This is a genomic window from Achromobacter sp. ACM04 (assembly GCF_014851465.1).
Taxonomy (GTDB): Bacteria; Pseudomonadota; Gammaproteobacteria; order Burkholderiales; family Burkholderiaceae_B; genus Achromobacter; species Achromobacter aegrifaciens.
In genome coordinates, this window is record NZ_JACUZS010000003.1 from 560,230 (window position 1) to 617,380 (window position 57,151).

Here is a 57,151-nt window from a genome sequence, read left to right on the forward strand (position 1 = left end):
TTCACGCGCGACAGGTACATGTAGTCGGTGCCGCCCAACTCGACCCGCGCCACATCCTTCAGGCGCAAAGTGGCACCGTCCGGCTGCGCGCGCAGCGGAATGTTGCCGAATTGCTCGGGCGTGCGCAGGGACTCGCCCGCGACGATGCTGGCGTTCAGCGGGGCGTCCTTGGGCACGGCCTGGTTGCCCAGCTCGCCGATGGTGACGCGGGCGTTGTGGCTGCGCAGGGCCGAGACGATGTCGCCCGGGGTCAGGGACATGGCCGTCAGCTTGGCCGGATCCGGCCAGATGCGCATGGCGGCTTCCGCGCCGAACGACTGCACCTTGCCCACGCCTTCCACGCGGCGCAACGCCTGCAGCACGTTGGAGGCTGCCAGTTCGCCCAGCTGGATGTCATCCAGCCCGCCATCCGACTTCAGCGACACCACCAGCTGGATGTTGTCGGCCGCCTTCTCCACGCGCACGCCGTCGCGGCGCACCGATTCCGGCAGGCGCGGCTCCACCGCCTTCAGGCGGTTCTGCACTTCCACGGCCGCCAGGTCCGGGTTGGTGCCTTGCTTGAAAGTCAGGTTGATGCTGGCCCAGCCCGTCGAGTCGCTGCTGGACGAGGTGTACATCAGTCCCGGCGCGCCGTTCATCTCGCGTTCGATGATGGCGGTGACGGCCTCTTCGACCACCTTGGCCGAGGCGCCGGGGTAGCTGGCGCCGACGTTGACCACGGGCGGAGCGATGTCCGGATATTGCGCCACCGGCAGCGCACGGATCGACAGGATGCCGACCAGCACGATCAGCAGCGAGATCACCCAGGCGAAGACGGGGCGATCGATAAAAAAACGCGCCATTGCGGTTTATCCTTTTTGGCCCGACGCGGACGTCCTAGCCTGGACGCCGGCCTCCGGGTTGCCGGCGGCGGGGGCCTGCGCACTGGGCGCGGCCCGCTCCACCGGTTTGATTTTCTGTCCCGCCGCCATATGCGCGGCGTTCTCGACGACGATGCGTTCGCCGCCTGCCAATCCCTGCGTGACGATCCAGTTCGGACCCTGCAGCCGCTCTGCGGTGACGGCGATCTTCTTCAGCTCTCCGTCTGCACCCGCGGCCAGCACGTGCGCGCCTTCGGCATTGCGCAGCAGGGCGTTGCGCGGCACCAGATAGGTGTCGCGGTTGATCGCCTGCTCCAGCCGCACCCGCACATACATGCCCGGCAGCAGATCGCGGCCCGGGTTCTCGAACAGCGCCCGCATGGTGACGTTGTCCGTGCCGGGATCCACCGCCAGATCGGCGAACGACAGCGTGCCGCCGCGCCCGTACTCCGAGCCGTCGGGGAGCAGCAGCCGCACCCGCACCTGGTCCGGCGCCACGCCTTCCAGGGCGCCCGCGCGGATCTGCTTCTGCAACTGCATCACCTCGGCCGCCGGCTGGGCGAAGTTCACGTAGATGGGATCGATCTGCTGCACCACCGTCAGCGGCGTGGCCTGGCCTTCGCCCACCAGTGCGCCTTCGGTCACCAGCGCGCGCCGCGCCCGGCCGTCGATGGGCGAAGTGACGCGCGCGTAATCCAGCTTCAGCTTGGCGCTCTGCAGGTTGGCGCGGGCCAGGGCGACCTCGGCCCGCGCTTGGCGTTCCTGCGCCACGCTTTCGGCGTGGTCGCGTTCGCTGATGGCGCGGTCCGACACCAGGTCAGCGTAGCGGCGCAGCTTGTCGGCGGCGGCGGAAAGATTGGCCTGCGCGCGCGCCAGGTTCGCGGCTTCCGAATCGTAGGCGGCCTGCAACGGCGCGGGATCGATCTGGAACAGGGCGGCGCCGCGCGTCACATCCTGGCCTTCTTCGTACAGGCGCGCGGTGACGATGCCGGCCACGCGCGCGCGCACTTCGGCTTCGCGGTAGGGCTCCAGCCGGCCCGGCAATTCGGTCGCGACGCTGGTGGGCGTGGCTTGGGCAACGATGACGCCGACTTCGGCGGGAGCCTCGGTGGCTTGTTGGGCTTCCGGTTTCGAGCAACCGGTAATAAGAATTAGTACGGAAGAAAGGGCGAGCGTGCGTAGAGAGACTCTTTGCTTCATTTTTAAAATTTCTGATGGGCCCGCAGAGGGCTGAGGTGGGGAAAGGCGCCGACTTTCCCGCGTGGGGAAGCGAGTCTATCATTTAATCCGTCACGCTTGATTAATTATTTTGTTCGGAAGTATGCTCCCCGCTTCACACTTATTCACAGTGACGAAAGAGGCGGCTTCTTGTTTTGAAGCCGCCGTTTTTTTGCAGCCGGTTTTTTAAGAAGGAGGTCCCCCGCATGGCCCGCAAGACGAAAGAAGAGTCCCAACGCACCCGCGACCGCATCCTGGATGCCGCGGAGCACGTGTTCCTGTCCAAGGGGGTGGCCGCCACCACCATGAGCGACATCGCCGACCACGCAGGGGTGTCCCGGGGCGCCGTCTACGGCCATTACAAAAACAAGATCGACGTCTGCATCGCCATGTGCGACCGCGCGCTGGGCGAGGCTGCTCCCCTGACTCATGTCTCGACCGACGGCGAGGCGCTGGAATCGCTCTACACCTCCATGCGGCAATACATCCAGATCTACGCGCAGGAAGGCTCGGTGCAGCGCGTGCTGGAAATCCTGTACCTCAAATGCGAACGCAGCGACGAGAACGCGCCGCTGCTGCGCCGCCGTGACTTGTGGGAGCGCCACGCCCTGCGCACCTCGGAGAAACTGTTGCGCGCCGCGGTCAAGCGCGAGGACCTGCCCCGCGCGCTGGACGTGCGCCTGTCCAATCTTTATCTGCACGCCCTGGTCGACGGGGTGTTTGACAGCATCTGCTGGTCCGATCGCCTCAAGGGCGACATGTGGCCGCGCGTCGAGCGCATGCTCCGCGCCGCCATCGATACCCTCCGGTTTTCCGCGCACCTGCTGACGCCGAAAGCCGCCTGATTCCGCGGCGGGCGCTTTTCAACGGGATGCTCCTGAAGTGAGCATCCCCATGCCGGACGCCCCTACAATCCGCGCATGACCCTTAAGCAACTCGAAGCCTTCTACTGGGCCGCCACCTGCGCAAGTTTCGCCGTGGCGGCCGAGCGCCTGCATCTGTCGGTATCGTCGTTGTCCAAGCGCATCACCGAGCTCGAGGAAGGCCTGGGCCAGTCCTTGTTCGATCGCAGCGGCCACAAGGCGGTGCTGACCGACGCCGGCCAGCGCCTGCTGCCGCAGGCGCGCGACCTGCTGGCCTCGGCGGAGCAGATACGGGCGTCGCTGGCGCAAAGCGCGGGGCTCAGCGGTCGCTGCCGCTTCGGCGTGGGCGAGCTGACCGCGCTCACCTGGCTGCCGCGGCTGATCCGGGGCGTGCGCGCCGCCTATCCGGACCTGGTGCTGGAACCCTATGTGGACATCGGCCAGGTGCTGGAGCAGCGCGTGGCCGACGGCGAACTGGACTTTGCCGTGATCGCCGGCCGTTCCTCTCGGCCCAATATCGCTTCCACGGCCATAGGCCAGGCCGACTTTTCCTGGGTCGCCGCGCCGGCGCTGCTGGACGGCGCCACGCGCATGACGCCGGAGCTGCTTGCCCGCCTGCCGCTGGTCACGCTGCCGGCGGGGGCCGGCACCACGCGCATCATCGACGACTGGCTGGCGGGCCGCGATGCCGGCGGCGAACGCCTCTGCTGCAACAACTGGGGGGCGGTGGTCGGCCTTCTGATAGAAGGCACCGGGGTCGGCCTGCTGCCCAGCCACTGGGCCCGCGCCTTGCAGGCCGAGGGCAGCCTGCGCGTGCTGGAAGGCGATACGCCGCTGGCGGCCATGCCTTATGCATTCCAGTACCGCCGCGATGATGCCCGGCCGCTGGTCGCCAAGCTGCGCGCCGAGGTCCAGGCCGCCGTGGACTTCGCTGCCCCTTGCCGCATCCCCTGAGGGTGCGTCCGCAAGGCGGCCGTCCGGCGCGCATTTAGGCTTACGACAGCCGTCGCTCTATACAATCGCCGCGCGCCTGGCGCAGAATCCAACAAGAACGTGCGCAGCGGGGGATGGACCCGGATGCAGCACGGCTCGGGTCTGTTCCCTCATGCCGGGCGGCGCGTCCGCGTGGGGAACCAGGCCGACCTGAACCGACGGAGATCTTTCATGCGTAAACTTTGCCTCGCCATGGCCATGGCGGGAATGCTGGCCAGCGGATTGGCGCAAGCGCAATCCACCCTGCGTATCGGCTTGCAGGACGACCCCGACGTGCTGGACCCGGTGCGCGCGCGCACCTTCGTGGGCCGCATCGTCTTCGCTTCCCTCTGCGACAAGCTGGTGGAGATCACGCCGGACCTGAAGATCGTGCCGCAGCTGGCGCAATCCTGGACCTTCAGCCCCGACAACAAGGTCCTGACCTTCAAGCTGCGCACCGACGCTGTTTTCCATGACGGCACGCCGGTGAACGCCGCCGCCGTCAAGGCCAACCTGGACCGCGCCCGCACCTTGCCGGACAGCAACCGCAAGAGCGAGTTGGCCACCGTCGCCAGCGTCGAGGCCCCGGACGCCAGCACCGTGGTGCTGACGCTGTCCGAACCCGATGCCTCGCTGCTGTCGCAGCTGTCCGACCGCGCCGGGATGATGATGTCTCCCGCCAGCTTCGACAAGGACCCTGGCGGCAAGCCGGTGTGCTCCGGCCCCTACCAGTTCAAGGAGCGCGTGCAGAACGACCGCATCGTGCTCGAGAAATTTCCCAAGTACTGGGACGCCGCCAACTATCACTTCGACCGTCTGGTCTACACCCCGATTCCCGACAACACCGTGCGCCTGAACAACCTGCGCGCCGGCGACCTGGACATCATCGAGCGCGTGGCGCCCAGCGATGCCAAGGCGGTGAAGGACGACAAGAACCTGACCCTGGCGCCGGTGACCGGCCTGGGCTTCCAGGCCATTTCGGTGAACCTGGCCAATGGCGCGCGCGCCAACAACCCCCTGGCCAAGGACAAGCGCGTGCGTCAGGCGCTGGACCTCGCGATCGACCGCGATGTGCTCAATCAGGTGATCGGCGAAGGCATGTTCCAGCCCGCCTATCAGCCGTTCCCGCCGGCCAGCTTCGCCTACAACACCGCCTTCGAGCACAAGGGCCGCGACCCCAAGAAGGCGCAGGCGCTGTTGAAGGAAGCGGGCTATGACCGCGTCAAGTTCGAGATCACCTTTGGCAACAACACCACCATGCAACAGGTGTTCGAGCTGGTACAGGCCATGGGCGCCGAAGCGGGCTTCGACATCACGCTGCGTCCGGTGGAGTTCGCGTCCCTGCAATCCTCGCTCGCGCGCGGCGACTTCGAAGTGGGGCAGAGCGGCTGGTCGGGCCGCGTCGATCCCAGCGGCAACATCCACCAGTACCTGAGCTGCAAGGGCAACCTGAACGACGGCAAGTTCTGCGACGCCGCCGTGGACAAGCTGCTCAACGATGCCCGCGCCGAATCGGACACCGCCAAGCGCCGCGCCATGTATGACCAGGTGCTGACGGCGATGCAGGACCAGCGCCCGATCGTCTATCTGTTCTACCTGCCGTGGACCTTTGGCGTGCAGAAGAAGGTGGAGGGCTTTGTGCCTTACCCCGACGGCCTGATCCGCCTGAAGGGCGTCACTGTGGCAAAAAAGTAGGCTCCCCCCTACCCGTTGGCGCGGCCCCCCCAGGGGGCGGCGCTGGCGGACCGGCGGAGCCGGATCCGCGGTGCCCCGGCTGGCAGCGTCCGCCGGCCTCTCCAGCGTGCCTGTTCTTTTGATCGCCAGGCGCCCGCCGTGCAGGAAGTGTTCCGCGTTTCAGCGGCAGCCCTATAGGAATCATCATGTTTACTACTCGCCCGGAAATCCTCGGCACCTTTGGTGTCGTGACCTCCACTCATTGGCTGGCCAGCGCCGCCGGCATGTCGCTGCTGGAGCGCGGCGGCAACGCCTTCGACGCCTGCGTGGCCTCGGCCTTCGTGCTGCAGGTGGTCGAACCCCATCTGGTGGGCCCGGCCGGCGAAGTGCCCGCGGTGTTCTATTCCGCGCGCACCGGCCGCGTCGAAGTGCTGTGCGGCCAGGGCACCACGCCCGCTGCCGCCACGCTCGAACGCTACCGCGCCGAAGGCCTCAAGCTCATCCCTGGCAACGGCCTGCTGGCCACGGTCATCCCTGGCGCCTTCGACGCCTGGATGCTGCTCCTGCGCGACCACGGCAGCATGCGCGTGCGCGACGTGCTGGAGCCCGCCATCTATTACGCGGAGCACGGCCACGCGCTCATGCCGCGCATCTCCAACACCATCGCCGGCCTGAAGGACTTCTTCCAGACCCATTGGCCCACGACGGCCGCGGTCTACGTACCGGGCGGCCAGGTGCCCGAGGCCCGCAAACTGTTCCGCAATCCGGCGCTGGCTCGCACCTGGACCCGCGTGCTGAAGCAGGCCGAAAGCGCCGGCGCAGACCGCGAGCGCCAGATCGAAGCGGCGCGCGACGCCTTCTACCGTGGCTTCATTGCGGAGGAAATCGACAAGTTTGCGCGCAACACCGATGTCATGGACGAGAGCGGGTCCACCCACCGCGGCGTCATTACCGCCGAGGACCTGGCGGGCTGGTCGGCCAGCTACGACACGCCGGTCACCTACGACTATCACGGCTACACCGTGGCGAAAGCCGGCTCCTGGAGTCAAGGTCCGGTCTTCCTGCAGACCCTGGCGCTGCTCAAGGAGATGGATCTGGCAGGCGTGAGCCCGACCAGCGCCGAATTCGTGCACCGCGTGACCGAGGCCATGAAGCTGGCCTTCGCCGACCGCGAGGCCTATTACGGCGATCCGGCCTTCGTCGACGTGCCGCTGGACCATCTGCTGTCCGACGCCTATAACGCCGAACGCCGCGCGTTGATCGGCGAGTCGGCTTCGCAAGATCTGCTGCCCGGCCAAGTGCCGGGTTTCGAGGCGCAAGTGAAGCGCGTCATGGACACGCTGGAGCGCCTGTCCAAGGTATCCGCGCCCGGCAGCGCCACCAATGAACCCACGCTTGCCGACATGCGCGCCTCCGCCAAACGCGGCGACACGACGCACGTGGACGTCATCGACCGCTGGGGCAACATGATCTCGGCCACGCCTTCGGGCGGATGGTTCCAGTCTTCGCCGGTGATCCCGGAACTCGGCTTCGGCCTGAACACCCGCGCGCAGATGTTCTGGCTGGAAGAAGGGCTGCCTGGCACGTTGGCGCCCGGCAAGCGTCCGCGCACCACGCTGACGCCCTCGCTGGCGCTGCGCGATGGCAAGCCCTACCTGGCCTTCGGCACGCCGGGCGGCGACCAGCAGGAGCAATGGCAACTGTTGTTCTTCCTGCGTCACGTGCACCACGGCCTGAACCTGCAGGAAGCGATCGACCTGCCCATGTCCCACACCATGCATTTCCCCACGTCCTTCTATCCGCGCGACCGCAAGCCGGGGCATCTGGCGGTGGAGGCGAGCTTCGGCGCCGAGGTCATCGCGGCGCTGCGCCAGCGCGGGCACCAGATCGAGGAGGTGCCCGAGTGGTCGGTGGGCAGGTTGACCGCGGCTTCGCGCGATGCCGACGGCCTCCTGCACGCGGCAGCCACGCCGCGCCTGATGCAGGCTTACGCCATCGGCCGCTGAACGGCGGCGGCGGGCGCGCCTGGCGCGTCCGCCGCCAGCCTTGTTGCGGCGCTTTGCCGGCATGGGGTATGTTTGTCGCATGACGCCAACCCAGCATAAACCGGCAACAGCGGCCCATTCCCTGACGGGACAAGAACCCCTCTTCATCGTCCTCAATACCGGATCGGGACGCGGCGACGCGCAGATCCTCCAAGACACGATCCGTCGCATACTCGACGAGGCCGGGCGCCGTTACGAATTGATGCCCGTGCAGGATCCGTCGCGCCTGACCGCCACGGCCGAGGCCGCGGTCACGCGCGCGCAGGAACAGCAGGGCGTGGTCATCGCGGCAGGCGGCGATGGCACGCTCAATGCGGTCGCGGGTGTGGTGCTTGGCAAAGGAGTGCCGTTCGGCATCCTGCCCCAGGGCACGTTCAATTACTTCGGGCGCAGCTACGGCATTTCGCAAGATACCGAGGTGGCTTTGCGCGGCTTTCTGCAAGGCCAGCCCAGGCCGGTGCAGGTCGGCATGCTCAACGGCCGGCTGTTCCTGGTCAATGCCAGCCTGGGTCTGTATCCGCAATTGCTCGAGGACCGCGAAGCCTATAAACAGAAGTATGGCCGCAGCCGGATGGTGGCGCTGTGGTCCGGCCTGGTCACCCTGCTGCGCGCGCCACGCCAGTTGAGCCTGCTGCTGGATCATGGCGGGCAGGCCCGCAATCTGCGCTCGCCCACCCTGGTGGTGGGCAACAACAAGCTCCAGCTGGAGCACATCGGCATCGAATCGGCGGAGCTGGATCAGAACCGCCTGATCGCCATGGCGGCGCGGCCGGTCGGCACCTTGGCGCTCTATGGCCTGCTGTTGCGCGGCTTGTTCAGCCGCCTGGGCGAAGCCGAGCATGTGGTGAGTTTCGCCTTCGACCGTCTGACGGTGGCCGTGCGCGGGCGCCGCCGCGTCAAGGTGGCGATGGACGGCGAAATCTCCTGGATGGATACGCCGCTGGAATTCAAAGTGGCCGACGAACGGCTGCCGCTGGTGGTGCCGGCGGACTCGCAATATCTGGACCGTTCATGACCCGTATCCTGCATTTTTCCGATACCCACTTCGGCACGGAACGCAAACCCGTGGTCGAAGCCGCGCTGGACCTGGCCTGCACGCTTGCGCCTGACCTGGTGGTGCTTAGCGGTGACATCACGCAACGCGCGCGGCGCGGCCAGTTCGCCGCCGCCCGCAGGTTCATCGAGCGCCTGTCGCTGCCGGTGCTGACCGTGCCGGGCAATCACGACATTCCGCTGTTCAACGTGTTTGCGCGCGCGCTCAATCCTTACGGCAACTACAAGCGGGCTTTGGGGCCAGTGATCGAACCCGTGTTCGAGAACGCCGGCCTGCTCGCCATCGGCGTCAACACGACACGCCCGCGCCGCCGCAAGGATGGCGAGATATCCGGCGCGCAGATCGCCCGGGTCGCCGAGAGGCTGCGCCAGGCCAGGCCGGGGCAGTTGCGCGTCGTGGTGGCGCACCATCCCGTGCGCGCCAAGGTCGAGTCGGATCTGTCCAATCTGCTGAACGGGCGCGAACGGGCTCTCGAAGCCTGGACGCAGGCGGGCGTGGACCTGATTCTGGGGGGGCATATCCATCTGCCCTATGTGCTGCCCGCGAACCCGGCGGCGCCTTCCGGCGGCTGGGTCGTCCAGGCTGGAACCACCTGCTCGCGCCGCGTGCGCGGCAATGTGCCCAATTCGGTCAATGTCATCACCTGCGAGGGGGCAGGCGAGTGCCATATCGAGCGTTGGGACTACGCCGCGGGGGCGCATGCTTTTGCACCGGTAGACAGGACCTTGGTCGCGCTGTAATTGAGAAGGATCGGGAGTTTCATCGTGGCGGGCTCTTATTCATGACGGACGCGTACGCGGCATGGGCCGCGGCCCATGCCTTGCAGTTGTTCATCGCGCTGCCGTTGCTGGCCGGCGGGGTGGCGCTCGTGTTTGCGCGCTGCGGCCTGAGTCTGCGCGGCCGTCGCCGCGACGCCCTCTTCATGACGGGTACGTGCGCCGCGCTCGTACTCTTCCTGGTCCTGGCTTTCGCGATAGAAAGCGAGGGGAGGGTAGTGGCGTTCGACCGGGCCCTGGCCAATTCCCTGAGCATGTCCATGTCCACGCCGTTGCTGTGGCTGCTGTCCTGGTTCACCTACCTGGGCGACCGGAAATTCCTGACCGGGGTCAGTGTGCTGATGACGCTGTTCCTGTTGTGGCGCGGAGAATGGCGGCTGGCCCTGGTCTGCGCCGTCGCCACGGGCGTGGGCGGCGCGCTCAACTGGCTGCTCAAGCACGCCTTCGAACGGGTGCGGCCAGAGCACGATCATGGCTACGCCAGCGTGGCGGGATGGAGCTTTCCCAGCGGCCACTCCTCTGCCGCGATGGCCGTCTACGGCATGGCCTGCTATCTGTTGTGGCGTCTGGCGCCGCCTGCCTGGCGCCTGCCCGGCATTGCGCTGCTGGCGGCGCTCATCATGGCGATCGGACTCAGCCGCATCCTGCTGCAGGTCCATTTCGCCAGCGACGTGCTGGCGGGCTTCGCGGTCAGCGTGGCCTGGTTGGCGCTGTGCGTGGCGGCGGCGCAGCGCCTGCGGCCCTCATGCGCCGCGGGCCAGCGCGTTCAGTAAGCGCGTCTCGGCGAGCGGAGCGTCCACCGCCGCGGCCAGGGGCGCGCAGGTGTAGCGGCCGCCCGCCGCGACGATGGCCTGGTCCAGGCTGCGCGCGCGTTCGGCGCAAGGCGGCTCCAGATCCACGATCAGCTTGCCTGCCACCGGCGCCGTCACGTTGCCGTCGCTGAAACGCTCCAGCGTGCGGTCGATCTCGCGTTCGCGTGGCAGGGCCAGCACGATGGTGTCGGATTCTTCCAGCGCTTCCCGCGCGGAGGTGGCCAGCGTCGCGCTGCCGCGAAAGTCTTCGCAACGCCCGGGCTCGATGTCGTAGAGGGTCAGCGCGATGTCCGGCTCGGCCGCCAGGAGGCGCTGTGCGGCCTGCGTGCCGATCCTGCCCATGCCGACGATGCTCACGCGCATGCTCATGGCTTGGGCACGGACCACGTGCTCACGATATGGGCAAGAGGTTCGTCCGAACCCTCGCCGGTCAGGATGACTTCCCCGGCGGACAGCCGGCCCACTTTCAGCAACCGGGCGTCGGCATAGATGGCGCCCGCGGGGCTCTTGCGCAGGAAATTGATCGTCAGGCTGGCAGTCACAGCGTGCGCCTGTCCGGTGGCGCCCACCACCGCCGCGTACATGGTCAGGTCGGCCAGGCCCATCAGCATGGGGCCGGCAACGATGCCGCCCAGCCGCTGGTGGGCGTCGCGCGCCGGCAGCACCGCGCGCGCCGTGCCGCGGCCGATGCGTATCACGTCTATGCCCAACAACATGGAAAACGGATGTTGGTCGGCCAGCAATATATGGAAGTCGGCCAGGCTGATCAGCGGGGCGTCGGCCGGGGTGTCCAGGTCGGTTGCGGTCATCGTTGCTCCAGGGCGAGGCAGTAGTTGTCCAGCAGCGTTTCCGCTTGCTGGCCCAGGGATTTCAGGCGGCGGGTGTGCAGCAGCAGCAGCAACCCCATCAAATAGGTGAAGAGATTCATCTGTTCGACGGCGACGGTCGCGGCCTCCCAGGACTTGGTCCGGGCCAGCGCCACGCCCAGCAGATCTATGCACTGGCGCAGGCGGGCGTTGAGCCGTTCGTCCATTTCCCGGCCCAGGCCGCGCGGCCCCAGCCCCTGGAACAGGTACATGCCCAGCGAAAAGTCGGTCCGCCGTTCTGCGTAGTACCCGAAGAACGCATGGATCGCAGTGCGCGCCGCGGCCGGCGCCGGCCCGCTGGAGGCCGCCTCGGCCAGATGCGCATGCAGGCGTTCCAGCGATTCCTCCAGCAGTGCGCCATAAATGGTTTCCTTGCCGGCGAACCACGGATAGATGGCGCCGGTGGTGCAGCCGGCCTCCTTGGCGATCGCGCGGATCGTGGTCTTCTCCAGGCCGTCGCGCTCGAACACGCGCTGGGCGGCGTCCAGAACCAGCTGGCGGCGCAACGCATTCAGTCTTTCGGAACGGTCGGCGCGGGAGGTGGGCGTAGGCATATGGCTGAATGGTGAGACGACGATTCGATCATATCGGCGATTTTTATAAATAACAACGTTATTGATAGTGGACGAGTCGGCGCATTCCTGCTGTGGGGGGGGCGTTATGGCGAAGGTGCGATTCCGATGGCTGGTTGGAGGTCGCGGCGACGCGGAAACAGGGCTCGGAAGGGAGCTGTATTTGATGGCGGGGATGGTATCCGGAGCATCCGGATAATTAGGGGCAGGGCTGAAAGTCGCATGAATAGGTGCTTGGCCTAAAAACTAAGGGTAAGCCCTAGCGTGTCCGGCCAGGCTTCGCTGAGTTGTTGCAATATCCCAACAAGCCTGTCGTAAACCTGCACTTTTCTGGCGCCGACCATAGCCAGCCCCCCTGATTTTTGATGCAATAGCGTCAACTTCCCTTCGCGGAGTTAGGGGGGCGGCAGGCTGGTTTGCTGGATTGCTGCTCTTGTCACTCAAATCAACGGAGATTTCTTAAATGAAAAAGACTCTGCTCGCTGCCGCCCTGCTCGCCGGTTTTGCCGGTGTCGCCCAGGCAGAAACGTCTGTCACCCTGTACGGTATCATCGACACGGGTATCGGCTACAACAAGATCAGCGGTGGTCCCGATGCCATGAACGGCAGCCGTTTCGGCATGATCAACGGCGTCCAGAACGGTTCGCGCTGGGGTCTGCGTGGTTCGGAAGACCTGGGTGACGGCCTGCGCGCTGTTTTCCAACTGGAATCCGGCTTTGATTCGGGTAACGGCAAGTCGGCCCAAGGTGGCCGCCTGTTCGGTCGTCAAGCCACCATCGGTCTGGCCAGCGACAGCTGGGGTCAACTGGACTTCGGTCGTCAAACCAACATCGCGTCGAAGTACTTCGGCTCGATCGATCCGTTCGGCGCTGGCTTCGGTCAAGCCAACATCGGCGTTTCGATGAGCGCTGCCAACACGCAACGCTACGACAACATGGTCATGTATCAGACCCCGTCGTTCAGCGGCTTCCAGTTCGGCGTTGGCTACTCGTTCAACGCTGACGACAACAACGCTGATCAAACCGGCTGGCGCACGGCTGACAACACCCGCGCCATCACGACCGGTCTGCGTTACGTGAACGGCCCCCTGAACGTGGCCCTCACGTACGACCAGCTGAACGCTTCGAACAAGTCGGTGTTTGCTGATCAAGACGCGACCCCGCGTATGTACGCCATCGGCGGTTCGTACGACTTCGAAGTCGTGAAGCTGGCCTTGGCCTACGCTCGCACGACCGACGGCTGGTTCGCTGGCCAAGGCGTGAACACCGGTTCGGGCTCCCTGAGCATCGGCACCAACATCTTTGCTGACGGCTTCAAGGCCAACTCGTACATGGTCGGCCTGTCCGCCCCGATCGGCGGCGCAAGCAAGCTGTTCGGTTCGTGGCAAATGGTTGACCCCAGCAACGACCGTATCAACGGTGCTGAGACGATGAACGTCTTCTCGCTGGGCTACACCTACGACCTGTCCAAGCGCACCAACCTGTACGCTTACGGTTCGTACGCCAAGAACTACGCCTTCATCGAAGACGTCAAGTCGACCGCCGTCGGCGTCGGTATCCGTCACCGCTTCTAATCCAAAGCAGGGCGCAAGTCCTGCCTGGATTTAAAGTGCACAAACGGGCTTCGGCCCGTTTGTATAAAACCACCCTCCGGGGTGGTTTTTTTCGTTTGCGCGCCTGTGTTTTTGCGTGTGTTTGTGCGTGCATCGGCAGGCTGCTGTATGCTTGCGTACCGGTGCTGAAAGCAGCCATTGTTCCATTTAAGGAATGCTGTCTTTCGCCTGCTGTTCGAGCTACAGAGTTCAGCCAGAAGTAACCGCGCGAATGCTACAATCCTAAGGTTTGCGCATTTGACGGACGCCTGAATGAACCTGCAACAGTATTTTCCCGTCCTGCTGTTTATCGTAGTGGCCACCCTTATCGGGTTCGCGCTTCTAACGGCCGGCTCCCTCCTTGGTCCGCGGCGTCCTTACGCCGAGAAGCTCTCGCCGTACGAATGCGGTTTCGAGGCCTTCGAAGACGCCCGCATGAAGTTTGACGTGCGCTACTACCTGGTGGCGATCCTGTTCATTCTTTTCGACCTGGAAATCGCCTTTCTGTTCCCGTGGGCCATCGCCCAAGGCACGGTCGGTCTCGTCGGTTTCTGGACGGTCATGGTTTTCCTGGCCGTGCTGACGGTCGGCTTCATCTACGAATGGAAAAAGGGCGCGCTGGACTGGGAATAACCCGCCGGGTTTTTTCACAGCACGCTATCAGAGACGAATATGGCTATAGACGGCATTCTCAAGCAAGGGTTCATCACAACCAGCGCCGACAAGTTCCTTAATTGGGCGAAGACCGGCTCCATGTGGCCCATGACCTTCGGTCTGGCCTGTTGCGCGGTTGAGATGATGCACGCGGGCGCGGCCCGCTACGACCTGGACCAATTCGGCATCATCTTCCGCCCCAGCCCGCGCCAGTCCGATCTGATGATCGTGGCCGGCACGCTGTGCAACAAGATGGCGCCGGCGCTGCGCAAGGTCTACGACCAGATGCCCGAGCCGCGTTGGGTGGTTTCCATGGGCTCCTGTGCCAACGGCGGCGGTTACTACCACTACTCGTATTCGGTGGTCCGTGGCTGCGATCGCATCGTACCGGTAGACGTCTACGTGCCAGGCTGCCCGCCCACGGCCGAGGCGCTGGTCTACGGCTTGCTGCAAATGCAGAACAAGATCCGTCTGACCAACACGATTGCGCGCTGAGTTCCGCCGCGCCAGGCAGCAGCCTTTGCAGCCGGCCCCGCGAAACCAGCATATCGGTTCACCTAAGCGTACAAGATGATGACCAGGCTCGAAACCCTGAAAAACAATTTGCAGACCACCCTCGGCGCGGATATCGCGCTGACCGAGGCGTTGGGCGAGCTGACGCTCGAAGTACCCGCGCAGCAGTGGTTCTCCGTCTGCAACAAGCTGCGCACCGAAGCCGGCCTGCGCTTTGAAACCTGTATCGACCTCTGCGGCGTCGACTACCTGACCTGGGGCAACGGCACGCGCCAACTGCCCGAGGAAACCAACGCCAAGATCCACCGCTCGCGTTTCGCCGTGGTTGCCCATGTGCTCTCGATCGAGAACAACTGGCGCCTGCGCGTGCGCACCTGGGCCGAGGACGACGAGTTCCCGATGGTCGCCTCGCTGATGGAATGCTGGCCGGCCGTGGGCTGGTTCGAACGCGAAGCCTTCGACCTGTACGGCATCGTCTTCGAAGGCCACCCGGACCTGCGCCGCATCCTCACCGACTATGGCTTCATCGGCCATCCCTTCCGCAAGGACTTCCCGCTGTCCGGCACCGTCGAAATGCGCTACGACCCGGAACAGCGGCGCGTCATTTACCAGCCGGTCACGATCGATCCGCGCGAGGTCACTCCGCGCGTGGTCCGCGAAGACTCTTACGGCTTGGGGCGTTAAATCATGGCAGAAATCAAGAACTACACGCTCAACTTCGGTCCCCAGCACCCGGCTGCGCACGGTGTGCTGCGCCTGGTGCTCGAGCTCGACGGCGAAGTGATCCAGCGCGCCGACCCGCACATCGGCCTGCTGCACCGCGCCACCGAAAAATTGGCCGAACACAAGACCTACATCCAGGCGCTGCCCTACATGGACCGCCTGGACTACGTGTCCATGATGTGCAACGAGCACGCCTACGTCATGGCCATCGAGAAGCTGCTGGGCGTCGAAGCGCCGCTGCGCGCGCAGTACATCCGCGTGATGTTCGACGAGATCACCCGTCTGCTGAACCACCTGATGTCGCTGGGTTCGCACGCGCTGGACGTGGGCGCCATGGCGGTGTTCCTGTACGCCTTCCGTGAACGCGAAGACCTGATGGACTGCTACGAAGCGGTTTCGGGCGCGCGCATGCACGCGGCCTACTACCGTCCGGGCGGCGTCTACCGCGACCTGCCGGACTCGATGCCGCAATACGGCGACACCAGCAAGTACCGCGGCGACAAGGAAGTGCGCGCCATGAACGACGCGCGTTCGGGTTCGCTGCTGGATTTCATCGAAGACTTCACCAACCGCTTCCCGGCTTGCGTCGACGAGTACGAAACTCTGCTGACCGACAACCGCATCTGGAAGCAGCGTCTGGTGGGCATCGGCGTGGTCGACCCCGACCGCGCCAAGGCGCTGGGTTTCACCGGCCCGATGCTGCGCGGTTCCGGCGTGGCCTGGGACCTGCGCAAGATGCAGCCCTACGAAGTCTACGACCTGCTCGATTTCGACATCCCCGTGGGTGTCAATGGCGACTGCTATGACCGCTATCTGGTCCGTATCGCCGAAATGCGTGAGAGCAACCGCATCATCCGCCAGTGCGTGGAATGGCTGCGCAACAACCCGGGCCCGGTCATGATCGAGAACCACAAGATCGCCCCGCCCAAGCGCACCGCCATGAAGACCAACATGGAAGAGCTGATCCATCACTTCAAGCTCTTCACTGAAGGTTTCCACGTGCCTCCCGGTGAAGCGTACGCCTCGGTGGAACACCCCAAGGGCGAATTCGGCATCTATATGGTGTCCGACGGCGCCAACAAGCCTTACCGCCTGAAGATTCGGGCCCCCGGCTTCGTCCACCTGCAATCGCTGGATGAAATGTCGCGCGGTCACATGATTGCCGACGCCGTCACCATCATTGGCACGCAGGACATCGTTTTCGGCGAGATCGATCGCTGATCCGCCCAGACAGTCACGAGCACGCCCGCATAACCCGGATTCAAACTATGCTGCTTTCCGAACAGGCCTACCAGAAAATCGACCGAGAACTCGCGAAGTTCCCGGGCGACCAGCGGCAGTCCGCCATCATGGCCTCGCTTGCCATCGCGCAAGAAGAGAAGGGCTGGTTGGCTACCGAAATCATTGAAGATGTGGCCAACTACATTGGCGTTCCGCCCATCGCGGTCCAGGAAGTCGCCACCTTCTACAACATGTTCGACGTCAAGCCCGTCGGCAAGAACAAGATCGCCGTCTGCACGAACCTGCCCTGTGCCTTGCGCGACGGCGAACGCGCCGGCGACTACCTCAAGCGCAAGCTGGGCGTCGATTACCGCGGCACTACTCCCGACGGCCAGTTCACGCTGGTGGAAGGCGAGTGCATGGGTGCTTGCGGTGACTCGCCCGTGCTGATCGTGAACAACAAGCATATGTGCGTGCGCATGACCGAAGAGAAGCTGGACGCGCTGGTCGCGGCCCTCAAGGTGCAAGGAGAGTCGGCATGAACGCGCCCGACCTGTACAAACAGTTCGCGCAGGGGCTGGACCCCAACCCGCTGAACGACGTTTCCAATTCGATGTGCCTGCATGGCCGGCACATCCAGCCGCAGATCCTGGCTGACGTCGACGGCGCCAACTGGCGCCTGGCCGACTACGTCAAGCGCGGTGGCTACGAAGCCCTGAAGAAGATCCTGACCACCGGCATGAAGCCGGAAGACGTGATCGCCGAGGTCAAGGCCTCCGGCCTGCGCGGCCGCGGCGGCGCGGGCTTCCCGACTGGCCTGAAGTGGAGCTTCATGCCGCGCGCCTTCCCGGGCCAGAAGTACCTGGTCTGCAACTCCGACGAAGGCGAGCCTGGCACGTTCAAGGACCGCGATATCCTGCGCTTCAATCCGCACATCGTGATTGAAGGTATGGCGATCGCGGCCTACGCCATGGGCATCAGCGTCGGCTACAACTACATCCACGGCGAAATCTTCGAAGTCTACGAGCGTTTCGAAGAAGCGCTGGAAGAGGCGCGCGCCGCCGGCTTCCTGGGCGACAAGCTGCTGGGTTCGGATTTCAGCTTCCAGCTGCACGCGTTCCATGGCTACGGCGCCTACATCTGTGGCGAAGAAACCGCGCTGCTGGAATCGCTGGAAGGCAAGAAGGGCCAGCCGCGCTTCAAGCCGCCGTTCCCGGCCAGCTTCGGCCTGTACGGCAAGCCCACCACCATCAACAACACCGAGACCTTCGCGGCGGTGCCCTGGATCATCCGCAACGGCGGCCAGGCCTACCTCGAAGTCGGCAAGCCGAACAACGGCGGCACCAAGCTGTTCTCGATCACCGGCGACGTCGAGCGTCCCGGCAACTACGAGATCCCGCTGGGCACTCCGTTCTCGAAGCTCCTGGAGCTGGCGGGCGGCATGCGCGGCGGCAAGAAGCTGAAGGCCGTGATTCCCGGCGGTTCGAGCGCGCCGGTGCTGCCGGCCGACATCATCATGGAATGCACGATGGACTATGACTCCATCGCCAAGGCCGGCTCGATGCTGGGCTCGGGCGCCGTGATCGTCATGGACGAAACGCGCTGCATGGTGAAGTCGCTCCTGCGCCTGTCGTACTTCTATTTCGAAGAAAGCTGCGGCCAGTGCACGCCGTGCCGCGAAGGCACCGGCTGGCTCTACCGCATGGTGCATCGCATCGAAAACGGTCACGGCCGTCCGGAGGATCTGGACTTGCTGGACAACGTGGCGGGCAACATCATGGGCCGCACCATCTGCGCCCTGGGTGACGCCGCCGCCATGCCCGTCCGTGGCTTTCTCAAGCATTTTCGCGACGAATTCGCGCACCACATCGAGCACAAGTCTTGTGTGGTCCCGCAATATCTGTAGGTCTCAGGAACAGCAATGGTTGAACTAACCGTCGACGGCAACAAGGTCGAAGTGCCCGAAGGCAGCATGGTCATGCATGCCGCCCAGAAAGTCGGGCTTTACGTGCCGCATTTCTGCTACCACAAGAAACTGTCCATCGCGGCCAACTGCCGCATGTGCCTGGTTGAAGTGGAAAAAGCGCCCAAGGCGCTGCCCGCCTGCGCCACGCCCGTGACCAACGGCATGGTCGTCCACACCTGCTCCGAGAAGGCTCGCGCCGCTCAGAAGTCGGTGATGGAATTCTTGCTCATCAATCACCCGCTCGACTGCCCGATCTGCGATCAGGGCGGCGAATGCCAGCTGCAGGACCTGGCCGTGGGCTACGGCGGTTCTTCCTCGCGTTACCAGGAAGAAAAGCGCGTGGTCTTCCACAAGGACCTGGGCCCGCTGGTTTCCGCCGAGGAAATGAGCCGCTGCATCCACTGCACCCGCTGTGTGCGCTTCGGCCAGGAAATCGCCGGCGTCATGGAACTGGGCATGCTGGGCCGTGGCGAACACTCCGAGATCACGACCTTCGTCGGCCGCTCGATCGAGTCCGAACTGTCGGGCAACATGATCGACATCTGTCCGGTGGGCGCGCTGACCTCCAAGCCCTTCCGCTACAGCGCGCGCACCTGGGAACTGGCTCGCCGCCGTTCGGTCAGCCCGCACGACAGCCTGGGCGCCAACCTGGTGGTCCAGGTCAAGGGCGACCGCGTCATGCGCGTGGTTCCGTTCGAAGACGAAGCCGTCAACGAGTGCTGGATCAGCGACCGCGACCGCTTCTCGTATGAAGGCCTGAACAGCGAAGACCGCCTGTCGGCCCCGATGATCAAGGGCACCGACGGCAAGTGGCAGGAAGCCTCCTGGAGCGACGCGCTTGCCGCCGTGGCCCAGGGCCTGTCCCGCGTGCGCGACAGCTTCGGCGCCGGCCAGATCGGCGCCCTGGCGTCCGAATACGCCACCACCGAGGAATACGCGCTGCTGGGCCGCCTGGTCCGCGCGCTGGGTTCCGAAAACATCGACTTCCGCCTGCGCCAGACCGATGCCGCCTTCGACGCCGCCCTGACCGGCGCGCCGTGGCTGGGCATGCCCATCGCCGAACTCGACAACCTGGATCGCGTCCTGGTGGTCGGTTCCTTCCTGCGCAAGGATCATCCGCTGATGGCGCAGCGTCTGCGCCAAGCTGCCAAGCGCGGCACGCAGATCCTGATGGTCGACAGCGCTGCCGACGATCCCCTGATGCCCGTGGCTGCCCGTATCACCGTGGCCCCGTCCGAGCTGGCGCGCGCGCTGGCCGAAGTGGCAGTCGCCTTGGCCCAGGCCAAGGAACAGGCCGTGCCGGCCGAGTTCGCCTCGGTCACGCCCGGCGAAAACGCCAAGCTCATCGCTGCCAGCCTGGCTTCCGGCGCCAACACCGCCGTGCTGATGGGTAACCTGGCAGTGGCTAGCGCCCAGGCCTCGACCCTGGCCGCCAACGGCCGCGCCGTGGCTGAGTTGGCCGGCGGCAAGTTCGGTTTCCTGACCTCCGGCGGCAACACCGTCGGCGGTTACCTGGCCGGCGCCATTCCGGGCAAGGGCGGCAAGAACGCAGCCGCCATGCTGGCCGAGCCGCTGAAGGCCTACGTGGTCCTGCACGCCGAGCCGCTGCTGGATGCCGACAACGGCCAGCAAGCCATCGCCGCGCTGCGCGGCGCGCAGTTCGCCGTGGCCCTGACGCCTTACCGTTCGGCCGCCGCCGAATGGGCCGACGTCATGCTGCCGGTGTCGCCGTTCACCGAAACCTCGGGCACCTACGTCAACGCGCAAGGCCTTGCCCAGAGCTTCAAGGGCACGGTCACGCCGTTCGGCCAGACCCGTCCGGGCTGGAAGGTCCTGCGCGTGCTGGGCAACGTCCTGCATCTGGCTGGCTTTGACGACGAGACTTCCGAGTCCGTGCGCGACGCCGTGCTGGCTGGCGGCATCGAAGGCCGCCTGTCCAACGAGATCAAGGCCCCGCTGGGCCTGGGCCAGGCCGCCAGCGGCCTGGAGCGCGTCGCCGACGTGCCGATCTACCGCACCGACGCGATGGTTCGCCGCTCGGAGCCGCTGCAAGCGGCCCCGGCCTCGAAGAAGCCGGCTGCCGCCATGAACGGCCGCACGCTCACCAGCCTGGGCCTGACGGCCGGCGTCAAGGTGCGCGTGTCGAGCGGGCAGGGCGCCGTCGAACTCGAAACCGTGCAGGACGATGCCGTGGCCGACCGCGCCGTGCGCATCTCCGCAGCCTTTGAAAACACCGCAGCCCTGGGTGGCGCATTCGGTCAAATCAGCGTGGAGCGTGCCTGATGGAATGGCTTAATGTTCTTGAGAGCCAGGGTACGGCATTGCTGGGCCCGACGGTCTGGATGGTCCTCTGGACCCTCGTCAAGATTGTGGTCATCGCCGTGCCCATCATTCTGTGCGTGGCGTACCTGACCTACTGGGAACGCAAGATGATCGGCGCCATGCACGTGCGCATGGGGCCGAACCGCGTCGGCTTCAAGGGGCTGCTGCAGCCGTTCGCCGACGTGTTCAAGCTGCTGACCAAGGAAGTGGTGGTTCCGTCGCAGGCCAACAAGGTGCTGTTCATCGTGGCCCCGGTGGTCACGCTGATGCCGGCCCTGGCGGCCTGGGCGGTGGTGCCGTTCGGTCCCGACGTGGTCCTGGCCAACGTCAACGCCGGCCTGCTGTACATCATGGCCATCACGTCCGTGGGCGTGTATGGCGTGATCGTCGCGGGTTGGGCGTCGAACTCCAAGTACGCCTTCCTGGGCGCGCTGCGCGCTTCCGCGCAGATGCTGTCCTACGAACTGGCCATCGGCTTCGTGCTGGTGACGGTGCTGCTGGTGTCCGGCAGCCTGAACATGTCCGAGATCGTGCACGTGCAGAACCGCGGCTGGTTTGCCGACAAGGGCCTGACGTTCCTGTCCTGGAACTGGCTGCCGCTCTTGCCGTTGTTCGTGATCTACGTGATTTCGGCCGTGGCCGAAACCAACCGCCACCCGTTCGACGTGGTCGAAGGCGAATCGGAAATCGTGGCCGGCCACATGGTCGAATACTCGGGCATGGCGTTCGCGCTGTTCTTCCTGGGCGAATACGCCAACATGATCCTGCTGTCCTGCATGGCCTCGATCATGTTCCTGGGCGGCTGGGCTTCCCCGATCGACATCGCGCCGCTGACCTGGATTCCGGGTTGGATCTGGCTGGGTCTCAAGACGTTCGTCGTGGTCTCGTTGTTCGTGTGGTTCCGCGCGTCGTTCCCGCGTTACCGCTATGACCAGATCATGCGCTTGGGTTGGAAAATCTTCATCCCGCTGACCGGCGTTTGGCTGGTCGTGGTGGCGATCTGGATGCAGACGCCCTGGAACATTTGGCGCTAAGCCGCCAGGCAGAGGCAGGATATGGAAGCGATCAAGGATTTCTTCGGCAGTCTGATGCTGACCGAATTGCTCAAGGGCATGCGCCTGACGGGCAAGTATTTCTTCAAGCGCAAGGTCACCTTGCGCTACCCCCAGGAAAAGACGCCTGCGTCGCCGCGTTTCCGCGGCCTGCATGCGCTGCGCCGCTACCCCAACGGGGAAGAGCGCTGCATCGCGTGCAAGCTGTGCGAAGCCGTGTGCCCCGCGCTGGCGATCACCATCGAGTCGGACCAGCGCGATGACGGCACCCGCCGCACCACGCGTTACGACATCGACCTGACCAAGTGCATTTTCTGCGGCTTCTGTGAGGAAAGCTGCCCCGTGGACTCCATCGTGGAAACGCACATCCACGAATACCACGGTGAAAAGCGCGGCGACCTGTATTTCACCAAAGACATGCTGCTCGCCGTGGGCGACCGCTACGAAGCCGACATCGCCCGCCGCCGGGCCGAAGACGCTCCCTATCGTTGAAGCCCAGGACCTGATCCATGACTTTTACCACTGTCCTGTTTTACATACTGGCCGCCGTGCTGGTGATCGCGGCGTTCCGCGTGATCACCGCGCGCAGCCCGGTCACCGCCGTCCTGCACCTGATCCTGGCCTTCGTCAACGCGGCCATGCTGTGGATGCTGCTTGGCGCCGAGTTCCTGGCGCTGCTGCTGGTGCTGGTGTACGTGGGCGCCGTGATGGTGCTTTTCCTCTTCGTCGTGATGATGCTGGACATCCGCATGGATGCCCTGCGCCAGGGCATGAAGACCTACCTGCCGCTGGGCCTGGTCATCGGCCTGGTGATGGTGGTCGAAATGGCCTTCGTGCTGGGTTCGACCTGGTACGGCGCGGGCCCGCAAGCCCCGGTTGCCGGCGACTACAACAACGCCCGCGCGCTGGGCGAGGCCATGTACACCCAGTACATCTACGCCATTGAAGTGGGCGCCGCGCTGCTGCTGGTCGGCATGGTCGCCGCCATCGCGCTGACCCTGCGCCGCCGCCGCGACGTGAAGTACAACGACCCGGTGGCCGCTGTCCGCGTGCGCTCGAAGGACCGTTACCGCATGGTGAGCATGCCCGCCCAGAGCGAGCGTGCCCAGGCGCAGAACGGCACCCCGACCGCCGCCGCGCCCCAAGGAGAACAAAAATGACGCTGACGCTGGCCCACTACCTGATCCTCGGGGCGATCCTGTTCGCCATCGGGATCTTCGGCATCTTCCTGAACCGCCGCAACCTGATCATTCTCCTGATGTCCATCGAGCTCGTGCTCCTGGCCGTCAACATGAACTTCGTGGCGTTCTCCAGCTGGTTCGGCGATACCGCCGGCCAGGTGTTCGTGTTCTTCATCCTGACCGTGGCCGCCGCCGAAGCGGCGATCGGCCTGGCCATCCTGGTGCTGCTGTTCCGCAACCTGAACACGATCAACGTTGACGAACTCGATCGCCTGAAGGGCTGACGGGGTATTGGAAGAAAATGTCTAGCTCACCCAATCTCTACTTGCTCATCGCGCTGGCTCCGCTGGCCGGGGCGATTCTCGCGGGCCTCTTCGGCACCGGGTTCCTGGGCCGTCCCATCGGCCGCCGTGCTTCGCACATGATCACCATCCTGGGCGTGCTCATCTCCACCATCGGTTCGGTGGTGGTGCTGAACGACGTGCTCAACGGCCTGCGCTTCGACGGCGCGGTCTACACCTGGAGCCTGATCGGCCAGACCAAGCTGGAAATCGGCTTCCTGATCGATCCCCTGTCGGCCATGATGATGGTCGTGGTGACTTCCGTGTCGCTGATGGTGCACATCTACACCATCGGCTACATGGCGGATGATCCCGGCTACCAGCGCTTCTTCTCGTACATCTCGCTGTTCACGTTCTCCATGCTCATGCTGGTGATGTCGAACAACATGGTGCAGCTGTTCTTCGGCTGGGAAGCGGTGGGCCTGGTGTCGTACCTGCTGATCGGCTTCTGGTACACCCGTCCCACGGCGATCTTCGCCAACATGAAGGCGTTCCTGATCAACCGCGTCGGCGACTTCGGCTTCGTGCTGGGCATCGGCCTGCTGTTCGCTTACGCCGGCACCATGCATTACGGCGAAGTCTTCGCCCAGGCCGACAAGCTGGCCACGCTGACGCTGCCCGGTTCCGACTGGATGCTGCTGACGGTCGCCTGCATCTGCCTGTTCATCGGCGCCATGGGCAAATCGGCCCAGGTTCCGCTGCACGCCTGGCTGCCTGACTCGATGGAAGGCCCGACCCCGATTTCCGCGCTGATCCACGCCGCCACCATGGTGACGGCCGGCATCTTCATGGTCGCGCGTTTCTCGCCGCTGTTCGAACTGTCCGACGTGGCGCTGTCCTTCATCATCGTGATCGGCGCCATCGGCGCGCTGTTCCTGGGCATCCTGGGCATCATCCAGAACGACATCAAGCGCGTGGTCGCGTATTCCACGCTGTCGCAGCTGGGCTACATGACGGTCGCGCTGGGCGCTTCGGCCTACTCGGTCGCGATCTTCCACCTGATGACGCACGCGTTCTTCAAGGCGCTGCTGTTCCTGGGCGCTGGCTCCGTCATCATCGGCATGCACCATGACCAGGACATCCGCAACATGGGCGGCCTGCGCAAGTACATGCCCATCACCTGGATCACCTTCCTGCTGGGCACGCTGGCCCTGGTCGGCACGCCGTTCTTCTCGGGCTTCTACTCGAAGGAACACATCATCGAGGCTGCCGGCGCCGCAAACGTCTGGGGCGCGAACTTCGCGTACTACTCGACCCTGATCGGCGTGTTCGTGACCTCGCTGTACTCGTTCCGCGTGTACTTCCTGGTCTTCCACGGCAAGGAACGTTTCGACACCAGCGACCACGGCCATGGTCATGGCCACGACGATCACGGCCACGACGACCACGGCCATCATGGCGGCAAGCCGCATGAGTCGCCCTGGGTGGTCACGCTGCCGCTGGTGCTGCTGGCGATCCCGTCGGTCATCATCGGCGCCCTGGTGGTCGATCCAATGCTGTTCGGCAAGTTCTTCGACGGCGTCATCAAGGTCCTGCCGCAGCATCCCGCCATGCACGAGCTGCATGAAGAGTGGCACGGCTGGGTGGCCTTCGGCCTGCACGCCTTCCAGACGGTTCCGTTCTGGCTGGTCGTGGCTGGCGCGGTCATCGCCTGGTACTGCTACCTGATCAATCCCAAGGTTCCGGCCAAGATCCAGTCCAGCCTGTCCGGCATCAACAAGGTGCTCGAGAACAAGTACTACGTGGATTGGGTCAACGAGCAGATCATCGCCCGCGGCTTGCGCTGCCTGGGCCGTGGCCTGTGGCAGACCGGTGACCGCGGCATCATCGACGGCCTGCTGATCAACGGCAGCGCCCGTGTGGTGGGCTGGGTGGCAGCGGTCAGCCGTCACCTGCAGTCCGGCTTCATCTATCACTACGCGTTCGCGATGATCATCGGCATCATGGCGCTGGTGACTTTCTTTGTGCTGATTCCCCAATGATGGCAAGCGAGATGGCATCCAACACTTTCCCCTGGCTCACGCTTGCGATCTTTGTCCCGATCGTATTCGGCCTGCTGGTGCTGGCGGTGGGCCGTGACGACCGTCCCGGCCTGACGCGCGGCTTGTCGCTCGTCGGCTCAATCGCCGGTTTCCTCGTCACGATCCCGCTGTACACCGGTTTCGACTCCACCACGGCCAAGATGCAGTTCGTGGAGAAGACCTCCTGGATCGAGGCCTTCAACGTCAATTACCACCTGGGCATCGACGGCATCTCGATGTGGTTCGTGCTCCTGACCGCCTTCATCACCATCATCGTGGTGCTGGCCGGCTGGGAAGTCATCACCAGCCGCGTGTCCCAGTACATGGCCGCCTTCCTGATCCTGTCGGGTCTGATGGTGGGCGTGTTCTGCGCGCTGGACGGCATGCTGTTCTACGTGTTCTTCGAAGCCACGCTGATCCCGATGTACATCATCATCGGCGTCTGGGGCGGCCCGAACCGCGTGTACGCGGCGTTCAAGTTCTTCCTGTACACGCTGATGGGCTCGCTGCTGACGCTGGTCGCCTTCGTGTACCTGTGGAACGTGTCGGGCGGCTCGTTCGACATCCTGACCTGGCAGCAGACCAAGCTGGGCTACACCCCGCAGATCCTGATCTTCGTGGCCCTGTTGGCGGCCTTTGCCGTCAAGGTGCCGATGTGGCCGGTCCACACGTGGTTGCCCGACGCTCACGTCGAAGCTCCCACCGGCGGCTCCATCGTGCTGGCCGCGATCATGCTGAAGCTGGGCGCCTACGGTTTCCTGCGCTTCTCGCTGCCGATCGCTCCCGACGCCTCGCACAGCCTGGCCGGCCTGATGATCACGCTGTCGCTGGTCGCCGTGATCTACATCGGCCTGGTCGCGATCGTCCAGGATGACATGAAGAAGCTGGTGGCCTATTCGTCCGTCGCCCACATGGGTTTCGTGACGCTGGGTTTCTTCATCTTCAACACGGCCGGCGTCGAAGGCGCCATCGTGCAGATGATCTCGCACGGCTTCGTGTCGGGCGCCATGTTCATGTGTATCGGCGTGCTCTATGACCGCATGCACTCGCGCCGCATCGCCGACTACGGTGGCGTGGTCAACGTCATGCCGCGTTTCGCCACCTTCTTCATCCTGTTCTCGATGGCCAACAGCGGCCTGCCGGCCACCAGCGGTTTCGTCGGCGAGTTCATGGTGATCATGGGCGCGGTCGAGCACAACTTCTGGATCGGCCTGCTGGCGGCGACCGCCCTGATTCTGGGCGCTTCGTATTCGCTGTGGATGGTCAAGCGTGTGGTCCTGGGCGACGTCGCCAACGACCACGTGCGCGAGCTGACCGATATCAACCGCCGCGAGTTTGTGATTCTTGGCGTGATGGCGATCGCCGTGTTGTACATGGGGATCTATCCCAAGCCCTTTACCGACGTGATGCACGTTTCGGTGGAGGCCCTGCTGCAACACGTTGCCGTCTCGAAACTGTAAGACAAGACAATGATGCAATCCCAAATCGATTTCGCCCTGGCGACACCGGAAATCCTCCTGCTGGTTTTCGGCCTGGCTATCCTGCTCGTCGACGCGGTCAGCAATCACCCCGAGCGCAAGCCGACGTTTCTGCTGACCATGCTTGCATTGGGCGTGCTGACCGTCGTGTCGGCCCTGCAATGGAAGAACGGCGTTGTTGGTTCGACCTTCAACGGCCTGTACGTTACCGACGAACTGTCGCATCTGCTCAAGATCGCGTCCTACATCGCCGTGGCCGCGACCCTGGTCTATGGCCGCGTCTACGCGCAATTGCGCGACATGATGCGCGGCGGCGAACTCTACGTCCTGACGCTGTTCGCCCTGCTGGGCCAGATGGTCATGATCTCCTCCGGGAACCTGATCTCCATCTACCTGGGCCTGGAGCTGATGTCGCTGGCGCTGTACGCGCTGATCGCGCTGCGCCGCGACAACGTCGTCGCCACCGAAGCCGCCATGAAGTACTTCGTGCTGGGCGCGCTGGCCTCGGGCTTCCTGCTGTACGGCATGTCCATGATCTACGGCGCCACCGGCCACCTGGATCTGGCCGAAGTGTCCAAGGTCATCGCCGCGGGCAAGGCCGAGAAGCTGGCCCTGGTGTTCGGCATCGTGTTCCTGGTGTCGGGCCTGGCGTTCAAGCTCGGCGCCGTGCCGTTCCACATGTGGGTTCCGGACGTCTACCAAGGTTCGCCCACCGCCGTCACCCTGATCCTGGGCGGCGCGCCCAAGCTGGCTGCATTCGCCATCACGCTGCGCCTGCTGGTCGATGGCCTGCACGGCCTGGCCGCCGACTGGCAGCCGATGCTGATGATCCTGGCGGTGCTGTCGCTGGCCATCGGTAACCTGACGGCCATCGCGCAGACCAACTTCAAGCGCATGCTGGCCTACTCGACCATCTCGCACATGGGCTTCGTGCTGCTGGGCCTGATGTCCGGTTCGGTCGCGGGCAAGCCGGAACTGTCGTCGGCCGCCTACGGCGCCTCGCTGTTCTACATGCTGACCTACGTGCTGACCACGCTGGCGAGCTTCGGCATCGTGCTGCTGCTGTCGCGCCAAGGTTTCGAGTGCGAACACATCGACGACCTGAAGGGCCTGAACCGCCGCAGCCCCTGGCATGCAGCCATCGTGCTGCTGCTGATGTTCTCGCTGGCCGGCATTCCGCCGTTGGTGGGCTTCTACGCCAAGCTGGCCGTGCTGCAGGCGCTGGTCAGCGCCGGCCACGTGACGTTGGCCGTGATCGCGGTGCTGTTCTCGCTGATCGGCGCGTTCTACTACCTGCGCGTGGTCAAGGTCGTTTACTTCGACGAGCCGGCCGCCGATGCCGCGCCGATGGTCGCCACCTGCGGCCAGCGCGGCGTGCTGTCGGTCAACGGCGCACTGATCCTGATCCTGGGCATCCTGCCGGGCGGCCTGATGGCCCTGTGCGTGCAGGCCATCCGCAGCTCGCTCAGCCTGTAAGCGGAAAACGGGGCCATGAACCAGACTCTGGCGGTATGGCTGCTGATCGCGCTGGCCCTGGTCAGCGCGAATCTCCCGTTCCTGACGGAGCGGGTTTTCGCCGTCATGCCCTGGAAGCAGGGCGGAGTGGCGGCAGTCAAGCCGTTCTGGATGCGCCTGATCGAAGTGCTGGTGTTCTACGCCATCGTCGGCGCGCTCGGTTTCGCGTTCGAATCCACGCTGGGCAACCGGTTTTCCCAGACCTGGGAGTTCTACGCGATCACCCTGAGCCTGTATCTGGTGCTGGCTTATCCGGGGTTCGTGTACCGTTATCTGTTCAAACGGCACCCGCGCCTGCGCACCTGAAGGCAGCTTGGTTCGTGCATGAAAAACGCCCCGCGGGGCGTTTTTTTTTGCGCAATGAGGGAATGTCCTCTCTTATGCGCTTTGGCTTCCCAGAGGCCCTTCCGGGCGTCTCCATCGGCATTCCGTAGCGTGAGAGCCTGTGGGGGCGCGAGGCTGAACCCACTAGCCGCACCGCGCGAAAGTTCGGTATTGACCCTATAAGTATTTAGTGTTGTTTTTTTTCATTTTATGTGAGCGTAAAGCTATTTTTCAGGTTCCGTTCAGCCCTCGAGTTCACAATCGCAACCGGTAAAAAAACAAGAATCGTTGCTATTTACATTCGGAGAAGCTGGTTTGAAGCCCCAAGATACGTATTCGCTGAATACGCTCACTACCTCCCTGGCCGCCGCGATAGCGGCCCCCGCGTTGTTCATCAGCCCGTACGCCGCCGCCCAATCCGCGGATTCGGGCGTGACGCAACTTGCGCCCGTGCGCGTGGAGGGTGAGGGGTCGTCGTACCAGACCTCCACGGCGCAGTCGCCGAAGTTCACGGCGCCTCTGCTGGACACCCCGCGCACGGTGCAGGTCGTGCCGAAGCAGGTGATCCAGGACCAGGCCGCGTCCACGCTGCAGGACGTCCTGCGCAACTCGCCCGGCATCACGTTTGGCGCAGGCGAAGGCGGCCGCCCGGGCGGCGACCTGCCCATCATCCGTGGCCAGAACTCCGCCGGCAGCATCTTCCTGGACGGCATCCGCGATTCCAGCACGCAGGTGCGCGACACCTTCAACCTGGAACAGGTCGAAGTCATCAAGGGGCCGGACTCGGTCTACTCCGGCCGCGGCGGCGCGGGCGGCAGCATCAACATGGTCAGCAAGACGCCCAAGGCCACCGACTTCACGGAAGCCACGGCGCAGATCGGCACGGACAACAACTACCGCGCGACGATCGACAGCAACTGGCGCCTGGCCGACAAGGCCGCGTTCCGCTTGAACGTCATGGGCAACAAGGGCGATGCGCCGGGTCGCGACGACGCGGTGGACTTCGAGCGCTGGGGCGTGGCGCCCTCGCTGACCTTGGGCGTGGGCACGCCGACCCGCATCACGCTGAGCTACTACCACTACCAAGACGACAGCATGCCGGATTACTCCATCCCGTATGACCCGAAAACGGGTCAGCCGGTGACGGAGACCATGGGCGTGAGCCGCAAGAGCTTCTATGGCCTGAAGGGCCGCGATTTCATGAAGACCCGCGACGACGTTGCGACGGTGGACTTCCAGCACGACTTCTCCGACAAGCTGCAGCTGCGCAACGTGACACGCTACGGCCGCGGCACGACCGACTTTGCTGCGACCAACCCCGACGACAGCAAGGGCAACATTCCGAATGGCCTGGTGTACCGGGCGCTCAAGTCGGGCTATTACGTCACCAAGAGCTTCGCCAACCAGACCAACCTGACGGGCGAGTTCGATACCGGCAGCCTGAAGCACTCGTTCGACCTGGGCTTCGAGTACAGCAATATCAAGCAAGACAAGGACGGCTACACCGAGTCGGGCGTTCCCGCCGGCACCAGCGGTTGCGTGACTGGCACGGCCAATGGCAAGAACACCTACGCCAACCCGGCGCTGTGCGCTTCGCTGTGGGATCCGGACCCGGGTACTTACTACCCTGGCCATCTGCAGCGCAACAACAATCCCGCGCGCTACAACACGGATACGGTCGCGCTCTACGGCTTCGACACGATCAAGTTCAACGAACAATGGCAGGCCAGCCTGGGCTTGCGCTGGGACAACTACCGCACCAGCGGCAGCAACATCGCCAAGGGCCGGAACGACCCGGCAAGCACCCCGGCGTTCTACAGCACCAGCCGCGAGGACAATCTCTTCAACTACCAGATTGGCTTGGCCTACAAGCCGGCGCCCAACGGCACCATCTACGCGACGTATGGCACTTCGTCCACGCCGTCGGCCATCGCCTCCAGCGCGATCAGCGACGCCGTGTCGGTCTCGAACCAGTCGCTCGAGCCTGAGAAGAGCCGTACGGTGGAACTCGGCACGAAGTGGCAGGTGTTCGATGACCGCCTGACGCTGTCGGCGGCGGCCTTCCAGGACATCCGCAAGAACACCAGCGTGGCCGTTTCGGCCACCGAGACCGCACAGGTCGGCGAAGCCAAGGTGCGCGGCATCGAACTGGGCTTCTCGGGCAGCATCACGCCCAAGTGGAACGTGTTCGGCGGCTACACCTTCATGGACAGCGAAATGACCAAGGGCGCCTACAACAGCGGCGCCGTGGGCCAGGACCTGCCCAATACCCCGCGCAATGCCTTCAGCCTGTGGACCACCTACAAGGTGTTGCCCAAGCTGACGGTCGGCGGCGGCGCCTACTACGTGGACAAGGTGTACGGCAATTCGGACGCGACCAAGAACGCCGACGGCTCGCCCAAGGCGCGCTGGGTGCCTTCCTACTGGCGCTTCGACGCCATGGCCGCGTATGAATTCAACGACCACATGTCGGCGCAGTTGAACGTGCTGAACATTTTCGACGAAACGTACTACACCAAGGCCTATGCGGCGCACTATGCGGCGCTGGGTACTGGCCGGGCTGCGCTGCTTTCGCTGCGCGTGCGGTACTGATACGCCGCTGCAATGAAAAAGCCACCGCGAGGTGGCTTTTTTCATGCTTGGCCGCTGGCTGCGGGCACAGGCGCCGGGCGTGGCGCGATCAGCTCTCGAACCAGTTCAGCACCCCGTCCAGCCCCGACACATTCAGCGCATAACGCGTCTGCTGACGCACCAGCGGCTTGGCGTGGTACGCGACGGGGAAGCCGGCGATGCCCAGCATCTTCAGATCATTGGCGCCGTCGCCCATGGCGATGATCTGCTCCTGGGAGGCGCCGTGCTGGCGGGCGAACTCGCGCAGGTGGGCTTCCTTGGCGTCGGCATCGAGGATGTCGCCCAAGACCTTGCCGGTCAGCACGCCATTGGCGATTTCCAGGGTGTTGGCGTGCGCGCTGTCGAGGTTCAGGCGCTGGCGCAGGCGTTCGGTGAAGAAAGTGAAACCGCCAGAGACCAGCAGCACCTTGATGCCGGCCGCCTGGGCCGTGGTGATCAGGCGTTCGGCGCCGGGGTTCAGACGCAGCTTGTCCGCATAGACCTGTTCCAGCGCATCGGCCGGCACGCCTTCGAGCAGGGCGACGCGGCGGCGCAGGCTTTCGGAAAAGTCCTTGATCTCGCCGCGCATCGCGGCCTCGGTGATTTCGGAGACCTTGTCCTTCAGGCCCGCCACGCCGGCGATCTCGTCGATGCACTCGATGTTGATCAGCGTGGAGTCCATGTCCATGGCCAGCACCTTGCACCCGGACAGCTTCAGGCCTGCGGGCAGGAAGGCGGTGTCGACGCCATGGCGTTCTGCCCAGCCCACGACGTCGGCGCGGGTCGAGTCGTCGTGCTGCACGTCGAGCAGGCGGGCGGCAGTGGCGCTGATGCGCGCGACGCCTTGCGCCTGGGCCAGGGCCGCCAACTGTTCAGCATGTTCCACGGTCAGGCCGGGGGATTGGACGACAAGGTGATGGGTAGTCATAGAAATCAGTGTGGTTTGACGGTTACTTCAAGGCGCGCAGCACGGCGCGCACGGCATCGGCGCGGGCAGGAATCTGCGCGGCCTTGATCTCAACCCGCAATTTATCCTGTCCCGCCAGTTTGATGTGGCGCTGGCGTTGCACCAGTTCGATGATCTTGCCGGGATCGACCGAGGTCTTGGGGCCGAACTGCAGCAGCGCCTGGGTTTCGCTGGCGTCGATCTTGACGATGCCCAGGGGCTGGGCGGCCAGGCGCAGGCGGTGCGTGGCGAGCAGCGTCTGCGCGGCCTCGGGCAGCTTGCCGAAACGGTCGATCAGTTCTTCCTGGATGTGGATCAGATCGTCTTCGTCCGCAGCGTGCGCCAGGCGCTTGTAGATGCCCAGGCGGGCATGGACGTCGGCGCAATAGTCGGACGGCAGCAGCGCCGGGGCGTGCAGATTGACTTCGCAGGCCAGGTTGAAGGGCGCGTCCAGGTCGGGCTCTTCACCGGCGCGCAGCGCGCGCACCGCTTCGTTGAGCATCTCGTTGTACATCGAGAAACCGACTTCCTGGATGTTGCCGGACTGCGAATCGCCCAGCACTTCGCCCGTGCCGCGGATCTCCAGATCGTGCATGGCCAGGTAGAAGCCCGAGCCCAGCTCTTCCATGGCCTGGATGGCTTCCAGGCGCTTCTTGGCGTTGTTGGTGATGGCGTCTTCGCCGGGCGTCAGCAGGTAGGCGTAGGCCTGATGATGCGAGCGCCCGACGCGGCCGCGCAACTGGTGCAACTGGGCCAGCCCGAAGCGGTCGGCCCGGTGGATCACGATGGTGTTGGCGCTGGGCACGTCGATGCCGGTTTCGATGATGGTGGTGCACAACAGCACGTTGTAACGCTGCTGGTAGAAGCCCTTCATCACCTGTTCCAGCTCGCGCTCGGGCATCTGGCCGTGGGCCACGGCGATGCGGGCTTCGGGCACCAGTTCTTCCAGGCGGGCGCGGCGGTTGTGGATGGTCTCGACTTCGTTGTGCAGGAAGTAGCACTGGCCGCCGCGCTTGAGTTCGCGCAAGAGCGCTTCGCGCAGGGTGCTGCCGTCCTCGCGCCGCACGAAGGTCTTGATGGCCAGGCGCTTTTGCGGCGCGGTGGCGATGACGGAGAAGTCGCGTATGCCTTCCAGCGACATGCCCAGCGTGCGCGGAATGGGCGTGGCGGTCAGCGTCAGCACGTCGACCTCGGCGCGCAGCGCCTTCAAAGCTTCCTTCTGGCGCACGCCGAAGCGGTGCTCTTCGTCGATGATGACCAGGCCCAGGCGCTTGAACTTCACGTCCTTGGACAGGATCTTGTGGGTGCCGATGACGATGTCCACGCGGCCGTCGTTGATGCCTTCGATGGCGGCGGAGACTTCCTTGGCCGAACGGAAGCGCGACAGCTCCACGACCTTCACAGGCCAGTCGGCGAAGCGGTCGGAGAAGGTCTGTGCATGCTGTTCGGCCAGCAGCGTGGTGGGGCAGAGCAGGGCGACCTGCTTGCCATTGGCCACGGCCAGGAAGGCGGCGCGCAGCGCGACCTCGGTCTTGCCGAAGCCCACGTCGCCGCAGACCAGACGGTCCATGGGGCGGCCGGAGGTCATGTCGGCGATGACGGCTTCGATGGCGGCGGCCTGGTCGGCCGTTTCCTCGAAGCCGAAGCCCTCGGCGAAAGCCTGGTAGTCGTTGAGCGGCAGGTTGAAGGCGTAGCCTTCGCGGGCGGCGCGCTGGGCGTACAGGGCCAGCAGTTCGGCGGCAGTGTCGCGGACCTGGCGGGCGGCCTTGCGGCGCGCCTTGTCCCATTGGCCGGAGCCCAATTGATGCAACGGCGCGGCCTCCGGATCGGCGCCGCTGTAGCGGGCGATCACGTGCAGCTGCGACACCGGCACGTAAAGCGTGCTGCCGTTGGCGTATTCCAGATGGAGGAACTCCATCCCGCCTTCGCCCATGTCCATGTTGACCAGGCCGTGGTAGCGGCCGATGCCATGCTGCGCATGGACCACTGGGTCGCCCGCGCGCAGCTCGGACAGGTCGCGCACCATGGCTTCGACGTTGCTGGCGCGTTCCTGGTCGCGCTTGCCGCGGCGGCCGGTGGTGGCAAGGCCCGGGTACAGGTCGTTTTCGGTGAGGAAGGCCAGATTGGCCTGGGGCAGCCCGAAGCCTGTGGACAGCGGTGCGGCGACGATGCCGAAATGGGCGTCCGAAGCGAGGAAGGCTTCGATGGTGTCGGGCTGCGCGTCAGGCGTGACGCCGAACTCGTTGAGCATCTGCACCAGGGTCTCGCGCCGGCCGGCGGAGTCGGCGCACAGCAGCACGCGCGTCTGGCCGGCCTGCACCAGCGCGCGCAGCTTGGCGATGGGATCTTCAGAACGCCGCGCCACGCTCACGTCGGGCGCCGCCCGGAAGTCCGGATGCGGCTGGCCGGCAGTCAGCGACAGCCGGCGGAAATCCTTCAGCCGTGCGTAGAGCGTCTCGTTGTCCAGGAACAGTTCGGAGGGCGGCAGCACCGGCCGTTCGCGGTCGCTCTTTAGGAAGCCGTAGCGGCTGGAGGTGTCCTGGTTGAAGCGCTGGATGGCGTCGTCGATGTCGCCCACGGTGACGGTGACCGTGCCTTCCGTCAGGTAGTCGAATAGCGTCGCCGTTTCCTCGAAGAAGAGCGGCAGGTAGTACTCGACGCCAGCGAACGGAATGCCGTTGCCGATGTCCTTGTAGGGCAGCGCGCGCGAGGGGTCGCCCTCGAAGACTTCACGGAAGCGCGCCCGGAAGCGGTTGCGCGCGTCTTCGTCCATAGGGAATTCGCGGCCGGGCAGCAGCTGCACTTCACGCACCGGGTACAGGCTGCGTTGCGTGTCCACGTCGAAGCTGCGGATGGTCTCGATCTCGTCGTCGAACAGGTCCAGGCGGTAGGGCACCACCGAGCCCATCGGGAACAGGTCGATCAGGCCGCCGCGCAGGCAGAATTCGCCGGGCGCCGTTACCTGGGTGACGTGGTTGTAGTTGGCCAGGGTCAGCTGGGCGCGCAGCGCGGCTTCGTTGAGCTTGTCCTTCTGTTTGAAGGAAAAGGTGTAGGCCGCCAGGAAAGAGGGCGGCGCCAGCCGGTACAACGCCGTGGTGACCGGCACCGTCAGCACGTCCACCGACTTGGTCATCAGCGAGTGCAGTGTGTGCAGGCGTTCCGAAATCAGGTCCTGGTGCGGCGAGAAGGCGTCGTAGGGCAGCGTTTCCCAGTCGGGCAGCTGGCGCACACGCAGGTCCGGTGCGAACAGCTGGATTTCCTCGGCCAGGCGCTGGGCCTCGACCGGCTCGGCGGTCAGGATGACCAGCGGCGCCGAGGCCTGCCGCGCCAGGTCCGCCAGCAGCCAGGCGTCGCCGGACCCTGGGGGGCGCGGCTGCGCATAGCGCGCGCCGGCCTTCAGCGCGGACAGGGTGGGGGCCGTAGCGGGGACGGGAGGCGCGAAGGTGGCGGGGGCAGAGGGGGCTGGCATCAGGCTGGGAGCAGGCATCAAGCGGAAGATTATAAAATCACCGCACCATGTCTGCCTCCCTCATTGCAATCGTGCCCGCTGCGGGCGTAGGGGCCCGCGCCAGCCGGCCCGGGCATGAAACCGTGCCCAAGCAGTACCGTCCGCTGTCCGGACAGCCCATGCTGCGCCATGCGGTATGCGCGCTGCTGGCCGATGAACGCATCTCGCAGGTGCGGGTGGCCGTGACGCCTGGAGACGGCTGGGTCGATGCCGCGCTGGCCGGCCTGCCGCGCACGGTGTGGCGCGCCTGCGGCGGCGCGACCCGCGCGGATACCGTGGCGGGCGCGCTGGCCGACAGCGGCGTGGCCGACGATACCTGGGTGCTGGTGCATGACGCCGCGCGCCCCGGGCTGCCAGCAACGGCGCTGGGCCGCCTGATCGACGCCTGCCTGGCGGATCCCGTGGGCGGCCTGTTGGCGCTGCCCGTGGCCGACACCGTCAAGGCCGGCCACGAGCGTGTGGAGCGCACGCTGGACCGCAATGGCCTGTGGCTGGCGCAGACCCCGCAGATGTTCCGGGCCGGCGTGCTGCGCGATGCGCTGACGGCGGCCTCGGTGAGCGGCGCGGCCGTCACCGACGAGGCCTCGGCCATCGAGGCGGCTGGCTATGCGCCGCTGCTGGTGCCCGGCGCCATGCGCAATTTCAAGGTGACGTGGCCGGACGATTTTGAACTGATGGAAAAATGGCTATGAGTATTCCTTTTCGCGTCGGCCAGGGTTTCGACGTGCACGCGCTGGTCGAGGGCCGCCCGCTGATCATCGGCGGCGTCACGATTCCCCACACGCATGGCTTGCTGGGGCATTCGGACGCGGACGTGCTGCTGCACGCCATTACCGACGCGCTGCTGGGCGCCGCCGGCCTGGGCGACATCGGCCGCCACTTTCCGGATACCGACCCGGCCTTCAAGGGCGCCGACAGCCGCGTGCTGCTGCGCGAGGCCATGGCGCGCGTGCGCGCCGCGGGCTGGACGCCGGTGAACATCGATGCCACGCTGCACGCGCAGGCGCCCAAGATCGGTCCGCACGCGCCGGCCATGGTGAAGAACATCGCCGCGGATACCGGGCTGGCCGAGACCGAGGTCAACATCAAGGCCAAGACCAACGAAGGCCTGGGGTACCTGGGCCGCAAGGAAGGCATCGCGGCGACGGTGGTGGCGCTATTGGGGCGGATTTCCTAGCCTGCCGCGGGGCCCGCGGGCAAGGGGCTTTCGCATATTCTCCGTAATTCATTTGGTTTTGATACATCTTTAACAAATGAATAAGCGGGTCGGATTGATCTGGCATATTCTGCGCTACTTCATTTCGACTACTGAGACATTCGGATGCATTTACGTGGCATCGCCCTGGCTTCCATCTTCAGCGCGGTAAGCCTGCCCGCGCATGCGCAGTACGAGCAGCAGCTCGGCCCGCTGGCCGGCGCGGTCAAGCAGCAGATGCTTGAGGGCTGGACCGCCGGCGTGCAGGATGGATGGTTCACCCTGCACAACGCGAACAAGGCCGACAGCGAACAGACGCTGTACATGAATGTCGGGCCGGCGCCGGAATCGGGCCGGGTGACCGACGTCAATGTGGTCGTCAAGTCGCCAAATCCGAAAGCGTCCATCGGCGTGGCACTGAGCAACCGCGCCAACAAGAGCCTGTGCCTGCTCGAACTCACGGCCGACAAGAATACGCTGCTGTTCTGTCTGCAGGGGAAGGATCGCCGCGACATCGCTGCGCTGCCCAACGTAGCGAAGCTGGACGGTACCGACCGCATCAGAGTGGTCGAGCTGCCCGGCGCGGCCCGTTTCATCGTCAACGGCCAGCAGATCGGCGATGTCAGCAATGAGCCCGCCACGGGCGCCGAGCTGGGCATCATGGCCTACGACGTAGGCACCTTCGGCGTTGCCGATTTCAAGATCACGATGACCGGCGGCCAATCCGCAGCGGCGCCGGCGGCCGGCACCTTGCCCGCGCGCGGCGGCAACGCAGGCGGGGGCACGGCGCAAAAGCCCCAGGCGCAGGCTCCGGCCGCTGGACAGGGTGGCGGTGACTACAACCCTGCCTTGCCGGGGGAAGGCCCCTATCCGCGCTTTGGCGGCGACACCATGCGCATTGTGTCGGTGTACATCGGCATCATGCGCAGCATCTTCATGCACGAGTTCGGGCACGCCCTGATCGGCGAGCTGGAGCTGCCCTCGACGGGGGCGGAAGAGGACGCGGTCGATATCTATTCGGCGCTGCAGATCGTCGAGCCGACCATGTATCCGTCGGACAACAAGGAAGTGAACACCATGGCGCAGGACGCGGCAAAGTACGCGGCCTTGCAGTGGTACTACAGCGGCAAGGTGGCCGAGCGCAGGGGGGCCGACGCCTCCTCGGCCTGGCAAGACGAGCACACTGGCGACCTGAAGCGTTTTCGCAACATGCTCTGCATCATGTACGGCGGCAACCCCGCCGTGTTCGAGTCCATTGCCAAACACGTCGGGCTGGAGGACCGGACCCGGGCGCGTTGCGCGGATGAATTCAACAAGCAGAACCGCGCCTGGAACAAGATCCTGGCGCCTCACACGCGCGTGGGCACCTGGACGCCCGAAGGCCAGCAGCCGGCGAATGCGCCCGGCGCGCCGGTGAAGGTGGTGTTCCAGCCGTCCAAGCGCAAGATCGGCAACTTGTTTGCGAACAATCTGTCCGAAGCGATCTCGAACAACATCAAGCTGCTGGGCGAACGCTACGTGCTGCCGCGCCCGGTCAACGTGGTGTTCAAGGACTGCGGCCAGCTCAATGCCTGGTACAGCCCGCGCGAAGGCTCGATCACCATGTGCTATGAGCTGATCGAAAACATCGCGGTGATGATTTCCGACATCGAGATGGGCACCGTGGGCGGCGAGGTCGCTCAGGCAGGGGCGGCTCCGGGCTCGGCTGCGCCGCGGCAGCAGCCGGCGCAACCGGGGCAGGGCCTGCCCGCCAGCGCCATCGACGAGCTGAAGGACTTTGGCGTGCCGGCCACGACCATGCTGTTCACCGCGCCGTACAAGGGGCCGACGCCCAACAAGATCTACCGGGCCCAGGTGATCACGACCGCCGACCTGGTCGGGATGATCAAGAAAGACAAGAATCTCCTCATCGTCGATACCAGCGGGCTGCGCGACACGGTGCCTATCGGCTATCCGCTGACCGATGCGGGTTCGGACGGCAGCGTTACGGATCACCTGCAGCAAGGCTTCGACGCCTGGCTGTTGAAGAACAACGGTGGCGATCGCAAGGCGCCCGTCGTGGTCCTGGGCGCCGGCATGAACGATCGTTCCGCCTACAACGCGGCGCTGCGCGCCGGCACGCTGGGCTGGACCGTGTACTGGTACCGCGGCGGCGTCGAGGCGTGGGTCGCGAACGGCCTGCCCACCACGTCGAGCATGCCGAAGAAATAAACGGTCGGCGACGTAAATAAAAAGCCCGCCTGCGGTTACGCAGGCGGGCTTTTTTTTGCCGGACGGAGGCTTACTTGCCTTGGGCAGCCAGCGCCAGGGCGGCAGCGTTGACCACGGCGGCGATGCGGCCGGCATCGCGCAGCTGCTCGGTCGACAGGCCGTCATTCTTCAGGTTTTCGTAGTGCGAAGCCACGCAGAAGTGGCACTTGCCGATGATGGAGGCCACCAGGGCGAACAGCTCGAAGCGCTTCTTTTCCACGCCGCCGTGGGTGGCGTAGGCGTTCATGCGCAACTGGGCCGGCAGGCTCTTCAATTGGGCGTCGCCAGTCATTTCGACGTACGGATACCAGGTGTTGTTCATGCCCATGAGGGCCGAGGCCGTCAGCGCGGCGTTGGCGTCGCCTTCGGACAGGCCGCTCTTGAAGGCTTCGACCAGCACCGGGCTGCGCGCGGCGTAGGCGGCGGACAGCGCGGCGCCGACGGCATCTTCAGGAGCCAGCGTCGAGCGGGCGATCACGGCGTCCAGATTCAGGCGGATATCCTTGGCCCAATCCGGCAGTTGTTCCTTAATGGTCGTAAGAAATTCCATAGCTTTTACCTATAATCTAGAGCAGTTAAAGCCCAGCGCAGGACCCGCAATCGGGTCCCGGGCCGGGCTGGAAATTACAGCGTGGCGCCGCCAACCGTACGGTTGCACGGGCACAGCTCGTCGGTTTGCAGACCGTCGAGCAGACGCAGAACTTCTTCCGGGTTACGGCCGACGTTCAGGTTGTTCACCGAAACGTGCTGGATCGTGTTGTCCGGATCAACGATGAAGGTGGCGCGCAGGGCAACGCCAGCGCCCTTTTCACGCACACCCAGCTGGTCGATCAGAGCGCCGGTGGTGTCGCCGAACTGGTAGTGACCCAGCTTGTTGAGGTCCGGGTGCTCACGGCGCCATGCCAGCTTGACGAATTCGTTGTCGCTCGAGCCGCCCAGCAGGACGGCGTCGCGGTCTTCGAAATCCTTGGCCAGCTTGTTGAAGCCGACGATTTCGGTCGGGCAAACAAACGTGAAGTCTTTCGGGTAGAAGTAGATGACCTTCCACTTGCCGGGGAACGAGCTTTCGGTGATGTCTTCAAACGCCGACACGCCGTTTTCTTCGTGCTGGTTGAAGCCGGGCTTGACGCCGGTGACCTTGAAGGGTTCGAGTTTGTCGCCAACAGTTTTCATGTTTACTCCCAGTTGTTGGTGGAATTAAGGCTGCGCCTCAAACCTTAATTCTACGCTATGGATTCTCGTTGTCTAATTGATAATTCCTAAACTTTGCTTTGGGCAACTCTATCCTTGCGGTGAGGCCGCCGCCCTCGCGCGGCAGCATGCGCAACGAGCCGCCGACATGCTTGAGCAGGCGTTCGACGATGGCCAGGCCCAGCCCCGCACCGCTGACGCCAGTGCGCGCGGCTTCGCCGCGCGAGAACGGCCGCAACAGGCGGTCGACGTCTTCCGGCGCGATGCCGGGGCCGCGGTCGGACACCTCGATCACGATCATGGAGCCTTCAGCTTGCAGTGTCATGACGAGATGCGCCATGCCATCGGCAGAACGGCCGTAGCGGCGGGCGTTCTCGATCAGGTTGCTGACGATGCGCTTGAGGTCGAGCGCCGTGATGCGGGCGCGCAGGCCCGGCTCCAGCGTGGCGTCCAGCTCCCCGCCCAGGGATGCGGTATGGCTGCGTTCGCGTTCGTAGAGCTCGGCCAGCACCGCGGAGATGTCCGTGGCCAGCTGCGGCAACGTGCCGGCGGGACGCGCGTACTCCATCAACTGGCCGATACTGTGGTCGATCTGGCCCAGGTCTTCGTCGATGGCCTGGCGGGCGTCCTCGGATACGCCGCTCAACTCGATCTCCAGCCGCATGCGCGCAAGCGGCGTGCGCAGGTCGTGCGAGATACCCGCCAGCATCAGCTCGCGGTCGGCCTCCGCCTGTCTGAGGTCCTTGGCCATGCGGTTGAACGAGGCGTTCAGGTCGCGGATTTCCAGTGGTCCCTGCTCGGGCAGGGCGGCGGGAGTTTCGCCCCGCGACAGCACCTGGGCGGCCCGGGCCAGCCGCGACAGCGGCCGGTTGACGAAGCCCACGCTGACTGCGGCGCCCACCAGCGACAGCAATAGCGCCGTGGCGCCCCAGCCCAGCCATTCGATCCCGCCCGTCAGGCCGATCTGCTCGCGCTCGAACACCAGCCAATACAGGTCTTTTTCTATCTGGAAGCTGACCCAGAAGCCGGGTACCTGGTTGACGCCCCAGGCAATCTGCGTTTCCGGGCCGAAGCGCGTGCGGATGTGCTGGGCAACGCGTTGCCAGTAATCGTCGTCGGGGAGGGCTTCGGCGAAGTCGGTGACTTCGCGCGGATAGACCTGGATGCCTTCGTTGGTGGCCAGATCCAGCAGCAGCTTGCTGCGCTCGTCGTTATGCGAGTAGATCAGCGCGGTGCGCGTGATATTGACGGCCGTGATCACCCGCTGCGCCATTTGATTGGCGCGCGGTCCCAGCTCCATGCTGAAGAATACTTGTAGCCACGCGCCCAGGCTGACGAGCATCAGCGCGGCGAGCAACAGGAACGTGCGGCCGAACAAGCCGAGCCGCAAACGTGATGTCAGGTTCCTGAAGGTTCTGCGCAAGCGGGGCACGAGGCTGCGCTCCTGCCCGGGGCGGGCGAGTCGGTCAGCTACCACCGTCCGGCACAAACACGTATCCGAGACCCCAGACGGTCTGGATGAATACGGGCTTGGACGGATTCGGTTCGATCAGCTTGCGCAGGCGCGAGATCTGCACGTCCAGGCTACGATCGAAGGCTTCGTATTCGCGGCCGCGCGCCAGTTCCATGAGCTTGTCGCGCGACAGCGGGATCTTGGGGTGGCGCGCGAACACCTTCAGCACCGAGAATTCGCCGGTGGTGATGGGCACCTGTTCGCCGTTGCGCGTGAGCGTGCGGGTGGACAGGTTCAGCGTGTAGGGGCCGAAGGCGATGGACTCGTTTTCCTGGCTGGGGGCGCCGGGATGTTCCTCGGTGCCGCGGCGGCGCAGGATCGCGTTGATACGCGCCAGCAGTTCCCGGGGGTTGAACGGCTTGGACAGGTAGTCGTCCGCGCCCATTTCCAGGCCGACGATGCGGTCGATTTCTTCCGCCTTGGCCGTCAGCATGATGATGGGGGTATTGTCGTGACCACCGCGCAGCCGGCGACAGATGGACAGGCCATCTTCTCCAGGCAGCATCAGATCCAGCACGAGCAGGTCGAAATGCTCGCGTTGCCAGAGTTTGCCCATCTCTTTGGCGTCTTCGGCAACGAAAACGTTGAATCCCTGCTCGGATAAGTACCGACGCAGCAAATCGCGCAAGCGCGGATCATCGTCGACGACGAGGATTTTTCGGGTGGGGGTGGTGTTTTGCGTATTCATGGCCGGAAATGTAACAGTGGCAAGAACCAGCGGCTAGTGGGCGTTCACAAGATATTACACATTGCGAACCATGGTTGAAATCCCCCTCGCATCCCCCTGATAACCGGGGGCGGAGTCGCGGTATTTCGTACAATCTGCATCTATGGAACTAAACCTGCTGGCTTTGGAAACTTCTTCGTCCCGTTGCGGCGTGGCCCTGTTGCGGGCGGCCGATGGCCGCCTGGAGGTCAGCGTCAGGGAACACGAGGGTTCCCAGGAGCACGCGGAACGGCTCTTGCCCATGGCCAACGAACTGCTGGCGGCGTCCGGACTGGCGCCAGCCGCCTTGCACGCAGTGGCTTTCGGCCAGGGGCCGGGCGGATTTACCGGCCTGCGGGTGGCCTGCGGAGTGGCGCAAGGCATGGGCCTCGGCCTGGGCATCCCCGTACTTCCCATTGTCTCTCATCAGGCGGTCGCCGCACAGGTGGAGGCCACGCCGGCGGACGCGATCGTGGTGGCGCTGGACGCCCGCATGAATGAGGTCTATCTGGCCGTCTACCGCCAGACGGACGTTTCAGATGGCGAAATCTCTTGGGAAGTCCTGCAGGCGCCGTTGCTGATCGCGGCGGCTGAAGTGGTGCCATGGACCGCCCATCACCTGCCGGCATGGTCGGCGCGCGCGGGCCGGCCGCTGGAACCGGTATTGGCCGGCGATGCCTGGGACGCCTACGCGTCCGAAATGGAATATCCCGGCGCCTGGCGCCGCGCCGACGCCAGGCGTCCGGAAGCGGCCAGCGTTGCCCGTTTGGGCCGGCAGGGCTGGCTGCGGGGCGAAGCCGTGGCGCCCGAGTTGGCCGCGCCGCTGTACGTGCGCGACAAGGTGGCGTTCACCACTGCCGAGCGCATGCGGGGCGAGGGCGGCAATCCGAAAGCCCAGCCTTCGCTGGTTCCCGCGGTGCCTCAACCGATGACCGACGCCGACCTGGACGAGGTCGTGGCGTTGGAAGCGCACGTGCAGGCCTTCCCCTGGACCCGTGGCAATTTCGCGGACGCCCTGGCGGCAGGCTACGGCGCCTGGGCGCTGAGGCGCGAGGGCAAGCTGGCGGGGTTCTGCGTGCTCATGTTCGCGCCCGACGTGGCGCACCTGCTGGTGATCGCGGTCGCCAAGCCGCTGCACCGCCAGGGCCTGGGCGGCGTGCTGCTGGACTGGTGCGAGCAGCAGGCGCGTGAGCGCGGCATGGAGGGCGTGCTGCTGGAAGTGCGCCCGTCCAACGAGTCGGCCGTCAGCTTCTACAAACGGCACGGGTATCTGCAGATCGGCGTGCGCCGGGGCTATTACCCGGCCGAGAAAGGCGGCAGGGAAGATGCCCTGGTCATGCAGAAGCGCTTTGCGGCGGATGGAGCGGCGGCATGAGCCAGCCCAACATAGCGCCGCCGCCGGCCGCGCCCCGGGTCAATCCGCTGCAGCGCATCTGGCTGCGCGAGATCGGCATGGAGCGGCTGTGGCTGCGTCCAGCCCCTGCGCCCGGCAAACCGGCGGCCGAGGCGCAAGCCCTTGTTTCCAAGCCGGTTTTGCCGGCTGCGGCCCAGGATCCCGTCGCCGAGGCGCCGCTTGCGCCGCAGCCTGTCGCTCCGGTCGCGGCGGTCCCGGCGGTCCCGGCGCGCGAGGCATCACCCGCCGCCGCGGCGGCTCCTGCGGAACCCGCTCCCGGCCGTCCCGGCATACCGACGTCGATCCTGAACCGCAAAGGCCCGCCGCCGCCGCCGGCTCCCAAGGCCGAGGCCGAGGCGGCGCCTCCGCCGCCCGTGCCTGTGGCAGAAGCGATCCGGAATTCCACACTGGAAGAAATGCACGACCAGGTCGTGGCCTGTTCCGCCTGCGGCTTGTGCAAGGGCCGCCGCAACGCGGTGTTCGGCCACGGCGGCCAACCTACGCGCTGGCTGGTGGTGGGCGAGGCGCCTGGCGAGCAAGAGGACCGGCAGGGGCAGCCCTTCGTGGGCCGCTCGGGCCAGTTGCTGGACGCCATGCTGTCGTCGGTGTCCATGAGCCGCGAGCGCGATGTGTTCATCACCAACGTCATCAAGTGCCGGCCGCCCGGCAACCGCAATCCCAAGCCTGAGGAAATCGCGGCCTGCAGTCCGTACCTGATGCGCCAGATTGCGCTGCTCAAGCCGGAGCGGATCCTGGTGCTGGGCCGTTTCGCGGCCCAGACGCTGCTGGGCACGGACGCCACGATCGGCAGCCTGCGCGGGCGCGTTCACCAGTTGAAGACGGACGAAGGGCGGGAGATTCCGGTAATCGTCAGCTACCACCCCGCCTATCTGTTGCGCAGTCCCAGCGAGAAGGCGCGCGCCTGGCAGGACCTGCGCCTGGCCGTGGCGCAATTGGCCTGAGCCTGGCTCCGCTATCTTTGGGCAAACAAAAACCGGGCGTCAGCCCGGTTTTTCCATGGCAGCGGAATCGCGCGCCTAGTGCGTGGAGTCCAGCGCGCGCCCATGGCCTTCCTGGCCGATCTGGTCGTGCAGTTCCGGGTTGGCCTGCAGGTTGCGCTTGCTCCAGCGCATGAAGACCACCATCAGCACGGCGACCACGGTGCCGAAGATCACGATGATGATGTTGATGGGCAGCTGCAGCCACAGCAGCAGCGTGTACATGGCGACCATTAGCAGGATGTTGAGCTGTTCGTTGAAGTTCTGCACGGCGATGGAGTGGCCGGCCGACAGCAGCACGTGGCCGCGGTGCTGCAGCAGCGCGTTCATCGGCACGACGAAGAAACCGGCCAGGCCGCCCGTGATCAGCAGCAGCAGGTAGACGCTCCAGGGCGAGTAGACCAGCGGCATCAGCAGCACGACCAGGCCCATGGCGGCGCCGACCGGCAACACGGCCAGCGCGCGGCGCAGCGGAATGCGGCCGGCCAGGATGGAGCCGACGACGGTGCCCAGCGCGGCCACGCCCATCAGCATCGAGGCCTTGTCCAGCTGGTATCCGAGATGGCTGCGGCCCCATTCGATGACGATCAACTGCAGCGTGGCGCCCGCGCCCCAGAACAGGGTGGTGACGGCCAGCGAGATCTGGCCCAGCTTGTCTTTCCAGAGCACACAGACATAGCCCCAGAAGGTGCGGATGAGCCGTACCGGGTTCTTTTGTTGCGGCGGGTAGCGCACGTGGGTGTGCGGAATCAGCAGGTTGCACAGCGCCGCCAGCAGGTACACGAAGGCGATGACCAGGATCGCGGCTTCGGCCGGGGTGTGGACCAGCTTGCCGATGAAGGAATGGCTGAGCAGGGCGGTGGAAACCGAGGACGAGATCAGCAGGCCGCCCAGCACCGTGCCCAGGATGATGGAGAAGACCGTCAGGCCCTCGATCCAGCTGTTGCCCTTGACCAGCATGGCCGGGGGCAGCATTTCCGTGACGATGCCGTACTTGGCGGGAGAGTAGGCCGCGGCGCCGATGCCGACGATGCCGTAGGCCGCGCAGACCAGGTAGGTCTGGTATTCGGGGGCGACGCCGATGCTGGCATACGAGAACATCAGCATGCAGCCGGTCACTTTCAGGGCATTGGTGGAGAACATCACGCGGCCCTTGGGGAAGGAGTCCGCCAGTGCCCCGACAAAGGCGGCCAGCACGACATAAGCCAGCGCAAACGACCACTTCATCATGGGCGCCATCCAGTCCGGCCCATGCAGTTCCTGTATCAAGGCGATGGCTGCGATGAACAGCGCGTTGTCCGCCAATGACGAGAAGGCCTGCGCGGCCATGACCAGATAGAAACCACGTTTCAAGAATGTCCCCGTTCTCAGGCCTGGCCCCGGCCAGTCCGCGTGAAAATTTATGTGTCGTGCAAAAAAGTGTCAGGGAGTATAGCCGGACCCCAGACGGCGGCCATTGAGCGTTTGCCCGCGGATTGACCGCCGGCAAGCCTCAGGGACAACACGCCTTGACCCTTGCTGACGTTTGGGGACAGACTGCCTGCGGTATCATACGACCCATATGTGCGCCGGCCCTCCAGGGGCCGGTTTGCAATCTGTGCGGCAGGTCCGTTAACGCCTTTCGTTCAACCCACCCCGTCGTCATCGTACTGTGCGTCTTACTCAGCTAAAACTCGCCGGCTTCAAGTCCTTCGTCGATCCCACCGTGATTCCCGTGCCCAGCCAACTGGTGGGCGTGGTGGGTCCCAATGGCTGCGGAAAATCGAACATCATTGACGCCGTGCGCTGGGTGCTGGGCGAGGCCAAGGCCTCGGAACTGCGCGGCGAGTCCATGCAGGACGTCATTTTCAACGGCTCCGGCAACCGCAAGCCCGCGGCGCGGGCCTCGGTGGAAATGGTGTTCGACAACAGCGAGGGGCGCGCCGCCGGCCAGTGGAGCACCTACGCGGAAATCGCCGTGCGCCGGGTGCTGACCCGCGATGGCACCAGCAGCTACTTCGTCAACAACCAGCAGGTCCGCCGCCGCGACATCCACGACATCTTCCTGGGCACCGGCCTGGGTGCTCGTGGCTACGCCATCATTGGCCAGGGCATGATCAACCGCCTGATCGAGGCGCGCCCCGAAGAACTGCGGGTGTTCCTGGAAGAGGCGGCAGGGGTGTCGCGCTACAAGGAACGGCGTCGCGAGACCGAGAATCGCCTGTCCGACACGCGCGAAAACCTGACCCGCGTCGAAGACATCCTGCGCGAACTCAACAATCAGCTGGAAAAGCTGGAAGCGCAGGCCGAAGTGGCCACGCGCTACCGCGAACTCCAGGCCGACGGCGAAAAGAAGCAGCATGCGCTGTGGTTCCTGAAGGAAACGGGCGCGCGCGAAGAGCGCGCCAAGAAAGCCCAGGAGATGGCCCAGGCCCAGAATGAACTGGAAGCCGCCATCGCCGGCCTGCGGGCGGGCGAAGCTGCGCTGGAATCCCGCCGCCAGGCCCACTACGCCGCCAGCGACGCCGTGCACACCGCCCAGGGCGGGCTGTACGAAGCCAATGCGCAGGTCAGCCGCCTGGAAGCCGAAATCCGTCACGTGGTGGATTCCCGCAACCGCCTGCAGGCGCGTCGCGATCAGCTGCAGCAGCAGATCGGCGAGTGGACCGCCCAGCGCGAGCATTGCACCGAACAGATCGCCCAGGCCGAGGAAGACCTGGCCGCCGGCGCCGCCCGCACCGAAGAGGCGCGCGCCAAGGCCGAGGACGCCCAGGCCGCGCTGCCGGCCGTGGAGCAGCGCGTGCGCGAAGCCGCCTCGGGGCGCGACGAGATGCGCGCCGCGCTGGCCCGCGTCGAGCAGAATCTTGCCCTGGTGGCCCAGTCGCAGCGCGACGCGGACCGCCAGATGCAGGCCCTGGACCAGCGCCGCGAGCGCCTGCAACAGGAACTGCGCGAACTGCATAGTCCCGATCCGGTGCGCCTGGAGCAACTGGCTGGCGACCGAGCCGCCGGCGAAGACCAGCTCGAGGAAGCCCAGGAAGAGCTGGCCACCCTGGAAGGCCGCGTGCCCGAAGCGGACGCCGAGCGCAGCCGCGCCCAGGCCGCCGCCCAGACCGACGTGCAGAACCTGGCGCGCCTGGAAGCCCGCCTGTCGGCCCTCGTGAAGCTGCAGGAAGACGTGCAGAAGCAGGGGGCGCTGGAACCCTGGCTGGCCAAGCATGAACTGGCCGGGTTGTCGCGCCTGTGGCAGAAGCTGCACATCGAACCCGGCTGGGAAACCGCCCTGGAAGCCGCCCTGCGCGAGCGCATGGCTTCCATGGAAGTACGCAACCTGGATTGGGCCCGCGCCTTCGCCGAAGATGCGCCGCCGGCCCGGCTGGCTTTCTACCAGTTGCCCGCCGCGGCGCCGACGCCCGCCGCGCCCGCCGGCCTGACGTCGCTGGCCAGCCTGCTGCGCATCACCGATCCCGACCTGCGCACGCTACTGAATGAGTGGCTGGGCGGCATCTACACGGCTACCGACGTGACCCAGGCGCTGGCCATGCGCACCAGCCTGCCCGCGGGCGGCGCCTGCGTGGTCAAGGCCGGCCATCTGGTCGACGCCCACAGCGTGCGTTTCTACGCGCCGGATTCCGAGCAGGCCGGCCTGTTGGCGCGCCAGCAGGAAATCGAGAACCTGCAACGCGAGATCAAGGCCCAGCAACTGATCGCCGACCAGGCGCGCGCCGCGGTCGCCCGCGCCGAAGCCGCCTGGCAGCAAGTGTCCCAGGCCATCGCCCCGGCGCGCCAGCGCGTGGCCGAGGTCACGCGCCGGGTGCACGACATCCAGCTGGAGCACTCGCGCCTGCAGCAGCAGGCCGAACAGTCCGGCGAGCGCGCCTCGCGTCTGCGCCAGGACCTGGAAGAGATCAAGGTCCAGGAAGAAGACCTGCGCGCCACCCGCGAAGAGGCGGAAGCCCGCTTCGAGGCGCTGGACGAAGAGCTGGCCGAACACCAATCCCGTTTCGCCGACGCCGAGATCGACGGTGAAACCCTGGCGGCGCAGGCCGAAGCAGCCCGCGCCGGCCTGCGCGAACTGGAACGCGCCGCCCAGGAAGCCGAATTCGCCGAGCGCGGCATCCAGGTGCGTATCACCGATCTGCAGCGCAACCAGCAATTGGCGGCCGACCAAAGCCAGCGCGGCAGCGTCGAGCTGGAACAGCTGCTCGTGGACCTGGCTGAGCTGGACGCTTCGGCGTCCCAGGCTGGCTTGCAGGACGCCCTGGAAGCGCGCGCCGAGCGCGAGGAAGCGCTGTCGCGCGCCCGCCAGGAACTGGAAAATCTGGCGGCCCTGCTGCGCGGCGCGGACGAAGACCGCCTGCAGCAGGAACAGACGCTGGAGCCGCGGCGCGCTCGCATCATGGAACTGCAGTTGCAGGAACAGGCCGCGCGCCTGGCTGAAGAGCAGTTCACCGAACAGCTGAACGCGCGCGAGGTCGACCGCGAGGCGCTCGCCCAGGATCTGGCCAATCAGCCCGACGAATGGCGCCGCGCCAGCTGGCTGCAGTCCGAAGTCAGCCGCATTTCACGCCAGATCGAAGCCCTGGGCTCGGTCAACCTGGCGGCGCTGGACGAATTGAATACCTCGCGCGAGCGCAAGGGCTTCCTCGATTCGCAGCATCAGGACCTGATGACCGCCATCGAGACCCTCGAGGACGCCATCCGCAAGATCGACCGCGAAACCCGCGAGCTGCTGCAAGAGACCTTCAACGTCGTCAACGGCCACTTCGGCGAGCTGTTCCCCAAGTTGTTCGGCGGCGGCGAGGCCAAGCTGACCATGACGGGCGAGGAAATCCTCGATGCCGGCGTGCAGGTCATGGCTCAGCCTCCAGGCAAGCGCAACAGCACCATCCACCTGCTGTCCGGCGGCGAAAAGGCCCTGACCGCGACCGCCCTGGTGTTCGCGCTGTTCAAGCTCAACCCCGCGCCGTTCTGCCTGCTGGACGAGGTGGACGCGCCGCTGGACGACGCCAACACCGAACGCTATGCGAACCTGGTCGCCAACATGAGTGAGCAGACCCAGTTCCTGTTCATCTCGCACAACAAGATCGCGATGCAGATGGCCAAGCAACTGATCGGTGTAACCATGCAAGAGCAAGGGGTTTCGCGTATCGTTGCGGTAGACATAGACTCGGCCGTCCAGATGATGGCCTCCGAAGCGGCATAAACCCAATATTCAGAAGGGCGTCGGGGTTTCGGCGCGGGATTGATACATGAGTGATTTGCAGATCGGGCTGATAGCCCTGGGCGTATTGCTGATACTGCTGGTGCTGGGATTCAACTGGTGGCAGGACCGGCGCGTCCGGCGCAAGATGCAGACCCATTTCCCCTCCACCGAGCAGGATCCGCTGTTGGGGGCGGGCGCGGCAGCCGGCGCGTCTGCAACCGCGGGCGCAGCGGCGGCGCGCCGTGAGCCTGGCATGGGCGGCGAGAGCGCCCGTGCCCAGCCCGGTCAGCCGGCCCCGGTCGATGCCGGCAGCGATGCCGACGATACCGAAGAACCCGATCCCGCTTGCGAGGTGGTCATCGAGATCAACTTCGCCGACGCCGTGCGCGGCGCCGATTTGCTGCCCTACATGCAAAGCCTGCGCCACGTGGGCCGCAAGCCCATGCGCGTGTTCGCCGAAACCGATCAGCGCCGCCACCGCGCGCGCGTCCACGCCGGCGAATCCTACGCCTCCATGCAGCTGGCCGTGCTGCTGGCCAATCGCAGCGGCCCGCTGACCGCCATCGAATGGTCGCAGGCCTGGGCTCGCGCCCAGGACATGGCCGAGCGTTTCGACGCCACCATCGAAGGTCCGGACCAGCAGGCCGTACTGGAGCAGGGCGCCCGATTGGACGACACCTGCGCCGCCCTGGACACCCAGGTCGGCCTGACCCTGCTGCTGGGCGCCGCCCAGCCCGCCGCCGAGGTCCTGTCCGTGGCGCGCGACATGGGCTTCGTTGCCGACGGCAGCCGCCTGGCCTGGCTGGCGGAAAACGGCGTAGCCCGTTTCACGCTGGCGCGCGGCGACGGTGCGGCATTCGATGCCGGCATGGGCGGCATCGAACGTCTGTACCTGCTACTGGACGTGCCTTGCAGCCCGGCGGACGAGCGCGCTTTCGGCCGCATGGTCGACGTGGGCCGCGACCTGGCCGCTCGCCTGCGCGCGGACCTGGTGGACGATCAGGGCAAGCCGCTGGCCGATGGTTCGGAAACGGTCATCGACGAGCGTCTGCAGGTGCTGTTCGGCCAGCTCGAACAAGCGGGCCTGCCCGCTGGCAGCGAGCGCGCTCTAAGGGTGTTTGCATAAATGAGCGGCGCGACTGGCGGTGAAAACGCGGCGCAGGCCGCGGCGCGCTTGCGCGCCGAAATCGAACAGCACAACGTCCGCTACTACGTCTACGACGATCCGTCGATCTCGGACGCCGAGTACGACCGGCTGATGCGCGAACTGCAGGCGCTGGAGGCCGAGCATCCGGAGCTGGTGACGCCTGAGTCGCCGACGCAACGCGTGGGCGCGGCGCCTGTTTCGGCCTTTGGCAGCGTGCGCCATGTCGTGCCGATGCTGTCGCTGGGCAACGCCTTCGACGAAGAAGACGTGACCGCCTTCGACCGCCGCGTCACCGACACGCTGCGCGGCGCGGGCCTGCTGGGGCCGGCGCAGCAAGCCGATTACTTCTGCGAGCTCAAGCTGGACGGGCTGGCGATCAGCCTGCGCTACGAGGACGGCCGCCTGGTGCAGGCCGCGACCCGCGGCGACGGCCAGACAGGCGAAGACGTCACCTCCAATATCCGCACGATCAAGGCGATTCCGCTGCAGCTCAAAGGGGCGTACCCCAAGGTGCTGGAAGTCCGCGGCGAAGTCCTGATGAACCGCGCCGACTTCGAAAAACTGAACCAGGCCCAGGCCAAGCGCGACGAAAAAGTCTTCGTCAATCCGCGCAACGCCGCCGCGGGCAGCCTGCGTCAGCTGGATCCGCGCATCACCGCCAAGCGGCCGCTGCGCTTCTTTGCCTATGGCTGGGGCGAGGTCCAGGGCTTGGCGGGCTCCCAGGGAGGGCTGTTCGCCGAAGCCTCGGCGGGGGCGGCCGAAGCCTCGCAATTACCCGAGAAATCCCATGGCGCCATGCTGGACTGGCTGGCCTCGCTGGGCCTGCCGGTCAACGTCAAGCACAATCACCGCGCCAGCGGCGCCGAGGGCCTGATGGCCTTCTACGCCAAGGTTGGCAAACTGCGGCCTGAGCTGCCCTACGACATCGATGGCGTGGTCTACAAGGTGGATTCGCTGCCGGCGCAGAAGGTGCTGGGTTTCGTCGCGCGCGCGCCGCGCTTTGCGCTGGCGCACAAGTTCGCCGCCGAGGAAGCCACCACCACCTTGGTCGATATCGAAGTGCAGGTGGGCCGCACCGGCGCCATCACGCCGGTCGCGCGCCTGAAGCCCGTGTTCGTGGGCGGCGTCACCGTCACCAACGCCACGCTGCACAACGAAGACGAGATCCGCCGCAAGGACGTGCGCATCGGCGACACCGTCATCGTGCGCCGCGCGGGCGACGTGATCCCCGAAGTGCTGGGCCCGGTGCTGGATAAGCGCCCGGATGACGCCCGTGAATTCGTCATGCCCACGGCCTGTCCGGTCTGCGGCTCGGCCATCGAACGCCTGGAAGACGAGACCATCGCGCGCTGCACCGGCGGCCTGTTCTGCGGCGCACAGCGCAAGCAGACGCTGTGGCACGCCGCCAGCCGCAAGGCGCTGGACATCGAAGGCCTGGGCGAAAAACTGGTGGATCAACTGGTCGACAGCGGCCGGGTCAAGACCCTGGCCGACCTGTACAGCCTGCGTCCGCTCGAATTGGTGGGCCTGGACCGCATGGGCCAGAAGTCCGCCGACAACCTGGTGGCCGCCATCGACAAGGCGCGCGCCCCCGGCTTGAACCGCCTGCTGTACGCGCTGGGCATCCGCCATGTGGGCGAGACCACGGCGCGCGACGTGGCGCGCCATTTCGGCAGCATCGACGCCATCATGGACGCCGATGAAGACGCCTTGTCCTCCGTGCCCGATGTGGGGCCGGTGGTGGCGGCATCGATCCGCCGTTTCTTCGCCGAGCAGCACAATCGCGACGTGATCGAGCAGTTGAAGTCGCAGGGCGTGAATCCCGTGGCCGAGGCTGCGCCGCAGGCTACGACGCTGGCCGGCAAGACCTTCGTGCTGACAGGCACGCTGCCCAATTGGACGCGCGAAGAAGCCTCGATGCGCATCCAGGCGGCGGGCGGCAAGGTCAGCGGTTCGGTGTCCAAGAAGACGGCCTATCTGGTGGCCGGCGAGGACTCCGGCAGCAAGCTCGCCAAGGCCCAGGAACTGGGCGTGGCGGTGCTGGACGAGGACGGCCTGAAAGCCTTGCTGGGCGAACAGGGCGGCTGAGGCCGCCCGCCCAGGCACAGAATCAGATGGTGCTGCGCGGCATCATGTCGCGGATGGCGGCGGCGGCGCGCTGTAAGGCCGGCAGATGCTGTTGCTTCAATTCGTCGGGCTGGCGGGAGCCCAGCACCATGCTGACGCTCAGGCCCGCCACCGCGCGGCCTTCGTGGTTGTACAGCGGCACGGCCACGCCCGCGAAACCATCCACCAATTCGCTGACCGAAATGCAGTAGCCGTCCTGGCGCACCTGCCGGATCAGCTTGCGCAGGGCGCTGCGCGACACGGTCGTGTAGGGCGTCAGGCGCTTCAGGTCCGCGCTTTCCAGATATGCGTCGAGCGCCTCGTCGTCCAGCGTCGATAGCAGCGTGCGGCCCAGGGAATGGGCGTAGGCGGGCAGGCGGCTGCCCACCGACAGGTCCAGCTTGAGCAGCTTTGGGCCTTCTTCGCGCGCCAGGAACACGACATGTTGCCGGTCCAGCACGCCCAGCGAGCAGGTTTCCCCTACGGTCTGCGCGACTTCGCGCATGGTCGCGCGAGTCAGTTTGGGCAGGCTTAGCGAAGCGAAATACGCATAACCCAGGTCCATGACCTTGGGCGTGGGCGAGAAATTCCTGCCGTCCTGCCGCACATAGCCCAGTTTTTCCAGCGTCAGCAGAATGCGCCGCGACGCCGCGCGCGTCACGTCCAGTTGTTCCGCGGCCTCCTGCACGGTCACGCTGGCCACGCCCGTGGCGTAGATCTGCAGCAATTGCAGGCCGTTGGCCAGGCTGTCGAGAAACTCCTCTTTCCTTTCTTTCGGTTCCGGCAATGTCGTGTCCATGTATCGGCAGTCTTGTCGTTGGAGGCTCGATTGTAGTTTGACATCCGTGGCAATCTTCATAAAATGCCAATTAGCGAACAATTGTTCGTTAATTAGATGGGTCGGCCAGGGCACCCGCCCGGTACGTCCCGCAACAACGGAGACATGCCATGTGCAGGAGACTATTGCGCGCCTTGGGCGCATGCGCCCTGGCGGCGGGGGCGGCGGCCAGTTCCGCCGCCGGCGCGGCCGAGGCCTATCCCAGCAAACCCATCCGCTTCGTCGTGCCCGCCGCGGCCGGCGGACCTACTGAAATCGTCACCCGGTTGCTGGCCGAACGCATGACGCAGAGCATGGGCGTATCGGTCATCGTCGAGGCCAAGCCCGGGGCGGGCGGCAATATCGGGGCGGACGCCGTGGCCAAGGCGGCGCCGGACGGCTACACGATCCTGATGGGCACGATAGGCACCAACGCCATCAACCAGACCCTGTACAAGTCCATGCCGTTCCAGCCGTTGAAGGACTTCACGGCGGTGACGCAGGTCGTGTCGTATCCGCTGGTGGTGGTGGTCAACCCGAAGCTCCCGATCCACTCGGTGGCAGACCTCATCGCCTATGCCAAGGCCAACCCCGGCAAGCTCAACCGCGCCTCGGGCGGCAGCGGCACGTCCATGCACATGTCGGGCGAACTGTTCAACGAGATGGCCGGCGTGCAGATGCAGCACATCCCGTACAAGGGCAGCCTGCCCGCGCTCACGGACGTGATCGGCGGACAGGCCGACCTGGCCTTCGACAGCCTGGTCATCGCCCAGCCCCTGATCAAGTCCGGCAAGCTGCGCGCAATCGCCGTGACCGGGCCGGAACGTTCCCCAGCCGCACCCGACATCCCCACCGTGGCCGAAACCCTGCCGGGCTATGTCATGACGTCCTGGATCGGCGTATTCGCGCCCGCCGGCACGCCGCGTCCCATCGTCGAACGCCTGCAGCAGGAAATTGCCAAGGCGCTGGCCGATCCCCGCGTGCGCGAACAACTTGTTTCGCAGGCCGCGGATCCGGTGGCCAGCAAGCCCGACGACTTTGCGCGCTTCACAGCCGATGAAACCGAGAAATGGGCGCCTGTCGTCAAGGCTTCCGGCGCATCCGTTTCCTGAATCCCCAAGGAGGAGTGACACATGCAGTCCATCGATTTTCAGGCGCGCCGCAAGCGCGTCGCCCAACACGCGCGCGAACTCGGCTTCGATGCCTACCTGGGCACCCGCCAGGGCGCGCTGCACTACCTGAGCGGCGCATTCATGCCCTGGCGCGGCGCCGTGCTGGTCACGGCTGACGGCCACTGCGAATTCATCTACTGGGCCATGGACGCCTCGCGAGTGCGGGTGGAAGGCCATGAGATGGAAATGTACGAGTTCGAGTTTTCCGACTTTCCGCAACTGATACGCCAGCGCCTGGAGCATCACGGACTGACGCGTGGCAAGGTGGCGCTGGACCTGTCGCACCCCGGGGCGGCGCAGGTGGCGCCGGGCATGCTGACTGCGGCCGAGTACTTCGACCTCACCAGCCATCTGCCCGACATCCGTTTCGCGAACGGCGTGGACGTGATCGACGACGTCATGCTGATCAAGGACGCTGCCGAGATCGAGCGCCTGCGCCATGCGGCGGAAGTCTCGGACTACGGTTTCGAGCAGGGCATGAATGCGGTGCGGGTCGGAGCGACCGAGAACGAGATCGCCGGCGAAATCGAGCGTGCGATCCGGCAACGGGGCAGCACCTGGTCCTGGGCGGTGACGGGCGGTACCGAAGTCGGGGCCGGCGAGCGCACGGGATTCCTGCGCGGCGTGACTCAGCAGGCGACCGACCGCGTCATCCAGCCGAACGAATTCGTGATCCTGGACCTGCATCCCTTGCTGGACCTCTACATGGCGGATACGGCATTGCCCGTGTTCCTGGGCAAGCCCGACCCGGTCCAGAGCAAGCTGATCGATTGCTGGGAAGAGACCGTGCAGACCATGCTGGCATCGTTGACGCCGGGCCGGCCGATAGCGGAGTGCGCCAGCCGCGGCATTGCCGTGTTCGAAAAGCACGGACTGAGCGAGTTCGGCCTGCCCCTGTTCGGCCACGGCCTGGGCACCTGCGCGCGTACCCGGCCCTTCATCAACCTGCGCAGCCGCGACGTCGTGACGCCTGGCATGGTGGTGGCGTTGGGCACGCACCTGTACCGCCCGGGCGTGGGCGGCATGCGGCTGGAGTATCCGGTGCTGATCGGAGAGCACGGCGCCGAGCCGCTGGTGCGCACCGAGGCCCGCGTGCACCGCCTTCCCTGAACCTCTGCCGGAGCCTGATGATGAAAGCGATACCCCTGAGCCCGCTGATCGGTGCGGCCGTCCATGGCGTGGATCTGGAAACCCTGGACGACGCCGCCTTCGCGGATGTGAATGCGCTGTTCCTGCGCCACCAGTTGCTGGTCTTCAAGAACCAGCGCCTCTCGCCCGAGGGCCAGTTGCGCTTCAGCCGCCGCCTGGGCGAGCTGGATATCCACGTGCTGGCCCAGTACAACCATCCCGAGTATCCCGAGATATTCGTGCTTTCCAACGAGGTCAAGAACGGCGTGCCGGCGGGCATCGCCGACGGCGGTTCGTACTGGCATTCGGATTTCGCCTTCCGCGAATGCCCGGCCAAGGCCACCATTCTGAATGCGCAACAGATTCCACCGGAAGGCGGCAACACCCTGTTCGTCAACATGTACCAGGCCTACGAGGAACTGGACGGCGCCGTGCAAAGCCAATTGGCGGGCCTGCGGGCGGTGCACCGCTACCGGCGCAAGAACACCAGGGCCGACGAAGGTACCCAGGTGAAGATGGACGCCAGCCAACTGGCCGGCACGCCTGACGTCGAACATCCCATCGTGCGCACGCATCCCGAGACGGGCCGCAAGGCGCTCTACGTCCATCCCGGCATGACCGCCGAGGTGTCGGGCTGGGGCGAGGCGGACAGCCAGGAATTGCTGGACCGCC

Annotated in this window: 48 protein-coding genes (2 of these 48 running past the window's edge); 35 read left to right on the forward strand and 13 right to left on the reverse strand. The window is 65.4% G+C overall.

Annotated features, from left to right (window positions below; translation table 11 throughout):
• Positions 1-842, reverse strand: the 5' end (the start) of a protein-coding gene (locus IB259_RS18945; protein WP_175159636.1) for a multidrug efflux RND transporter permease subunit. It extends 2,296 nt beyond the left edge of the window; only the first 842 of its 3,138 coding nucleotides appear in the window; its start codon is at positions 840-842; its stop codon lies off the left edge, out of view.
• Positions 843-848: 6 nt separating this feature from the next.
• Positions 849-2,060, reverse strand: a complete 1,212-nt coding sequence (locus IB259_RS18950) for a MexX/AxyX family multidrug efflux RND transporter periplasmic adaptor subunit (protein ID WP_192329906.1) — start codon at positions 2,058-2,060, stop codon at positions 849-851.
• A 224-nt stretch (positions 2,061-2,284) separates the two neighbouring features.
• Between IB259_RS18950 and axyZ the strand changes: the two genes are divergently transcribed.
• From axyZ to IB259_RS18985, 7 genes are all read left to right on the forward strand, one after another.
• On the forward strand, positions 2,285-2,923 hold the full coding sequence (gene axyZ / locus IB259_RS18955; RefSeq protein WP_119449053.1) for a multidrug efflux transcriptional repressor AxyZ: 639 nt from the start codon (positions 2,285-2,287) through the stop codon (positions 2,921-2,923).
• A 75-nt stretch (positions 2,924-2,998) separates the two neighbouring features.
• Complete coding sequence (locus IB259_RS18960; protein WP_054450464.1) at positions 2,999-3,895, forward strand: LysR family transcriptional regulator; 897 nt, start codon at positions 2,999-3,001, stop codon at positions 3,893-3,895.
• Positions 3,896-4,105: 210 nt separating this feature from the next.
• The gene (locus IB259_RS18965; protein WP_119449055.1) at positions 4,106-5,608 is read left to right on the forward strand and encodes an ABC transporter substrate-binding protein; all 1,503 of its coding nucleotides are present in this window, start codon (positions 4,106-4,108) and stop codon (positions 5,606-5,608) included.
• Between the two features lie 185 nt (positions 5,609-5,793).
• Positions 5,794-7,593, forward strand: coding sequence for a gamma-glutamyltransferase family protein (locus tag IB259_RS18970; RefSeq protein ID WP_125472573.1), 1,800 nt, complete (start codon positions 5,794-5,796; stop codon positions 7,591-7,593).
• Positions 7,594-7,672: 79 nt separating this feature from the next.
• The gene (locus IB259_RS18975) at positions 7,673-8,647 is read left to right on the forward strand and encodes a diacylglycerol kinase family protein (protein ID WP_054450469.1); all 975 of its coding nucleotides are present in this window, start codon (positions 7,673-7,675) and stop codon (positions 8,645-8,647) included.
• Complete coding sequence (locus IB259_RS18980; RefSeq protein WP_192329908.1) at positions 8,644-9,426, forward strand: metallophosphoesterase; 783 nt, start codon at positions 8,644-8,646, stop codon at positions 9,424-9,426. The genes IB259_RS18975 and IB259_RS18980 overlap by 4 nt, the downstream gene beginning before the upstream one ends.
• Positions 9,427-9,467: 41 nt before the next feature.
• Positions 9,468-10,235 (forward strand): phosphatase PAP2 family protein, encoded by a 768-nt coding sequence (locus IB259_RS18985; RefSeq protein WP_192329910.1) that lies wholly within the window; start codon positions 9,468-9,470, stop codon positions 10,233-10,235.
• Here IB259_RS18985 and IB259_RS18990 read toward each other — a convergent pair.
• From IB259_RS18990 to IB259_RS19000, 3 genes are read right to left on the reverse strand one after another with little or no spacing between them, the layout of a single operon-like run.
• The gene (locus tag IB259_RS18990; RefSeq protein WP_054450475.1) at positions 10,206-10,643 is read right to left on the reverse strand and encodes an NAD(P)-binding domain-containing protein; all 438 of its coding nucleotides are present in this window, start codon (positions 10,641-10,643) and stop codon (positions 10,206-10,208) included. The genes IB259_RS18985 and IB259_RS18990 overlap by 30 nt on opposite strands.
• Complete coding sequence (locus IB259_RS18995; RefSeq protein WP_054450477.1) at positions 10,640-11,083, reverse strand: PaaI family thioesterase; 444 nt, start codon at positions 11,081-11,083, stop codon at positions 10,640-10,642. Before IB259_RS18995 ends, IB259_RS18990 begins: the two co-directional genes overlap by 4 nt.
• Positions 11,080-11,694, reverse strand: coding sequence for a TetR/AcrR family transcriptional regulator (locus IB259_RS19000; RefSeq protein WP_054450479.1), 615 nt, complete (start codon positions 11,692-11,694; stop codon positions 11,080-11,082). Before IB259_RS19000 ends, IB259_RS18995 begins: the two co-directional genes overlap by 4 nt.
• Before the next feature lie 481 nt (positions 11,695-12,175).
• Between IB259_RS19000 and IB259_RS19005 the strand changes: the two genes are divergently transcribed.
• The 17 genes from IB259_RS19005 (at position 12,176) to IB259_RS19085 (ending at position 31,206) form a co-directional block, all read left to right on the forward strand.
• Entirely contained in the window at positions 12,176-13,285 is a 1,110-nt protein-coding gene (locus tag IB259_RS19005) for a porin (RefSeq protein WP_125472577.1), read from the forward strand.
• A 291-nt stretch (positions 13,286-13,576) separates the two neighbouring features.
• A complete protein-coding gene (locus IB259_RS19010; protein ID WP_006217959.1) occupies positions 13,577-13,936 on the forward strand; it encodes an NADH-quinone oxidoreductase subunit A in 360 nt (119 codons plus the stop codon).
• Positions 13,937-13,975: 39 nt separating this feature from the next.
• Positions 13,976-14,452 carry an NADH-quinone oxidoreductase subunit B family protein gene (locus IB259_RS19015; protein ID WP_006217960.1) on the forward strand — a complete coding sequence of 159 codons (477 nt, stop codon included), beginning with the start codon at positions 13,976-13,978 and terminating at the stop codon, positions 14,450-14,452.
• 75 nt (positions 14,453-14,527) lie between these two features.
• A complete protein-coding gene (locus IB259_RS19020; RefSeq protein WP_054450481.1) occupies positions 14,528-15,154 on the forward strand; it encodes an NADH-quinone oxidoreductase subunit C in 627 nt (208 codons plus the stop codon).
• Positions 15,155-15,157: 3 nt separating this feature from the next.
• Entirely contained in the window at positions 15,158-16,414 is a 1,257-nt protein-coding gene (locus IB259_RS19025; RefSeq protein ID WP_054450482.1) for an NADH-quinone oxidoreductase subunit D, read from the forward strand.
• A gap of 47 nt (positions 16,415-16,461) precedes the next feature.
• Positions 16,462-16,956 carry an NADH-quinone oxidoreductase subunit NuoE gene (gene nuoE / locus IB259_RS19030; protein WP_054450483.1) on the forward strand — a complete coding sequence of 165 codons (495 nt, stop codon included), beginning with the start codon at positions 16,462-16,464 and terminating at the stop codon, positions 16,954-16,956.
• Entirely contained in the window at positions 16,953-18,320 is a 1,368-nt protein-coding gene (nuoF, locus tag IB259_RS19035) for an NADH-quinone oxidoreductase subunit NuoF (RefSeq protein WP_054450485.1), read from the forward strand. Before nuoE ends, nuoF begins: the two co-directional genes overlap by 4 nt.
• Before the next feature lie 15 nt (positions 18,321-18,335).
• On the forward strand, positions 18,336-20,663 hold the full coding sequence (gene nuoG / locus IB259_RS19040) for an NADH-quinone oxidoreductase subunit NuoG (RefSeq protein WP_054450489.1): 2,328 nt from the start codon (positions 18,336-18,338) through the stop codon (positions 20,661-20,663).
• Positions 20,663-21,736 (forward strand): NADH-quinone oxidoreductase subunit NuoH, encoded by a 1,074-nt coding sequence (nuoH, locus tag IB259_RS19045; RefSeq protein ID WP_054450490.1) that lies wholly within the window; start codon positions 20,663-20,665, stop codon positions 21,734-21,736. The genes nuoG and nuoH overlap by 1 nt, the downstream gene beginning before the upstream one ends.
• A gap of 21 nt (positions 21,737-21,757) precedes the next feature.
• On the forward strand, positions 21,758-22,246 hold the full coding sequence (gene nuoI, locus IB259_RS19050; protein WP_008161196.1) for an NADH-quinone oxidoreductase subunit NuoI: 489 nt from the start codon (positions 21,758-21,760) through the stop codon (positions 22,244-22,246).
• A 17-nt stretch (positions 22,247-22,263) separates the two neighbouring features.
• On the forward strand, positions 22,264-22,914 hold the full coding sequence (locus IB259_RS19055) for an NADH-quinone oxidoreductase subunit J (protein WP_054450491.1): 651 nt from the start codon (positions 22,264-22,266) through the stop codon (positions 22,912-22,914).
• Complete coding sequence (gene nuoK, locus IB259_RS19060) at positions 22,911-23,219, forward strand: NADH-quinone oxidoreductase subunit NuoK (protein WP_006217969.1); 309 nt, start codon at positions 22,911-22,913, stop codon at positions 23,217-23,219. The genes IB259_RS19055 and nuoK overlap by 4 nt, the downstream gene beginning before the upstream one ends.
• A 17-nt stretch (positions 23,220-23,236) precedes the next feature.
• The gene (nuoL, locus tag IB259_RS19065; RefSeq protein WP_054450492.1) at positions 23,237-25,258 is read left to right on the forward strand and encodes an NADH-quinone oxidoreductase subunit L; all 2,022 of its coding nucleotides are present in this window, start codon (positions 23,237-23,239) and stop codon (positions 25,256-25,258) included.
• Positions 25,255-26,757, forward strand: a complete 1,503-nt coding sequence (locus IB259_RS19070; protein ID WP_054450494.1) for an NADH-quinone oxidoreductase subunit M — start codon at positions 25,255-25,257, stop codon at positions 26,755-26,757. The genes nuoL and IB259_RS19070 overlap by 4 nt, the downstream gene beginning before the upstream one ends.
• A 9-nt stretch (positions 26,758-26,766) precedes the next feature.
• A complete protein-coding gene (gene nuoN / locus IB259_RS19075; RefSeq protein WP_119449060.1) occupies positions 26,767-28,251 on the forward strand; it encodes an NADH-quinone oxidoreductase subunit NuoN in 1,485 nt (494 codons plus the stop codon).
• Between the two features lie 15 nt (positions 28,252-28,266).
• A complete protein-coding gene (locus IB259_RS19080; protein WP_054450498.1) occupies positions 28,267-28,596 on the forward strand; it encodes a DUF2818 family protein in 330 nt (109 codons plus the stop codon).
• A 333-nt stretch (positions 28,597-28,929) separates the two neighbouring features.
• Positions 28,930-31,206, forward strand: coding sequence for a TonB-dependent siderophore receptor (locus IB259_RS19085; protein WP_054450500.1), 2,277 nt, complete (start codon positions 28,930-28,932; stop codon positions 31,204-31,206).
• Between the two features lie 88 nt (positions 31,207-31,294).
• On the opposite strand, the gene serB is transcribed toward IB259_RS19085, so the two are convergent.
• Positions 31,295-32,152 carry a phosphoserine phosphatase SerB gene (gene serB, locus IB259_RS19090; RefSeq protein WP_175213932.1) on the reverse strand — a complete coding sequence of 286 codons (858 nt, stop codon included), beginning with the start codon at positions 32,150-32,152 and terminating at the stop codon, positions 31,295-31,297.
• Between the two features lie 22 nt (positions 32,153-32,174).
• Entirely contained in the window at positions 32,175-35,657 is a 3,483-nt protein-coding gene (mfd, locus tag IB259_RS19095; RefSeq protein ID WP_175159647.1) for a transcription-repair coupling factor, read from the reverse strand.
• A 29-nt stretch (positions 35,658-35,686) separates the two neighbouring features.
• Here mfd and ispD point away from each other — a divergent pair, with 29 nt between their 5' ends.
• The 3 genes from ispD to IB259_RS19110 all read left to right on the forward strand — a co-directional run bounded on the left by ispD (position 35,687) and on the right by IB259_RS19110 (position 39,084).
• The gene (gene ispD / locus IB259_RS19100) at positions 35,687-36,370 is read left to right on the forward strand and encodes a 2-C-methyl-D-erythritol 4-phosphate cytidylyltransferase (RefSeq protein ID WP_054450509.1); all 684 of its coding nucleotides are present in this window, start codon (positions 35,687-35,689) and stop codon (positions 36,368-36,370) included.
• Positions 36,367-36,855, forward strand: a complete 489-nt coding sequence (gene ispF, locus IB259_RS19105) for a 2-C-methyl-D-erythritol 2,4-cyclodiphosphate synthase (RefSeq protein ID WP_054450511.1) — start codon at positions 36,367-36,369, stop codon at positions 36,853-36,855. The genes ispD and ispF overlap by 4 nt, the downstream gene beginning before the upstream one ends.
• Before the next feature lie 144 nt (positions 36,856-36,999).
• A complete protein-coding gene (locus tag IB259_RS19110; RefSeq protein ID WP_192329912.1) occupies positions 37,000-39,084 on the forward strand; it encodes a DUF4344 domain-containing metallopeptidase in 2,085 nt (694 codons plus the stop codon).
• A 70-nt stretch (positions 39,085-39,154) separates the two neighbouring features.
• Here IB259_RS19110 and IB259_RS19115 read toward each other — a convergent pair whose 3' ends face one another.
• The 4 genes from IB259_RS19115 to ompR all read right to left on the reverse strand — a co-directional run bounded on the left by IB259_RS19115 (position 39,155) and on the right by ompR (position 42,515).
• Entirely contained in the window at positions 39,155-39,673 is a 519-nt protein-coding gene (locus IB259_RS19115; RefSeq protein ID WP_042796792.1) for a carboxymuconolactone decarboxylase family protein, read from the reverse strand.
• Between the two features lie 74 nt (positions 39,674-39,747).
• Positions 39,748-40,296, reverse strand: a complete 549-nt coding sequence (locus IB259_RS19120; protein WP_006389231.1) for a peroxiredoxin — start codon at positions 40,294-40,296, stop codon at positions 39,748-39,750.
• A gap of 55 nt (positions 40,297-40,351) precedes the next feature.
• The gene (locus tag IB259_RS19125) at positions 40,352-41,746 is read right to left on the reverse strand and encodes an ATP-binding protein (RefSeq protein WP_059374934.1); all 1,395 of its coding nucleotides are present in this window, start codon (positions 41,744-41,746) and stop codon (positions 40,352-40,354) included.
• A 34-nt stretch (positions 41,747-41,780) separates the two neighbouring features.
• Positions 41,781-42,515, reverse strand: a complete 735-nt coding sequence (gene ompR / locus IB259_RS19130; protein WP_013392162.1) for a two-component system response regulator OmpR — start codon at positions 42,513-42,515, stop codon at positions 41,781-41,783.
• Between the two features lie 142 nt (positions 42,516-42,657).
• On the opposite strand from ompR, the gene tsaB reads away from it, so the two are divergent.
• On the forward strand, positions 42,658-43,908 hold the full coding sequence (gene tsaB, locus IB259_RS19135; RefSeq protein WP_054450515.1) for a tRNA (adenosine(37)-N6)-threonylcarbamoyltransferase complex dimerization subunit type 1 TsaB: 1,251 nt from the start codon (positions 42,658-42,660) through the stop codon (positions 43,906-43,908).
• Entirely contained in the window at positions 43,905-44,888 is a 984-nt protein-coding gene (locus IB259_RS19140; RefSeq protein ID WP_175164314.1) for a uracil-DNA glycosylase, read from the forward strand. Before tsaB ends, IB259_RS19140 begins: the two co-directional genes overlap by 4 nt.
• Before the next feature lie 75 nt (positions 44,889-44,963).
• On the opposite strand, the gene lplT is transcribed toward IB259_RS19140, so the two are convergent.
• A complete protein-coding gene (gene lplT / locus IB259_RS19145) occupies positions 44,964-46,277 on the reverse strand; it encodes a lysophospholipid transporter LplT (protein ID WP_054450519.1) in 1,314 nt (437 codons plus the stop codon).
• 298 nt (positions 46,278-46,575) lie between these two features.
• On the opposite strand from lplT, the gene smc reads away from it, so the two are divergent.
• Genes smc through ligA form a run of 3 tightly spaced genes read left to right on the forward strand, consistent with a single transcriptional unit; the run spans position 46,576 to position 53,344 of the window.
• A complete protein-coding gene (gene smc, locus IB259_RS19150) occupies positions 46,576-50,109 on the forward strand; it encodes a chromosome segregation protein SMC (RefSeq protein WP_192329914.1) in 3,534 nt (1,177 codons plus the stop codon).
• A 46-nt stretch (positions 50,110-50,155) separates the two neighbouring features.
• Complete coding sequence (locus IB259_RS19155) at positions 50,156-51,235, forward strand: cell division protein ZipA C-terminal FtsZ-binding domain-containing protein (RefSeq protein WP_054450522.1); 1,080 nt, start codon at positions 50,156-50,158, stop codon at positions 51,233-51,235.
• Entirely contained in the window at positions 51,236-53,344 is a 2,109-nt protein-coding gene (gene ligA / locus IB259_RS19160) for an NAD-dependent DNA ligase LigA (RefSeq protein WP_054450524.1), read from the forward strand.
• A gap of 22 nt (positions 53,345-53,366) precedes the next feature.
• Here the strand turns inward: ligA and IB259_RS19165 are convergent, their stop codons facing one another.
• Positions 53,367-54,161, reverse strand: coding sequence for an IclR family transcriptional regulator C-terminal domain-containing protein (locus IB259_RS19165; RefSeq protein ID WP_082400663.1), 795 nt, complete (start codon positions 54,159-54,161; stop codon positions 53,367-53,369).
• 149 nt (positions 54,162-54,310) lie between these two features.
• Between IB259_RS19165 and IB259_RS19170 the strand changes: the two genes are divergently transcribed.
• The 3 genes in view from IB259_RS19170 to IB259_RS19180 are tightly spaced (at most 21 nt apart) and all read left to right on the forward strand, a layout consistent with a single transcriptional unit that may run on beyond the window.
• Positions 54,311-55,291: a tripartite tricarboxylate transporter substrate binding protein gene (locus IB259_RS19170; protein WP_192329917.1), complete on the forward strand. Its 981-nt coding sequence runs from the start codon at positions 54,311-54,313 to the stop codon at positions 55,289-55,291.
• A gap of 21 nt (positions 55,292-55,312) precedes the next feature.
• Positions 55,313-56,461 (forward strand): Xaa-Pro peptidase family protein, encoded by a 1,149-nt coding sequence (locus IB259_RS19175; RefSeq protein ID WP_054450530.1) that lies wholly within the window; start codon positions 55,313-55,315, stop codon positions 56,459-56,461.
• A gap of 20 nt (positions 56,462-56,481) precedes the next feature.
• Positions 56,482-57,151 carry the 5' portion of a TauD/TfdA family dioxygenase gene (locus IB259_RS19180; RefSeq protein WP_225588992.1) on the forward strand. It continues 173 nt past the right edge of the window, so 670 of the gene's 843 nt are visible here — the first part of the coding sequence; its start codon is at positions 56,482-56,484; its stop codon lies beyond the right edge, outside the window.

What these genes read in the sequence shown, in the direction of transcription:
- IB259_RS18950 (WP_192329906.1), bottom strand. Translation starts at nt 2,060, where the DNA reads ATGAAGCAAAGAGTCTCTCTACGCACGCTCGCCCTTTCTTCCGTACTA.
- axyZ (WP_119449053.1), top strand. Translation starts at nt 2,285, where the DNA reads ATGGCCCGCAAGACGAAAGAAGAGTCCCAACGCACCCGCGACCGCATC.
- IB259_RS18960 (WP_054450464.1), top strand. Translation starts at nt 2,999, where the DNA reads ATGACCCTTAAGCAACTCGAAGCCTTCTACTGGGCCGCCACCTGCGCA.
- IB259_RS18965 (WP_119449055.1), top strand. Translation starts at nt 4,106, where the DNA reads ATGCGTAAACTTTGCCTCGCCATGGCCATGGCGGGAATGCTGGCCAGC.
- IB259_RS18970 (WP_125472573.1), top strand. Translation starts at nt 5,794, where the DNA reads ATGTTTACTACTCGCCCGGAAATCCTCGGCACCTTTGGTGTCGTGACC.
- IB259_RS18975 (WP_054450469.1), top strand. Translation starts at nt 7,673, where the DNA reads ATGACGCCAACCCAGCATAAACCGGCAACAGCGGCCCATTCCCTGACG.
- IB259_RS18980 (WP_192329908.1), top strand. Translation starts at nt 8,644, where the DNA reads ATGACCCGTATCCTGCATTTTTCCGATACCCACTTCGGCACGGAACGC.
- IB259_RS18985 (WP_192329910.1), top strand. Translation starts at nt 9,468, where the DNA reads ATGACGGACGCGTACGCGGCATGGGCCGCGGCCCATGCCTTGCAGTTG.
- IB259_RS18990 (WP_054450475.1), bottom strand. Translation starts at nt 10,643, where the DNA reads ATGAGCATGCGCGTGAGCATCGTCGGCATGGGCAGGATCGGCACGCAG.
- IB259_RS18995 (WP_054450477.1), bottom strand. Translation starts at nt 11,083, where the DNA reads ATGACCGCAACCGACCTGGACACCCCGGCCGACGCCCCGCTGATCAGC.
- IB259_RS19000 (WP_054450479.1), bottom strand. Translation starts at nt 11,694, where the DNA reads ATGCCTACGCCCACCTCCCGCGCCGACCGTTCCGAAAGACTGAATGCG.
- IB259_RS19005 (WP_125472577.1), top strand. Translation starts at nt 12,176, where the DNA reads ATGAAAAAGACTCTGCTCGCTGCCGCCCTGCTCGCCGGTTTTGCCGGT.
- IB259_RS19010 (WP_006217959.1), top strand. Translation starts at nt 13,577, where the DNA reads ATGAACCTGCAACAGTATTTTCCCGTCCTGCTGTTTATCGTAGTGGCC.
- IB259_RS19015 (WP_006217960.1), top strand. Translation starts at nt 13,976, where the DNA reads ATGGCTATAGACGGCATTCTCAAGCAAGGGTTCATCACAACCAGCGCC.
- IB259_RS19020 (WP_054450481.1), top strand. Translation starts at nt 14,528, where the DNA reads ATGATGACCAGGCTCGAAACCCTGAAAAACAATTTGCAGACCACCCTC.
- IB259_RS19025 (WP_054450482.1), top strand. Translation starts at nt 15,158, where the DNA reads ATGGCAGAAATCAAGAACTACACGCTCAACTTCGGTCCCCAGCACCCG.
- nuoE (WP_054450483.1), top strand. Translation starts at nt 16,462, where the DNA reads ATGCTGCTTTCCGAACAGGCCTACCAGAAAATCGACCGAGAACTCGCG.
- nuoF (WP_054450485.1), top strand. Translation starts at nt 16,953, where the DNA reads ATGAACGCGCCCGACCTGTACAAACAGTTCGCGCAGGGGCTGGACCCC.
- nuoG (WP_054450489.1), top strand. Translation starts at nt 18,336, where the DNA reads ATGGTTGAACTAACCGTCGACGGCAACAAGGTCGAAGTGCCCGAAGGC.
- nuoH (WP_054450490.1), top strand. Translation starts at nt 20,663, where the DNA reads ATGGAATGGCTTAATGTTCTTGAGAGCCAGGGTACGGCATTGCTGGGC.
- nuoI (WP_008161196.1), top strand. Translation starts at nt 21,758, where the DNA reads ATGGAAGCGATCAAGGATTTCTTCGGCAGTCTGATGCTGACCGAATTG.
- IB259_RS19055 (WP_054450491.1), top strand. Translation starts at nt 22,264, where the DNA reads ATGACTTTTACCACTGTCCTGTTTTACATACTGGCCGCCGTGCTGGTG.
- nuoK (WP_006217969.1), top strand. Translation starts at nt 22,911, where the DNA reads ATGACGCTGACGCTGGCCCACTACCTGATCCTCGGGGCGATCCTGTTC.
- nuoL (WP_054450492.1), top strand. Translation starts at nt 23,237, where the DNA reads ATGTCTAGCTCACCCAATCTCTACTTGCTCATCGCGCTGGCTCCGCTG.
- IB259_RS19070 (WP_054450494.1), top strand. Translation starts at nt 25,255, where the DNA reads ATGATGGCAAGCGAGATGGCATCCAACACTTTCCCCTGGCTCACGCTT.
- nuoN (WP_119449060.1), top strand. Translation starts at nt 26,767, where the DNA reads ATGATGCAATCCCAAATCGATTTCGCCCTGGCGACACCGGAAATCCTC.
- IB259_RS19080 (WP_054450498.1), top strand. Translation starts at nt 28,267, where the DNA reads ATGAACCAGACTCTGGCGGTATGGCTGCTGATCGCGCTGGCCCTGGTC.
- serB (WP_175213932.1), bottom strand. Translation starts at nt 32,152, where the DNA reads ATGACTACCCATCACCTTGTCGTCCAATCCCCCGGCCTGACCGTGGAA.
- mfd (WP_175159647.1), bottom strand. Translation starts at nt 35,657, where the DNA reads ATGCCTGCTCCCAGCCTGATGCCAGCCCCCTCTGCCCCCGCCACCTTC.
- ispD (WP_054450509.1), top strand. Translation starts at nt 35,687, where the DNA reads ATGTCTGCCTCCCTCATTGCAATCGTGCCCGCTGCGGGCGTAGGGGCC.
- ispF (WP_054450511.1), top strand. Translation starts at nt 36,367, where the DNA reads ATGAGTATTCCTTTTCGCGTCGGCCAGGGTTTCGACGTGCACGCGCTG.
- IB259_RS19110 (WP_192329912.1), top strand. Translation starts at nt 37,000, where the DNA reads ATGCATTTACGTGGCATCGCCCTGGCTTCCATCTTCAGCGCGGTAAGC.
- IB259_RS19115 (WP_042796792.1), bottom strand. Translation starts at nt 39,673, where the DNA reads ATGGAATTTCTTACGACCATTAAGGAACAACTGCCGGATTGGGCCAAG.
- IB259_RS19120 (WP_006389231.1), bottom strand. Translation starts at nt 40,296, where the DNA reads ATGAAAACTGTTGGCGACAAACTCGAACCCTTCAAGGTCACCGGCGTC.
- ompR (WP_013392162.1), bottom strand. Translation starts at nt 42,515, where the DNA reads ATGAATACGCAAAACACCACCCCCACCCGAAAAATCCTCGTCGTCGAC.
- tsaB (WP_054450515.1), top strand. Translation starts at nt 42,658, where the DNA reads ATGGAACTAAACCTGCTGGCTTTGGAAACTTCTTCGTCCCGTTGCGGC.
- IB259_RS19140 (WP_175164314.1), top strand. Translation starts at nt 43,905, where the DNA reads ATGAGCCAGCCCAACATAGCGCCGCCGCCGGCCGCGCCCCGGGTCAAT.
- IB259_RS19155 (WP_054450522.1), top strand. Translation starts at nt 50,156, where the DNA reads ATGAGTGATTTGCAGATCGGGCTGATAGCCCTGGGCGTATTGCTGATA.
- ligA (WP_054450524.1), top strand. Translation starts at nt 51,236, where the DNA reads ATGAGCGGCGCGACTGGCGGTGAAAACGCGGCGCAGGCCGCGGCGCGC.
- IB259_RS19165 (WP_082400663.1), bottom strand. Translation starts at nt 54,161, where the DNA reads ATGGACACGACATTGCCGGAACCGAAAGAAAGGAAAGAGGAGTTTCTC.
- IB259_RS19170 (WP_192329917.1), top strand. Translation starts at nt 54,311, where the DNA reads ATGTGCAGGAGACTATTGCGCGCCTTGGGCGCATGCGCCCTGGCGGCG.
- IB259_RS19175 (WP_054450530.1), top strand. Translation starts at nt 55,313, where the DNA reads ATGCAGTCCATCGATTTTCAGGCGCGCCGCAAGCGCGTCGCCCAACAC.